At 59.9% G+C, this 50,563-nt stretch carries 50 protein-coding genes; 21 read left to right on the top strand and 29 right to left on the bottom strand.

The window, feature by feature from the left end; translation table 11 throughout:
• Positions 1–139 precede the first annotated feature (139 nt).
• Genes A3714_RS11430 through A3714_RS11460 form a run of 7 tightly spaced genes read right to left on the bottom strand, consistent with a single transcriptional unit; the run spans position 140 to position 6,051 of the window.
• Positions 140–1,147, bottom strand: a complete 1,008-nt coding sequence (locus A3714_RS11430) for a DUF2333 family protein (RefSeq protein ID WP_063508524.1) — start codon at positions 1,145–1,147, stop codon at positions 140–142.
• A gap of 28 nt (positions 1,148–1,175) precedes the next feature.
• Positions 1,176–2,516: an ATP-binding protein gene (locus A3714_RS11435; RefSeq protein ID WP_063508525.1), complete on the bottom strand. Its 1,341-nt coding sequence runs from the start codon at positions 2,514–2,516 to the stop codon at positions 1,176–1,178.
• On the bottom strand, positions 2,513–3,178 hold the full coding sequence (locus tag A3714_RS11440) for a response regulator (protein WP_063508536.1): 666 nt from the start codon (positions 3,176–3,178) through the stop codon (positions 2,513–2,515). Before A3714_RS11440 ends, A3714_RS11435 begins: the two co-directional genes overlap by 4 nt.
• Complete coding sequence (locus tag A3714_RS11445; RefSeq protein ID WP_231866024.1) at positions 3,159–4,079, bottom strand: FAD:protein FMN transferase; 921 nt, start codon at positions 4,077–4,079, stop codon at positions 3,159–3,161. Before A3714_RS11445 ends, A3714_RS11440 begins: the two co-directional genes overlap by 20 nt.
• Before the next feature lie 25 nt (positions 4,080–4,104).
• A complete protein-coding gene (locus A3714_RS11450; protein WP_063508526.1) occupies positions 4,105–5,373 on the bottom strand; it encodes a DUF3570 domain-containing protein in 1,269 nt (422 codons plus the stop codon).
• Positions 5,374–5,383: 10 nt separating this feature from the next.
• Complete coding sequence (locus A3714_RS11455; RefSeq protein ID WP_063508527.1) at positions 5,384–5,611, bottom strand: DUF4266 domain-containing protein; 228 nt, start codon at positions 5,609–5,611, stop codon at positions 5,384–5,386.
• Positions 5,608–6,051, bottom strand: coding sequence for a TlpA disulfide reductase family protein (locus A3714_RS11460; RefSeq protein WP_063508528.1), 444 nt, complete (start codon positions 6,049–6,051; stop codon positions 5,608–5,610). Before A3714_RS11460 ends, A3714_RS11455 begins: the two co-directional genes overlap by 4 nt.
• A 147-nt stretch (positions 6,052–6,198) precedes the next feature.
• Between A3714_RS11460 and dsbD the strand changes: the two genes are divergently transcribed.
• The 12 genes from dsbD (at position 6,199) to A3714_RS11520 (ending at position 21,496) form a co-directional block, all read left to right on the top strand.
• Positions 6,199–8,070, top strand: a complete 1,872-nt coding sequence (gene dsbD / locus A3714_RS11465; protein ID WP_063508529.1) for a protein-disulfide reductase DsbD — start codon at positions 6,199–6,201, stop codon at positions 8,068–8,070.
• 231 nt (positions 8,071–8,301) lie between these two features.
• Complete coding sequence (aroQ, locus tag A3714_RS11470) at positions 8,302–8,742, top strand: type II 3-dehydroquinate dehydratase (RefSeq protein ID WP_062815932.1); 441 nt, start codon at positions 8,302–8,304, stop codon at positions 8,740–8,742.
• Between the two features lie 3 nt (positions 8,743–8,745).
• Entirely contained in the window at positions 8,746–9,204 is a 459-nt protein-coding gene (accB, locus tag A3714_RS11475; RefSeq protein WP_063508530.1) for an acetyl-CoA carboxylase biotin carboxyl carrier protein, read from the top strand.
• A 12-nt stretch (positions 9,205–9,216) separates the two neighbouring features.
• Positions 9,217–10,566 (top strand): acetyl-CoA carboxylase biotin carboxylase subunit, encoded by a 1,350-nt coding sequence (gene accC / locus A3714_RS11480; RefSeq protein ID WP_062815930.1) that lies wholly within the window; start codon positions 9,217–9,219, stop codon positions 10,564–10,566.
• Between the two features lie 166 nt (positions 10,567–10,732).
• On the top strand, positions 10,733–11,617 hold the full coding sequence (prmA, locus tag A3714_RS11485; RefSeq protein WP_063508531.1) for a 50S ribosomal protein L11 methyltransferase: 885 nt from the start codon (positions 10,733–10,735) through the stop codon (positions 11,615–11,617).
• Positions 11,618–11,743: 126 nt separating this feature from the next.
• Entirely contained in the window at positions 11,744–12,946 is a 1,203-nt protein-coding gene (locus A3714_RS11490) for a zinc-ribbon and DUF3426 domain-containing protein (RefSeq protein WP_063508532.1), read from the top strand.
• 220 nt (positions 12,947–13,166) lie between these two features.
• The gene (gene dusB / locus A3714_RS11495) at positions 13,167–14,207 is read left to right on the top strand and encodes a tRNA dihydrouridine synthase DusB (protein WP_063508533.1); all 1,041 of its coding nucleotides are present in this window, start codon (positions 13,167–13,169) and stop codon (positions 14,205–14,207) included.
• A 44-nt stretch (positions 14,208–14,251) separates the two neighbouring features.
• Positions 14,252–14,533, top strand: coding sequence for a DNA-binding transcriptional regulator Fis (fis, locus tag A3714_RS11500; RefSeq protein WP_062815927.1), 282 nt, complete (start codon positions 14,252–14,254; stop codon positions 14,531–14,533).
• 91 nt (positions 14,534–14,624) lie between these two features.
• Positions 14,625–16,193 (top strand): bifunctional phosphoribosylaminoimidazolecarboxamide formyltransferase/IMP cyclohydrolase, encoded by a 1,569-nt coding sequence (gene purH, locus A3714_RS11505; RefSeq protein ID WP_063508534.1) that lies wholly within the window; start codon positions 14,625–14,627, stop codon positions 16,191–16,193.
• Positions 16,194–16,304: 111 nt separating this feature from the next.
• Positions 16,305–17,591, top strand: a complete 1,287-nt coding sequence (purD, locus tag A3714_RS11510) for a phosphoribosylamine--glycine ligase (RefSeq protein ID WP_063509337.1) — start codon at positions 16,305–16,307, stop codon at positions 17,589–17,591.
• 82 nt (positions 17,592–17,673) lie between these two features.
• Positions 17,674–18,729 carry a cyclic nucleotide-binding domain-containing protein gene (locus A3714_RS11515; RefSeq protein WP_062815924.1) on the top strand — a complete coding sequence of 352 codons (1,056 nt, stop codon included), beginning with the start codon at positions 17,674–17,676 and terminating at the stop codon, positions 18,727–18,729.
• Complete coding sequence (locus tag A3714_RS11520) at positions 18,701–21,496, top strand: hybrid sensor histidine kinase/response regulator (RefSeq protein WP_063509338.1); 2,796 nt, start codon at positions 18,701–18,703, stop codon at positions 21,494–21,496. Before A3714_RS11515 ends, A3714_RS11520 begins: the two co-directional genes overlap by 29 nt.
• Here A3714_RS11520 and A3714_RS11525 read toward each other — a convergent pair.
• Entirely contained in the window at positions 21,435–22,466 is a 1,032-nt protein-coding gene (locus A3714_RS11525; protein ID WP_063509339.1) for an AraC family transcriptional regulator, read from the bottom strand. The two genes, A3714_RS11520 and A3714_RS11525, sit on opposite strands and share 62 nt — an antisense overlap.
• Positions 22,453–23,928: an AAA family ATPase gene (locus tag A3714_RS11530; RefSeq protein ID WP_063509340.1), complete on the bottom strand. Its 1,476-nt coding sequence runs from the start codon at positions 23,926–23,928 to the stop codon at positions 22,453–22,455. The genes A3714_RS11525 and A3714_RS11530 overlap by 14 nt, the downstream gene beginning before the upstream one ends.
• Before the next feature lie 123 nt (positions 23,929–24,051).
• Here A3714_RS11530 and coq7 point away from each other — a divergent pair, with 123 nt between their 5' ends.
• Entirely contained in the window at positions 24,052–24,711 is a 660-nt protein-coding gene (gene coq7 / locus A3714_RS11535) for a 2-polyprenyl-3-methyl-6-methoxy-1,4-benzoquinone monooxygenase (protein WP_063509341.1), read from the top strand.
• A gap of 307 nt (positions 24,712–25,018) precedes the next feature.
• Here coq7 and speD read toward each other — a convergent pair whose 3' ends face one another.
• Both speD and A3714_RS11545 read right to left on the bottom strand, forming a co-directional pair.
• Positions 25,019–25,825, bottom strand: coding sequence for an adenosylmethionine decarboxylase (gene speD / locus A3714_RS11540; protein ID WP_062815919.1), 807 nt, complete (start codon positions 25,823–25,825; stop codon positions 25,019–25,021).
• 124 nt (positions 25,826–25,949) lie between these two features.
• A complete protein-coding gene (locus tag A3714_RS11545; protein WP_062815918.1) occupies positions 25,950–26,375 on the bottom strand; it encodes an OsmC family protein in 426 nt (141 codons plus the stop codon).
• A gap of 300 nt (positions 26,376–26,675) precedes the next feature.
• Between A3714_RS11545 and crp the strand changes: the two genes are divergently transcribed.
• Entirely contained in the window at positions 26,676–27,305 is a 630-nt protein-coding gene (gene crp / locus A3714_RS11550) for a cAMP-activated global transcriptional regulator CRP (protein WP_062815917.1), read from the top strand.
• A gap of 291 nt (positions 27,306–27,596) precedes the next feature.
• Here the strand turns inward: crp and trpC are convergent, their stop codons facing one another.
• Genes trpC through trpE form a run of 4 tightly spaced genes read right to left on the bottom strand, consistent with a single transcriptional unit; the run spans position 27,597 to position 31,541 of the window.
• Positions 27,597–28,391: an indole-3-glycerol phosphate synthase TrpC gene (gene trpC, locus A3714_RS11555; RefSeq protein ID WP_062815915.1), complete on the bottom strand. Its 795-nt coding sequence runs from the start codon at positions 28,389–28,391 to the stop codon at positions 27,597–27,599.
• 14 nt (positions 28,392–28,405) lie between these two features.
• Positions 28,406–29,449: an anthranilate phosphoribosyltransferase gene (gene trpD, locus A3714_RS11560; protein ID WP_062815914.1), complete on the bottom strand. Its 1,044-nt coding sequence runs from the start codon at positions 29,447–29,449 to the stop codon at positions 28,406–28,408.
• Positions 29,446–30,048 (bottom strand): aminodeoxychorismate/anthranilate synthase component II, encoded by a 603-nt coding sequence (locus A3714_RS11565; protein ID WP_062815913.1) that lies wholly within the window; start codon positions 30,046–30,048, stop codon positions 29,446–29,448. Before A3714_RS11565 ends, trpD begins: the two co-directional genes overlap by 4 nt.
• A complete protein-coding gene (trpE, locus tag A3714_RS11570) occupies positions 30,048–31,541 on the bottom strand; it encodes an anthranilate synthase component I (RefSeq protein ID WP_062815912.1) in 1,494 nt (497 codons plus the stop codon). Before trpE ends, A3714_RS11565 begins: the two co-directional genes overlap by 1 nt.
• 454 nt (positions 31,542–31,995) lie before the next feature.
• On the opposite strand from trpE, the gene A3714_RS11575 reads away from it, so the two are divergent.
• The 3 genes from A3714_RS11575 to A3714_RS11585 all read left to right on the top strand — a co-directional run bounded on the left by A3714_RS11575 (position 31,996) and on the right by A3714_RS11585 (position 33,560).
• On the top strand, positions 31,996–32,457 hold the full coding sequence (locus A3714_RS11575; protein ID WP_063508737.1) for an MOSC domain-containing protein: 462 nt from the start codon (positions 31,996–31,998) through the stop codon (positions 32,455–32,457).
• 198 nt (positions 32,458–32,655) lie between these two features.
• Positions 32,656–33,222 carry a DUF1415 domain-containing protein gene (locus A3714_RS11580; protein WP_063526975.1) on the top strand — a complete coding sequence of 189 codons (567 nt, stop codon included), beginning with the start codon at positions 32,656–32,658 and terminating at the stop codon, positions 33,220–33,222.
• A complete protein-coding gene (locus A3714_RS11585) occupies positions 33,219–33,560 on the top strand; it encodes a DUF3301 domain-containing protein (RefSeq protein WP_063508735.1) in 342 nt (113 codons plus the stop codon). The genes A3714_RS11580 and A3714_RS11585 overlap by 4 nt, the downstream gene beginning before the upstream one ends.
• 175 nt (positions 33,561–33,735) lie before the next feature.
• Here the strand turns inward: A3714_RS11585 and A3714_RS11590 are convergent, their stop codons facing one another.
• The 8 genes from A3714_RS11590 to cyoA all read right to left on the bottom strand — a co-directional run bounded on the left by A3714_RS11590 (position 33,736) and on the right by cyoA (position 41,114).
• Positions 33,736–34,158, bottom strand: a complete 423-nt coding sequence (locus tag A3714_RS11590; protein WP_063508734.1) for a VOC family protein — start codon at positions 34,156–34,158, stop codon at positions 33,736–33,738.
• A gap of 167 nt (positions 34,159–34,325) precedes the next feature.
• A complete protein-coding gene (locus tag A3714_RS11595) occupies positions 34,326–34,877 on the bottom strand; it encodes a response regulator transcription factor (protein WP_062815907.1) in 552 nt (183 codons plus the stop codon).
• 3 nt (positions 34,878–34,880) lie between these two features.
• The gene (locus A3714_RS11600; protein WP_063508733.1) at positions 34,881–36,209 is read right to left on the bottom strand and encodes an ATP-binding protein; all 1,329 of its coding nucleotides are present in this window, start codon (positions 36,207–36,209) and stop codon (positions 34,881–34,883) included.
• Positions 36,210–36,287: 78 nt separating this feature from the next.
• On the bottom strand, positions 36,288–36,998 hold the full coding sequence (locus tag A3714_RS11605; RefSeq protein ID WP_063508732.1) for an SURF1 family protein: 711 nt from the start codon (positions 36,996–36,998) through the stop codon (positions 36,288–36,290).
• Positions 36,999–37,110: 112 nt separating this feature from the next.
• Positions 37,111–37,467: a cytochrome o ubiquinol oxidase subunit IV gene (gene cyoD, locus A3714_RS11610; protein WP_063508731.1), complete on the bottom strand. Its 357-nt coding sequence runs from the start codon at positions 37,465–37,467 to the stop codon at positions 37,111–37,113.
• The gene (gene cyoC / locus A3714_RS11615; RefSeq protein WP_062815903.1) at positions 37,464–38,099 is read right to left on the bottom strand and encodes a cytochrome o ubiquinol oxidase subunit III; all 636 of its coding nucleotides are present in this window, start codon (positions 38,097–38,099) and stop codon (positions 37,464–37,466) included. Before cyoC ends, cyoD begins: the two co-directional genes overlap by 4 nt.
• Positions 38,092–40,092 (bottom strand): cytochrome o ubiquinol oxidase subunit I, encoded by a 2,001-nt coding sequence (gene cyoB / locus A3714_RS11620; RefSeq protein ID WP_063525875.1) that lies wholly within the window; start codon positions 40,090–40,092, stop codon positions 38,092–38,094. The genes cyoC and cyoB overlap by 8 nt, the downstream gene beginning before the upstream one ends.
• 38 nt (positions 40,093–40,130) lie before the next feature.
• Complete coding sequence (cyoA, locus tag A3714_RS11625; RefSeq protein WP_062815901.1) at positions 40,131–41,114, bottom strand: ubiquinol oxidase subunit II; 984 nt, start codon at positions 41,112–41,114, stop codon at positions 40,131–40,133.
• Positions 41,115–41,359: 245 nt separating this feature from the next.
• Here cyoA and A3714_RS11630 point away from each other — a divergent pair, with 245 nt between their 5' ends.
• Positions 41,360–42,658: an MFS transporter gene (locus A3714_RS11630; RefSeq protein ID WP_062815900.1), complete on the top strand. Its 1,299-nt coding sequence runs from the start codon at positions 41,360–41,362 to the stop codon at positions 42,656–42,658.
• A gap of 380 nt (positions 42,659–43,038) precedes the next feature.
• Here A3714_RS11630 and A3714_RS11635 read toward each other — a convergent pair whose 3' ends face one another.
• Positions 43,039–44,148: an NADH:flavin oxidoreductase gene (locus tag A3714_RS11635; protein ID WP_063509972.1), complete on the bottom strand. Its 1,110-nt coding sequence runs from the start codon at positions 44,146–44,148 to the stop codon at positions 43,039–43,041.
• 158 nt (positions 44,149–44,306) lie between these two features.
• Here A3714_RS11635 and A3714_RS11640 point away from each other — a divergent pair, with 158 nt between their 5' ends.
• The gene (locus A3714_RS11640) at positions 44,307–44,768 is read left to right on the top strand and encodes a helix-turn-helix domain-containing protein (RefSeq protein ID WP_062815898.1); all 462 of its coding nucleotides are present in this window, start codon (positions 44,307–44,309) and stop codon (positions 44,766–44,768) included.
• Positions 44,765–45,394 carry a hypothetical protein gene (locus tag A3714_RS11645; protein ID WP_063509971.1) on the top strand — a complete coding sequence of 210 codons (630 nt, stop codon included), beginning with the start codon at positions 44,765–44,767 and terminating at the stop codon, positions 45,392–45,394. The genes A3714_RS11640 and A3714_RS11645 overlap by 4 nt, the downstream gene beginning before the upstream one ends.
• A gap of 34 nt (positions 45,395–45,428) precedes the next feature.
• On the opposite strand, the gene A3714_RS18090 is transcribed toward A3714_RS11645, so the two are convergent.
• Both A3714_RS18090 and A3714_RS11655 read right to left on the bottom strand, forming a co-directional pair.
• Positions 45,429–45,653, bottom strand: coding sequence for a hypothetical protein (locus A3714_RS18090; protein WP_063509970.1), 225 nt, complete (start codon positions 45,651–45,653; stop codon positions 45,429–45,431).
• A gap of 134 nt (positions 45,654–45,787) precedes the next feature.
• Entirely contained in the window at positions 45,788–47,611 is a 1,824-nt protein-coding gene (locus A3714_RS11655; RefSeq protein ID WP_063509969.1) for a hypothetical protein, read from the bottom strand.
• 231 nt (positions 47,612–47,842) lie between these two features.
• Here A3714_RS11655 and A3714_RS11660 point away from each other — a divergent pair, with 231 nt between their 5' ends.
• Complete coding sequence (locus A3714_RS11660) at positions 47,843–48,745, top strand: hypothetical protein (RefSeq protein WP_063509968.1); 903 nt, start codon at positions 47,843–47,845, stop codon at positions 48,743–48,745.
• 147 nt (positions 48,746–48,892) lie between these two features.
• On the opposite strand, the gene A3714_RS11665 is transcribed toward A3714_RS11660, so the two are convergent.
• The 3 genes from A3714_RS11665 to A3714_RS18095 form a co-directional block, all read right to left on the bottom strand.
• A complete protein-coding gene (locus A3714_RS11665) occupies positions 48,893–49,498 on the bottom strand; it encodes an NlpC/P60 family protein (protein WP_231866197.1) in 606 nt (201 codons plus the stop codon).
• Positions 49,499–49,526: 28 nt separating this feature from the next.
• Positions 49,527–50,201, bottom strand: coding sequence for a ribulose-phosphate 3-epimerase (gene rpe, locus A3714_RS11670; RefSeq protein WP_063509967.1), 675 nt, complete (start codon positions 50,199–50,201; stop codon positions 49,527–49,529).
• Between the two features lie 160 nt (positions 50,202–50,361).
• Positions 50,362–50,563, bottom strand: a 202-nt coding sequence (locus tag A3714_RS18095; protein WP_369817836.1) for an NDP-sugar synthase, incomplete at its 5' end; no start/stop codon positions are given.

A 50,563-nucleotide genomic window follows, 5' to 3' on the forward strand; every position in this document is an offset into this window, starting at 1 on the left:
AACGCCGCGGACAGGATTTGTTTTGTCTGAAACGCAAGAGGCCGCGCCCAACCTGTGGGCGCGGCCTCTTTGCTTGGAGTAAAAGCTGACGCAGAGCGCGCAACTATTAATTATTCACTGTTAACTATTAATTGCCTTTTTACCCTTCCTGCAACAACTTCCGCAGATCCACCAGTGCCGCATTGGCACGGGACACATAGTTGGCCATCACCAGAGAATGGTTGGCCAGCATGCCGAAGCCGTCGCCGTTGAGAATCAACGGGCTCCACAGGGTTTCCTGGGTAGCTTCCAGTTCCCGGACCATTTGCCGGAAGCTGACAGTGGCATTCTTTTTACGGAGCACTTCGGCGAAATCCACCTCGGCGGCACGCATCAGCTGCGTCAGGGCCCAGGTCGCTCCACGCGCTTCATAAAATGCATCGTCAATCTTCAACCAGGGCGTTTTCACAAAGTCTTCTTCATTGCCGGGTTTGGCAACGGACTCGGCACTGCCCACATCCATATTCAGCTCACTGCGCCCCACACTCTGGCTCAGCTTCAGACTGAGAGAACCCAGCCGGCTCTGCACTTCGTTGAGCCAGTAGTTGAGGTTATCGGCCCTGGCATAGAAGGTACCGTCGCCTTCGTTGGCATCAGTGAGACGTTCCAGATAACGCTGCAGCGCCTTGATACCGCGGCGATATTCGCTTTCTGTGGCCGGCATGGCCCAGCTTTGCGCGTCAAAATTGAACTGGGGCTCGGCAATGGCCAGATCCCGGTCTTCCTGGCTCTGGGACTGGGAGCGGCTCATGTCACGACGCAGCACCCGGGTGAAATCACGGACTTGAACCAGAACACCGTATTCCCAGGACGGCATGTTATCCATCCAAAGACGATGCGGGAGTATGTCATTACTGAGATAACCCCCCGGTTTGGACAGCAAGGTGTCCGCAACGAAAATCAGCTCCCGGGCAATGGTTTCACCGGCAACCGCATTGTCACGGCTGGGCAATTCACGCAGCTCCGGTTCCTGACTCCAGTACCAGCTCAGCAGCACGTCCACCAGCAGTAACAACCCCAGTAGCCAGAGAACGCCCTTCCAGATCCGGTTATGACGGGGGTCGAGCATGGCGTCGCCCATTTTTTCGGTGAATTTCTCGTTACTCATGATCACTCCCAAGATCGACGAACCGCTACTATAGCCCAGGCTTCTGAGTTGCGGCAGGGAGTAACACGATAGCAGCTGCGGGAGTCTGCGCACACCGTTTACGGTAAGTCAGACTACCGCCATAAAGAGAGAGCAGACCATTGACGATGGACAAACCCAGCCCGGCTCCATCGCTATCCGAATGCCCCCGACTGAAACGTTCCCGATAGCGCTGCCATTGCTCTTCGCTCAACCCCTCACCACTGTCTGAGATTTCAATAGAGACCTGACGGCCCTGCCGCTCCGCATTCACCTGTATCACGCCAGGCGAGGCATAGCGGCAGGCGTTGTCGATCAGGTTACGCAGCACCAGCTGCAGGGCTTCCTCAGGCATTGCCACCAGAAGGGATTCCTCCAGACACAACACAAGCTGCTGGTTGAAACGGTCCCCCAGGGGCACCAGCGAGGCCAACGTATCCCTTGCCACCCTGAGGATATCTGCACAGGCACCCTGCTCAGGTGGGCCCTGAGCAGGATCAAGCCGTGCCAGCACCAGCAACTGCTCAAGCATTCGCTCAGCGCGCCCTACCGCTTCCTGCAGCCCTTGCAGGGATTCGTCCCGTAGTTGCGGATCCGACAGAGAACGGGCGTTCTCAGCGTGCAATCGCAGCACCATCAGCAGGGTCCTTAACTCATGGGCAGCATCTGCAGTAAACCGCTTTTCACGCTCGATACCAGCGTCCAGGCGTTGCAACAAGGCATTGATCGCCTCTTTCACCGGTTCCAATTCACGTACCTGCTTGCCCCCCGTTAACGGCGTCAGGTTATCCGTGGATCGGCGGCTCACCGAGCGGGCAAGATCCGACAACGGCGACAGACCAAGACGAATCGCCAGCCACACCAGCAACATCACGAAAGGCACACTGATCAAGTACGGGGCGAGCAGAGAACCCGCCACATTTTTCACCATGGAATGGCGGGCATAGTCACTCTCTGCCAGGATCAGCCAGCGATTATTCGAAAGGGGTAACGAATAGGCGTGCCAGCCTTTGATTTCCTCGTAATGGGGCCGCTCATTGAGCGCAACCAGGGGAGATTCGGGAGAGCCTTCACTGGCAGAAACCAGTTTGCCGCTCTGCCATAGCTGGTAGATAAAATAGCGCAGATAGCGGGATTCCTGACTATCCAGCGCAGAAAGGGAGGTCTCCGGTGGGTGACCATCCTGCCAGAAACCCGCCAACAAGTGAGCACTCTGCACCAGTTCGGCATCGTACTGCTCATCCAGTTCATGATAGATCGTGCGATAGGTAAGAATCCCCAGCAGCAGTCCTCCACCGAGGATCACGATCAAGATGGAAGCAACCAGAAAACGACGAATGGAGAAAGTCATTCCTGATCTCCGCTGAGACTGTAGCCAACGCCTCTTACCGTGCGGATAAGACCGCTGCCGAGCTTTTTGCGCAAGTGATGGATATGCACTTCCAGCGCATTGCTCTCCACATCCTCATTCCAGCCATATAGCCCTTGTTCGAGCTGATCACGGGTAAGCACACGGCCACGGTGACGCACCAGTTGCAGCAGCACGCTCATTTCCCGCCGGGATAGATTGACCGGCTCTCCACCACGGGTCACGCTGAAGCGGGCTGCATCAATCGCCAAATCCCCCACCGTCAGTATTTCACTACCTGGTGCTTCCCGACGACGCAGCCGGGCACGAATACGGGCAATCAGCTCCACCGCGGAAAACGGCTTCACCAGATAGTCGTCTGCTCCGCTATCCAGGCCTGTAATACGGTCATCAAGCGCATCCCGGGCACTGATGATGATCACGGGAATCTGTTTGTCCTGCTGACGCAAGGCACGTAATGCAGCCATGCCATCCATCCCTGGCAACCCCAAATCAAGCAGCACCAGCTCAAACCCGCCTGCAGCCAACGCAGGCAAGACCAGGTCTCCACGATCAACCAGATCGACGGTATACCCTTCCGCGCGGAGGGCACGCTGCAGGCCATCCGCCAGCAGCGCATCATCTTCAACCAGTAACAGCCGCATCATCTCCCCATTGAATCCAGTACTGTACACCAGCACCGCGCAGCATGGTTTCCGCATCCCGGCCTTGCAGCAAGGCCAGCGTGGACAATAACCCCGCCTGGGTACATTGCTGCCCAAACACAGTGACTGCACGCGGCGCATCGGCCACAGGCCAACCGCTGCGCGGATCCAGCACATGGCTGTATCGAATACCATTACGCAGCAGATAACGCCGGCTGTCACCACTGGTAGCCAGTGCCCCGGTGGTGAACTGTAACTGGCCAGCCATGGGCCTTGCGGTACCTTCCATACCCACCTGCCAGGGAGATGTGGCAGCACGAGCCACCAGATCACCGCCGAAGTTCACCAGCAGATCGGCATCAGTCAGTTTAGCTGCCCGCTGAAAAGCACTGTCCACGGCATATTCCTTGCCGATACCGCCCAGATCCAGCTCCATGCCTTTTTGCAACCGAATACAGCCGGCCTCCCGCTCCACCTTGTCCCAACCCACCAGTGGCAACAGGGCATGCACCTGTTCCGGCTGGGGCACTTGATCAGAACCATCAAACCGCCAGGCGCGACGCAGAACCCCGGAGGTGATGTCAAAGGCGCCATCACTGAGACGCCAGCACTGGTCAGCAAAATCCAGCAACCTGACCGTCTCCTCGTCGAGCGTCACCCATTGTTGATCACCGGCATTGATTGCCGCGACCAGATTGTCGTCACGATAGCGGGAATACTTGTGTTCAATGCGCCAGGCTTCCGCAGCCACAGACTCCGCCACCTCACGTGCCAGGCTTTCATCAACATCCCTGACCAGACATTCACATGGGCTGGCCATGGCAACAAAACGGCCCCGCCAGAGGGGGCCGTCCTGCTCCAGGGTAAGGGCCTTGTACATTTCATCTCTGCCCTGCTTCATCCGGGCTCCACCATCGTCAAATCGGTTACCAGTAGAAGGTATAACCGACCTGAGTGATGAGTGCATCCAGTTCCGAGGCATCGCTGTCGCCACTCTGGGTGAAGCTCTCCACCCGCAGGCTCAGCTGCTGGTTGTTGGCCCACTCCTTGCCGACCTTGAACCCATAGGTGGTATCCGTGAGGTTACCCAAACGGTAATCCGCCGAAACTTCGCCCTGGCTGTTCTGCAGTGATGTCAGCTCGGAAGCCGTAATGGATTCCTTATAGAAGTCTGCCTCGCTCTGGTCGTACCAGCGCACATGGGGCTGCAGGTACCAGCCGTTATCGAACTGGAAACGGTACTTCACATCCAGGGTATGGGACGTGATACCCCAGTCATCGGACATGAAACGATAGCCCACCGCCAGCACATCCCGGTTGAAGTGGTAACGGTTCTCCCAGTACAAGGCATTCTTGGTCCGCGAATCCGGTCGCAACTCGAAAACCTGTGCGTCGCCGGCACCAATATCGTTGGCGCCGAAACTTTCCGCTTCCAGCGGATCGCCGTTGGCATCCACCACCGTGACAATCTTGTACGGGTCGGTGTGATACCCATCTGATATGGACAGGTTGTAGTTCAACTGCATGATCCAGCGGCGGTTGATCACCTGCGTCATGCCGATCAGAAAGTCATTGATCGACTTGTCTTCACTGCCATCGGTCTTGTCCTCGTCACTCTGGAAAGTCAGCCCGACCGGCGACCCACCCACCGGGTCAATGGTGTCCGCCTCATGGGCCACCCCAAACGTCAGCGTGGTGTTCTTGTTGTTCAGGTCCCACAACAGACCGGCATTCAGCCCCAGGGAGGTAAAGTCATACTCATTGGAAAAGTTGAGACCGCCGGTCCAGCGCAGGTTGCGGGTGAACGGACGGGTATATTGCATGTTGGCGGCTACCCGGGTGTCCTTGAAGGCATCATCAAGGGGAACCTCATTGGTCACTTGATAGGAACTGTTCCCGGAAGGAGAGGTAAAGGTCTGTGGCTTGTCAGAAGTGATGGCGCCGTTATGAGAGGCCCCGGTAAGTGTATCCAGGGTCAATTTCATTTCCAGTTCACTCTCGTCCTGGAACTGCTTTTTGGCACGAACCACGGGCTCCACTGCCGTCACCCTGTCCTGCTCACTGTAATACAGCACGGCAGAATCAAATTGCCACGCATCGGTGGTATCCTGAGCTATGGCTGGTTGCCCCAGCAGGGAACACGTTGCCGCTGCCAGGCCCGCACCAATCTTCTTTCCGTCTAACATTTTTTTCATGGTTCGTCCCTCAGTTGCAGCCGCAGCCGCCGCCGCCAAAACCGCGCCCGCCACTGGACGCTTCCTTGCTGAAATAGATGTGATCATCCAGCGCATCATCGAGACCGTCTGCCGCCCCCGGTGTCATCACCGGCTTGGCCAGCAGATCACGCTCCCACGGTTGCACCCCCAAGTTCTGGCACCCGGCAAGGGCACCCAGGGCCGTCATCACGGCCACAAGACTGATCAGCCTTTTCATTGTTTTGCCTCCAGTAACCGAACGATTTCCTGCTCGTAGTCATCCTTGTGCTTTTCGGAGAAGCCGATATGGCGCGACAGCTCTTCACCATCGGCACCCAACAGGATGGAGCTGGGCATGCCCTGCAGGGCGTAACGGGTGGCCAGCTCGCCGTCCGGGTCGTACACCAGCGGGAAGGTGGCCGGGTATTTGTCCAGGAACAACTGGGCGTCTTCCCGGCTGGGATCCACGTTGACTCCAATCACGGTGAAGCCCTTTTCTCCGTATTTGGCCTGCATATGATTGAGCCAGGGAAAGGAACGCCGACACGGCCCGCACCAGCTGGCCCAGAAGTCCACATAAATGACTTTTGCGTCTGCCTGCAGCTCGGGGGAAAATGGGGGCTGGGCAATGGCCAGCCAGGGAACGGCCAGCAGTACAAGTACCCGTAGAAAGCGCATAAGGTTCTCCTGTTATTGAGACCACAGCTTCCTACGGATGCCTTAAAGCAATCTTAAGGCACCGTTAATAATCCGCCCTGAAACTTATCGGTCATTCCGTCATCGAAACGATGCCGTCTTTTGCTTTTGGGGATTGAGGAGTAACTAATGCAAAAAACCTGGCTACGACTGGGGTTCGCCCTGACACTGCTGCTGGCATGTTCCGCTACCCTGGCGCAGGATTTTTTCGGTGAAGACCGCCTTCCTACCGTAGATGAAGCCATCCAGTTGGTAACCGATGCCGACTGGGACAACCAGCAACTGCTGCTGGATTTCGAGCTGATCGACGACGTTTATCTGTACCAGCACCGTTTCGGCTTCAGCTTGCGAGACCAGAATGGAAATGTGCTGGAGGATTTCGCCGACTACACCCTCCCCCCCGGCAAGGACAAGACCGACGAAATTTTCGGGGATGTGCAGGTTTACTACGACCGGCTTTCCCTGACCCTGCCGGTCGGCAGCGTACCGCTGGTGGCCACCGAGCTTGAGGTCCGTTACCAGGGCTGTATTGAGGACACCCTGTGCTATCCGCCCACCAAGAAGGTTATCCCGCTGGCCAATCCGGCACCGGCAAAAAAGTCCCCGGCCGCGACCGCGGCCACTCCCGCTGAGTCCCCCAGCACCCGCAATGATGACGGCGGTTTTCTCAGCACTCTGCAATCCGAAGACGCCAACGCCTTCAACCGGTGGATGACCGACCGCTCCCTGGGACTGATCATCGGCCTGTTCTTCGTGGGCGGCCTGCTACTGGCGTTCACGCCCTGCGTCTTCCCCATGGTGCCGATCCTTTCCGGGATCATCGCCGGCGAAAAGGAACCCAGCGCCAGTCGCGGCTTTGTGCTCAGCACCAGCTATGTGCTGGGCATGGCGGTGCCCTATACCCTGGCCGGGCTGCTGGTTGCGGTATTTGGCGCCGGCCTGAATCTTCAGGTCCTGCTGCAACAACCGGCGGCCATCATCACCTCCACGGTGGTCTTCGTGTTACTGGCCCTGTCCATGTTCGGTCTCTACGAGCTGCAACTGCCTGCTTTCTTGCGTAACAAGCTGCACCAGCCCGGCGACAGCCAACGGGGCAATCTGCTTGGTGCCGCCATCATGGGCACCATCTCCGCCCTGGTGGTCTCCCCCTGTGTGACCCCGATTCTGGCCGGAGCACTGATCTATGTGGCCGCCAGCGGCGATGCCCTGACCGGTGCGGCTTCCCTGTTCGCCCTGTCCATGGGCATGGGGGTGCCGCTGATCATTTTCGGTACCGGCGGCGGCAGCCTGCTGCCCCGGGCCGGCATGTGGATGGAAGAAATCAAACGCTTCTTTGGTGTGGTCATGCTGGGCGTCGCCATCTGGCTGCTGGACCGCATCATCAACGGCACCCTTACCCTGGGCCTTTACGGTCAGCTGCTGGCGATCTACGGGGTGCAGCTCGGCGCCCTGGAATCCGCCGGCGAGGGAATGGCCCGACTCAAGCGGGGTATCGCTCTGGTGCTGGCCCTCTATGGCTCGGTAATGATCGTCGGGGCACTCAGCGGTGGCGACGACCCACTGCAACCCCTGGCGCCGATGACACAACCGGCACCGGTGACTGACACCGTCAGCTCTCCCAGCGACCACGGCCCCTGGCAGACCATCCTGGGCCGCGACAATCTCACCACGGCCCTGGCCGATTCCCGCCGGGCCGGCAAACCGGTGCTGGTGGATTTCTTTGCTGAATGGTGTGTGGCCTGCAAGGTGCTGGAGGAAACCACTCTCAGCGATCCCCAGGTGCTGGCAGCCATGGAAGACTTCGACCTTTATCGGGTGGACATCACCGAGATTAACGCGGACAGCCAGGCCATCATGGAGCAGTACAACATCCTCGGCCTGCCGGCATTGGTGTTCTTTACCCCGGCAGGCACGGAGCTACCGGAATCCCGGGTACTGGGGGAAATGAAACCAGCGAGGTTCCTGGAGCATCTGGACCAACGGGTGATGCCGGGGCTTTGATGCCCCTCCACGACCCCATGCCCTTGCCGTAGGAGCTCCGCCTAACCAAAAATCGTGAAACAGTACCGATTGCACGGCATCTTCCGGCAACTTGTAACGAATGTTGTAAAACCCTTTTTTCTGTCATGATTTCCCCCTAGTATTGCACAAGTGCCAGAAACACCGGGATAACCGGTGCATTTCCTGCACGTTCACGGTAGATAACGACAAATTCCCCAGGGGGGACCCGTTTTGGCTTCCATTCTGGTCTTACATGGCCCAAACCTGAATCTGCTCGGCACCCGTGAGCCGGACAAGTACGGCCATGTCACCCTGGCCGATATCAACCAGCAACTGCAGACCCAGGCCAGCGATGCCGGCCACCACTTGCAGCACCTGCAAAGCAACGCGGAATACGAGCTGGTTGAACGGATCCACGATGCCCGCACCGAGGGCATCGACTTCATCATTATCAATCCGGCGGCCTTCACCCATACCAGCGTGGCCCTGCGTGACGCCCTGCTGGCGGTGGACATCCCCTTTATCGAGGTGCACCTCTCCAATGTGCATGCTCGGGAAAGCTTCCGCCATCACTCCTATTTTTCTGATATTGCCCGGGGCGTGATCTGCGGGCTCGGCGCCACCGGCTACACGCTGGCGCTGACCGCCGCCCTTGAACAACTGGATGGTTAATACATGGATATTCGCAAGATCAAGAAACTGATTGAGCTGCTGGAAGAATCCGGCATCGAAGAGCTGGAGATCTGTGAAGGGGAAGAATCCGTGCGCATCAGCCGCGGCTCCCGTCACCCTGCGGCGCCCGCGCACTACTATGCGGCTCCGCAGGCACCTGCACCGGCGCCCGCTCCGGCGCAGACTCCTGCCGCCGAAGCGCCGGCCCCGGCCGACAATACCCCCAGTGGCCATTTGGTTCGCTCACCTATGGTCGGAACCTTCTACCGTTCCCCGTCACCGGGCGCCTCCTCCTTTGTCGAGGTGGGCAAGAAGGTCCAGGCCGGCGACGTGCTATGCATCGTCGAAGCCATGAAGATGATGAACCAGATCGAAGCGGACAAGTCCGGCACCATTGATGCCATCCTTGTGGAAGACGGCGAACCGGTTGAATTCGATCAGCCTCTGTTCTCCATCGTTTAACGGAGGCATCTCATGCTGGAAAAGGTTGTCATTGCCAACCGCGGCGAAATCGCCCTGCGCATCCTGCGTGCCTGCAAGGAGCTGGGCATTCGCACCGTGGCGGTTTATTCCAAGGCTGACCGGGATCTCATGCACGTGCGGCTGGCCGACGAAGCGGTCTGCATCGGCCCGGCCTCGTCCACCGAGTCCTACCTGAACATCCCGGCGATCATCAGTGCGGCGGAAGTCACCGACGCCGACGCCATTCACCCGGGTTACGGTTTCCTCGCCGAAAATGCGGATTTTGCCGAAAGCGTGGAACGCTCCGGCTTCACCTTTATCGGCCCCAAGGCGGAGACCATCCGTTTGATGGGCAACAAGGTCGCCGCCATTGAAGCCATGAAGAAAGCCGGCGTTCCCACCGTGCCCGGCTCCGATGGCCCCCTGGGTGACGACGGCGATGCCTCCCTGGCCATGGCCGAGAAGATCGGCTACCCGGTGATCATCAAGGCCGCTGCCGGCGGCGGCGGCCGTGGCATGCGCGTGGTGGAAGACGCCAAGCACCTGCTCAATGCCATCACCTTGACCCGCTCTGAAGCCAAGAATGCCTTCGGTGACGCCACCGTTTACATGGAAAAGTTCCTGCAGAAACCCCGTCACGTGGAAGTGCAGGTCTTGGCGGATGGCGCCGGCCATGCCATCCATCTGGGCGACCGGGACTGTTCCCTGCAACGTCGTCACCAAAAGGTGGTGGAAGAAGCCCCTGCGCCGGGCATTCCCCAACACCTGAAAGATGAAGTGGCCGAGCGTTGCGTCAACGCCTGCAAGGAAATCAATTACCGGGGTGCCGGCACCTTCGAATTCCTGTACGAAAATGAAGGGTTCTACTTCATCGAGATGAATACCCGTGTACAGGTAGAGCACCCTGTGACCGAAATGATCACCGGTGTCGACATCGTCAAGGAGCAACTGCGCATCGCCAGCGACGAAGGCCTGCAGCTGCAACAGTCAGACATCACCTTCCAGGGGCATGCCATCGAGGTCCGTGTTAACGCGGAAGATCCGGTCCGCTTCACCCCCTGCCCCGGCAAGATCACCTATTTCCACGCGCCGGGTGGCAACGGCGTCCGTGTGGACTCCCATATCTACAGTGGCTACACCGTGCCCCCCTACTATGACTCCCTGATCGGCAAGCTGATCACCTGGGGCGAAAACCGCGAGATCGCCTTTGCGCGCATGAAGAATGCGCTGGACGAAATCGTGGTGGAGGGCATCAAGACCAATGTGGAACTGCACCGCAACAAGATCTTCAGGGACAAGGCCTTCATTGCCGGCGGCGTGGATATTCACCACCTCGAGAAAAAACTGGGAAGCAGTGAATAGTTAACAATGAACAGTGAATAGCTCGCGTTCACCATTAGCTGTTATATTATCTCCGAGGCCGCGCCCAGACCCTGTGCGCGGCCTCATCCGTTCTGAACGACGACCTCCTTTCTCGCGCAGCTATTAACTGTTAACTATTCACTATTAACTAGAGCGAAGCGACAACATGGCCTGGCTCCAGCTCCACCTTGCCACCACCGAAGCCCATGCGGATGCCTTTCAATCCGCACTGGAAGACATGGGCGCCTGCGCGGTTACGCTCACCGACGGCGCCGATCAGCCAGTCTTCGAGCCACCGCCCGGTGCTCGCCCCCTGTGGCAGAACACCGTGGTCAGCGCCCTGTTCGATGCGGACCGTGACCCGGCATTGATCCTCGCCGCCCTGCAACAACAGGGGCTGGAGGCCCAGGCCCATCATCACGAAACGCTGGATGATCAGGTCTGGGAACGGGCCTGGATGGATGATTTTGCGCCCATGCGCTTTGGTGAACGGCTGTGGATCGTCCCCAGCTGGAGTGCATCGCCGGATCCCCAGGCGGTAAATCTGAAACTGGATCCGGGGCTGGCCTTCGGCACCGGCACCCATGAAACCACAGCCCTGTGTCTGGAATGGCTGGACCAGGCCGACCTGACCGGCAAGGCCGTACTGGATTTCGGGTGTGGCTCAGGGGTGCTGGCCATCGCCGCCCTGCTGCTGGGGGCCGGCAATGCCACCGGCACCGACATCGATCCCCAGGCGCTGACCGCCAGCGAAGACAATGCCCGCAACAACGGTGTCGCCGACGGACTCAGCCTCTACCTGCCGGAGAATCTGCCCGCAGACTACCGCTGCGACGTACTGGTGGCCAACATCCTGGCCGGCCCGCTGATAGACCTGGCTGGCCAACTGGCCGGTTATTGTCGCCCCGGCGGCAGCCTCGCACTATCCGGCATTCTTGCCGAACAGGCGGAGTCGGTGCGGGCCGCCTACACCCCCTGGTTCGACCTGAATCCCACCACCCAACAGGGTGACTGGGTGCGAATCGACGGAGTACGACGTAAAACTGAGTGACAGGTCCTTGCGGGCTGTCCCGCTTTTTCTGTAAAACATACCTGACTCATCTGCACGCGTTATCTGGATTTAGGGGCTGCGTGCAGCGTGTTGCGTCTCATCACCAATAACAATCAGGCGAAAGCCATGGCCGCCCAATACAAAACCCGCTGCCCACACTGTGCAGCCCAGTTCAAGATCACCGAAGAACACCTGAAGCAGGCCCGCGGCGCGGTACGCTGCGGCTCCTGCCTGCAGATTTTTCAGGCCAGTGACTACCTGATTGATGCCCCCCCGGCCAAACAGGACGCCGCCGACGATCGCTGGGCAGGCGCCCTGGAAAGCAATCCAGGCAACGCCAGCGAAGACTCTCGGCAGACGTTCGATGATGACGATGACGGGGCCACCTCCAGCCTCAGCATTGAAGGTATGGAGCTGAGCGACTCCTTCATCAATCTGGATGAAGATGCCGCCGACTCCGGGCTCGGGGAAGATTTTTCCGACATGCAGGGCGCTGGCCGCGCCAGTCATAACGACAATGCGGATGAGGCCTGGGCCGAGGCCCTGCTCAAGGAACTGGAAAACGAAGACGATCCGCCAGCGAAACAGACCGCCAGCCAACCCGCCAGTTTTGCCCCCCGGGACAGCCAGGCCAGCCCGCCGAAAGCCGCGGCACAACCACCGCAGGCCAAGAAAAAACCGGCCCCCAAACCGCCTCAGGATGACGAGGATGACAGCCTGTTCGGCGGCCTGGACCTGTTTGGCGACGACCTGACCGAAGAACCGGTCCCATTGTCGCAGCCGGTACGTGAGCGTGATACGCCCTTCCGCCAGCAACACGACTGGACGGGGATGCTCAAATGGGGAGGTTTGTCAGCCCTGGCCCTGATGGTACTGGTAGCACAATACGCCTACTTCAATTTCGATGATCTGGCCCGTACCCCACAATGGCGCCCCCTCTACCAACAGGCCTGCGGCGTGCTGGGCTGCCGGCTGCCCAACCGCACGGATATCAGTAAACTGCGCGGTGCCAATCTGGTCGTCCGCAGCCATCCCGACTACACCAACGCCCTGATCGTGGACGCCATCCTGTTCAACGAAGCCCGTTACCCGCAGCCGTTTCCGGAACTGGAACTGAGCTTCAGCGCCCTCAATGGTGATCCCGTCGCCAGCCGTCGCTTCAGCCCGGCGGAATATCTCCGGGGAGATCTGACAAACATGGAGGCCATGCCGGTGAACACTCCGCTGCACATCTCCCTGGAAATTGTCGATCCGGGCGAGCAGGCGGTGAACTATAACCTGCGCCTGCTGCCAGCCGTGGATGCCAAGGAACGGGTGAGCCAGCGATAGCGGCCCTGACCCGATCAGCGAGTAACGAGGTACGAGTCTCGAAAAGCCAAACCGGTTTTGCCTTTCGAGACTCGTACCTCGCTCCTCGCAACTAACCACTCAGATAACACCACCGCACCCGCCTGAGCCCGAAATTGCGCATTTTTTACCCTGCGCCCTTTCATCCCCGCGCGCCGCTCACTATCATTAGCCCCCCTTAAACACATGCCATTCCGCCCCTATGCAAATCGGCCCATACACCTTACCCAATTCGTTGATTCTGGCCCCCATGGCCGGCGTCACGGATCGTCCTTTCCGGCGCCTGTGCCGGGATCTGGGTGCCGGCCTGCTGGTATCGGAAATGGTGACCTCGGACACCCGTCTGTGGAACTCTCGAAAGTCACGCCAACGACTGGACCACAGTGGTGAGCCCGGGCCGGTGTCGGTGCAGATTGCCGGCGGCGAGCCGGCCATGCTGGCCGACGCGGCCCGCGCCAATGTGGATCATGGCGCCCAGATCATTGATATCAATATGGGCTGCCCGGCAAAGAAAGTGTGCAAACGCGCCGCAGGTTCCGCCCTGCTGGCCGACCCGGAGCTGGTGGCCCGCATCCTGGATGCGGTGGTCGCTGCTGTGGACGTACCGGTAACCCTGAAGATTCGTACCGGCCCCGATCGCGATCATCGCAACGCCGTGGAGATCGCTCGCATCGCCGAAGCGGCGGGCATCCAGGCCCTGGCCATCCATGGCCGCACCCGCGCGGACAAGTTCAACGGCGACGCCGAGTATGACTCCATCGCCCGGGTGGTGGCCGCAGTCAATATTCCCGTTATGGCTAACGGTGACGTGGATAGCCCGGAAAAAGCTAAACGGGTACTGGAATCCACCGGCGCGGGTGGTATCATGATCGGCCGCGCTGCACAGGGGAACCCGTGGATCTTCCGGGATACCCTGCATTACCTCGAGCACGGCTCGCTAGCCGCAGCGCCGTTAGTAACGGAAGTCCACGATTGCGTGCAACAGCACCTCGCCGAACTCCACCAGTTCTATGGAGAGTTCATGGGAGTGCGTATCGCGCGTAAACATCTGGGCTGGTACACGCAAAACCTGCCCGGTGGGGAAGACTTCCGGCGCGGATTTAACACACTGGAAAATGCCACCGATCAACGGTTGGCAATCGAGCAGTTTTTCCAACAGATAAACGCCACTACCGACCGGGTACGCTTCGGTCGCTATGGCGAGGTGTCTGCCCGGAAGAAAAACGGAGCCTTGGCCGCATGACCCTTTCTTCAGTTAACACAGCCGCTGCACGGACACTTACTGAAATGAACACCGCTGAAGCACGAAAGCCGCACCTGACCATTGCGCGCAGTGAAACTCACGACACCCTGCGCAATTGTGTGCGACGTTCGTTAAACGATTATTTCAACCAGCTGGACGGCGAGCCGGTGAGTGAGCTTTACCAGATGGTGCTGGCGGAAATGGAAATTCCGCTGCTTGAGAAAGTGCTCGAGTACACCCGCGGCAACCAGACCAAGGCCGCCGAGCTGTTGGGCCTGAACCGTGGCACCCTGCGCAAGAAACTCAAGCAGTACGGTCTGCTGTAAGCACGACCGCGAAGATGAAGGGCAGTCCTTACTGCCCTTTTTTTGTTTTTAAATGAACCACTTATTCCAGAACGTAACTTGGTGAAACCCCATGAGCAACGCGGTTGAACGTGCACTGATCAGTGTTTCCGACAAGACAGGTATCGTCGAATTTGCAAAGGCCCTGGCCGAGCAAGGCGTGGAGATCCTCTCCACGGGCGGCACCTACAAGAAGCTGCAGGACGAGGGCATCGCGGTACGCGAAGTCTCCGACTACACCGGTTTCCCGGAAATGATGGCCGGCCGGGTGAAGACCCTGCACCCGAAAGTGCACGGCGGCATCCTGGGCCGTCGCGGCCAGGACGAGCAGGTAATGGCGGACAACGACATCAGCCGCATTGATCTGGTGGTGGTCAACCTGTACCCGTTCGAGGCCACCGTGGCCAACCCGGATTGCTCCCTGGAAGACGCCATCGAAAACATCGATATTGGCGGCCCCACCATGGTACGTTCCGCCGCCAAGAACAATGCCAGCGTCGGCATTGTGACCGCCGCTGCAGATTACCAGCGCGTTCTGGACGACATGGCAGCCAACAACGGCGCCCTGTCCGACACCCTGCGATTCGATCTGGCCATCAAGGCCTTCGAACACACCGCCGCTTACGACAGCGCCATTGCCAACTACTTCGGCAAGAAAGTCGGTGAAAACAATGACGACTTCCCGCGCACCATCAACCTGAATTTCGAAAAGACCCAGAACATGCGCTACGGCGAGAACCCGCACCAGAAAGCGGCCTTCTACACCGAACGCAATCCGGCACCGGCCTCCATTGCTACGGCCAAGCAACTGCAGGGCAAGGAACTGAGCTACAACAACATCGCCGACACCGACGCGGCGCTGGAGTGTGTGAAGTCCTTCACCAAGCCCGCCTGTGTGATCGTCAAACACGCCAACCCCTGTGGTGTGGCCGTTAGCCTGGACGGCATAGGCAAGGCTTACGACCTGGCCTTCGAAACGGATACCGAATCTGCCTTCGGCGGCATCATCGCCTTCAACCGCGAGCTGGATGCCGCCACCGCCCAGGCCATTGTCGATCGTCAGTTTGTGGAAGTAATCATCGCCCCGTCTGCCACCGATGAGGCACTGGCCATTACCGCTGCCAAGAAAAACGTACGGGTACTGGTGTGTGGCAAGATCGACGGCCCGGCGACAGAAGGCCTGGACTACAAGCGCGTTAACGGTGGCCTGCTGGTACAGGACCGCGACATCGGCATGATCACCGAAGGCGAGTTGAAAGTGGTCACCAAGCGCGCCCCTACGGAAGCCGAGATGCACGACCTGATCTTCGCCTGGAAAGTGGCCAAGTTCGTCAAATCCAACGCCATCGTCTACGCCAAGAACCGCCAGACCGTGGGCGTGGGCGCCGGCCAGATGAGCCGCGTCAACTCCGCCCGCATTGCCGCCATCAAGGCCGAGCATGCCGGGCTGCAGGTGGAAGGGTCGGTGATGGCCTCCGACGCCTTCTTCCCGTTCCGCGACGGTATCGACAATGCCGCCAAGGTAGGCATCAGCTGCGTGATCCAGCCGGGCGGCTCGATCCGCGACGAAGAAGTCATTGCCGCCGCTGACGAAGCCGGCATGGCCATGGTCTTCACCGGCATGCGTCATTTCAGACATTAAGCGGTCGGACGTCTGAAGTCGGACGTCTGACGACAAAACCGGGTTAGCGTCCGACGTCCGACGTCTGACCCGTCTCCAATAGAGACAACGTCAGAAGAGGCAGTAACCTCAATGAAAGTTCTGATCATTGGCGGCGGTGGCCGCGAGCATGCGCTGGCCTGGAAAGTGGCTCAGGCTGAGCAGGTAAACAAAGTGTTCGTGGCACCCGGCAATGCCGGCACCGCCCGGGAAGCCGGGGTGGAAAACGTAGCCATCGACGTGCTGGACCAGCCTGCCCTGCTGGCCTTCGCCAAGGACAACGGCATCGACCTGACCATCGTCGGGCCGGAAGCGCCGCTGGTGGAAGGCCTGGTGGATACCTTCCAGGGCAACAACCTGAAGTGTTTTGGCCCCAGCAAGCTCGCCGCCCAGTTGGAGGGCTCAAAAGCCTTTACCAAGGATTTCCTGGCTCGCCATAACATCCCCACCGCCGCCTACGGCAACTTCACCGACATGGACGAGGCCCTGGCCTATGTCCGTGAACAGGGTGCCCCCATCGTCATCAAGGCCGATGGCCTGGCCGCCGGTAAAGGCGTGATTGTGGCCATGACTCTGGAAGAAGCCGAAGACGCCGTGCGCGACATGCTGGACGGTAACAAGTTCGGCGACGCCGGCCACCGCGTGGTGGTGGAGGAATTTCTGGAAGGCGAGGAAGCCAGCTTTATCGTCATGGTGGACGGCAAGAACGTATTGCCCATGGCCACCAGCCAGGACCACAAGCGCGTCGGCGACGGCGATACCGGCCCCAACACTGGCGGCATGGGCGCTTACTCCCCGGCGCCGGTGGTCACTGATGCGGTCTACCAGCGCATCATGGACGAGGTGATCACCCCCACCGTGGAAGGGATGGCCGCCGAGGGCATGCCCTACACCGGCTTTCTTTACGCCGGGCTGATGATCAACCCGGAAGGCGCCCCCAAGGTCATCGAATACAACTGCCGCTTCGGCGACCCGGAAACCCAGCCGATCATGATGCGCCTGCAATCCGACCTGGCTGCCCTGTGCCTGGCGGCCCTGGACGGCAAGCTGGACCAGGCCGACATCCAGTGGGACCCGCGCCCCACCCTGGGTGTGGTCATGGCCGCCGGCGGCTACCCGGACAGCTACGACAAGGGCGACGTGATCGACGGCCTGGACCAGGCGGATTCCGACACCGTCAAAGTCTTCCATGCTGGCACCGCCGAGAAAGACGGCCAGGTGGTCACCAGCGGCGGCCGGGTACTCTGCGTGACCGGTGTCGGCGACACCGTCGGTAAAGCCCAGGCCAACGCCTATGCCGGTGTGAAACAGATCACATGGCGCAACGCCTACCACCGCAAAGACATCGGTTACCGTGCAGTGGCCCGCGAAAAGTCATAAAGTAGTAGCAACTAAGAAGTAAGGGTGAGCCCGGCAGGGCTCATCCACCAATGCTGCACGTTTATACTGCCGGGGGTTAGCAATGAGCGATGTCGTCGCCGACATGTCTCGTCTCGAGAATTTCATTCCCTTTGACTGCCTGGGCGAATCACACCTGAAGGAAATCCAGGGCCAGATCGACGTCATCAAGATCGGTCCGGGGCGATTGCTGTTCAAACGTGGCCAGACCAGTGACAAGGCCTATTTTCTGGTGGAAGGCGCCCTGGACCTGACCGACGCCAGCTTCCAGGTGCGGCACTTTACCGCCGACGATGACGAGAATTACCTGGCGCTGGACAATTACCCGGAACACACCATCAACGCCATCAGCGCGGAAACCACGACCCTCTACGCCATCGACCGCAACAAGCTGGATCTGCTGATGACCTGGACCCAGGCCGCCGAATCCATGCTCGACGAGGATGATGACGAGAGCGAGCGGGACTGGATGGATGCGCTGCTGTCTTCAGAGCTGTTTTCCGCCATCCCGCCGGCCATGATTCACAGCCTGTTCGTGAAATTCGAGGAACGGGAAGTGCAGCTCGGCGAAACGGTGGTGCGCGAGGGCGAGGATGGCGATACCTTCTTCGTGATCAAGCAGGGCAAGGCCATGGTCACCCGCGCCAAAGGCGCCAAACAGGAAACCCTGGCAGCCCTCTCCGCCGGTCGCTTCTTCGGTGAAGACGCCCTGATCAGCGACAGCCCCCGCAACGCCACCATTACCATGACCAGTGACGGCACCCTGATGTGCCTTGGCAAGAAGGACTTTCAATCCATCCTGCAAGACTCGGTCATTCGCCACCTCAGTGAGGATGAGCTGGACACCATGGTGCTGGAAGCGGAAACCGCCTGCATTCTGGTGGATGTGCGGTTGCCCATGGAGTTTCGCCACGACCGCACCCCCGGTGCCCGCAACCTGCCACTCAACGAATTGCGCCGCGAAGTGCACACGCTGGAAAAGGATTTTTTCTATGTGGTGTGCGGTGATGGTCGACGTAGTGAGCTGGGAGCCTATATCCTCTCGGAAGCAGGCCTCAACGCCTATGTGCTGGACCGGGGAAAAGCGACGGATGCAAAAGAACCAACGGAAGTGGCCTGATTCGTTTTTATTCAGAGGAGCGCTGATTCTTCTGCTGGCCATGGTTGGCAGCCTCTGTCGGGCCAACCCGGAACCGCCGCCCCCCTTTGTGATCCACAGCCTGCCGGATCAGGCCCGCATTACCATCTACTCCGAGTACCTGCGCGACCCCTCCGGTGAGCTGGATATCCAGGCAGTCAGCCAACATCCCGCCACGGCCGGTTTCCAGCCGGCCACCCGCTATATCGAGCGTCTGGGTATCCGCAATGGACACTGGTGGGTGCGCGTTGCCATCAAGAACGAGCTGGGCAACCAGAACACCTTCGCCCTGCATCTGCGTGGCAATCCGGCAGCAACCCTCTACCTGCCGGATGGCAACGAGGGGTACCGCCAACTGGCCCCCCAGCAGCGCATTAGCGGTCGCGGCAGCAGCTTCCGGATAGACCTGCCCACCGGCGACACCCAGCTTGTCTATCTGCAATTGCCTCCCCGGGCCTACCTGACTTACGGACTGACACTGACCACCGTCAACGGCTTGCTTCAGACCCAGCAACAGCAAAACACAATCTACATGTTGCTGGCCGGCGCCCTGCTGATGCTGGCATTTTATAACCTGATTGTGGGCGCCCTGCGTGGCGGCGCCACTTACTACTACCACTGCGGCTTTATCCTCAGCATCCTGATGATCGGGCTGACCCTGGCGGACCTGCTGCCCGGGGACCTGAGTGAAAACAACCTGCTGCACCCGCGGCTGCTTTTTGCCGGCATGATGCTGGCCATGTGGTCGGCGAACGGCCTCTCGCGCAGCTTCTTCAACCTGTCCGAACAGACCGGCTGGCTACAATACTCTACCCGCCTGCTGCAGGTACTGGCCCTGATCAATCTGCCCTTGACCATCATGCTGCCGCTGGCCGCCGCCGGCTACATCAGCTTTGCTCTGGTCACCCTGGCCACCCTGTTTCTGCTCACCATGGGCTACACCGCCTGGCACCGGGAAATCACCGGGGGAGGACTGTTTTTTCTCACCTCCCTGCTGATCAGCATCCCGGCCCTGGTGGTATGCCTGGCGTGCCTGGGGGTAGTGCAGACCGGGGCGGAACTGCCCCAGTGGTTACTGGGAGCCACGGTGCTGGAGGCCGTGACCCTGGGGATCGGATTGCGACTGCAATACAGCCAGCAGGCACGCCTGAAGATCGAAAGAAAACGCTCAGAAGCCATTGCCGAGACCGTGGACAGCACTCGCCGGGAAACCCTGTCCCGGATCGGCCATGACATTCGTACCCCGCTGAGCGGCATCCTTGGCATGGCGGAAATCCTTGGCGACACCCCACTGACACCCAACCAGCGCGAGTGCGTGGGCGCCATACAGAATGCCGGCGACAACCTGCTGCGCATCATCAATGATGTGCTGGAGCACTCCCAGCTCTCTACCCAGGGCACAGACATCAACCACAGCGCCCTGGACATCCATGATCTGGTCATGGAAGCCATAGACCTGTTCAAGGAAAAGGCCGAGGAAAAGCAGATTGAGCTGATCACCCATGTGCACACCAATGTCCCCACCCGGGTGATTGGCGACGCCGGCAGGCTACGGCAGATCCTCACCAACCTGATGGGCGCCCTGGTACGCCATGGCAGCCACGGAGAACTGGTGGTGGATGTGTCCATGGAGCCCACCGGCCAGGCAGACCGGGTTCGCTTCGGCTTCTCCGGCAGCGCCCTCAACGACGACATCCTCAAACGCCTGCGCAATACCCAAAACCAGCCGGAAAGCAGTCATCTGAGCCTGGCCATTGCAGAACAGCTGGTGGAAGCCCTGCAAGGTCGCATGGGCACCCTGCAGGACCAGCGCGGCGCCCATTACTGGTTTGTGGTTCCCCTCCCGGCAGAAACCAGCGAGGCTCCCCCACCAGCCATGGTGGATACCCGTACCCTGGAAGGGAAAAGCCTGCTGGTGGTGGACGATTCCAGCACCGTGACCCGGGTGCTTCGTCACCATGCCCTGTCCTGGGGAATGCGGGTCACTGCCTGCCACGATCCCCGCGAAGCACTGGCCTCCCTGCGAACCCAGGCCAACATCAACGAGCCTTTCGACGTGGTGGTGCTCGACCACAACATGCCCGGCATGGACGGCATGCAACTGGCCGCCCGCATCCATGAAGACCCGGTGATCATGCACCCCACCGTGCTGGTGATGCTGACCGGTGTCAGTCTGGCACCCAGTGCGACCCAGGCCCGCAACGTGGGCATCCACCGTGTGCTGTCCAAACCGGTTTCCTCCCCTCGCCTGCGTCAGGTACTGGCCGAGGAGCTGGGTCAGGGCCATCGACCGGTTCCCGGCAAGACCGAGCACAAACCGGACCCGCAACTGCGCATCCTGGTGGCAGAAGACCATTACCTGAGCCAGAAGGTGATTCGCGGCATGCTTGGCAAGCTGGGCCTGAAAGCCGACATTGCCTCGGATGGCCAGGAAGCCCTGTCACTGGCAGAAAAACACCGCTATGACCTGATCCTGATGGATTGCGAAATGCCGGAGATGGACGGCTTCGAAGCCACCCGGCGCATCCGCCAGTTCGAGCAGAAGCAGGGCCTGCCGGCGGTCCCTATCGTCGCGCTCACCGCCCATATCCTGCGCGAACACAAGGAGCGCAGCCTGGCGGCGGGCATGAACGCCCACCTGCCCAAGCCGGTGGAGCTGAACTTGCTCCGGGAAACCCTAGTGCGCTTTACCCGCCCCGACGCCACTGATTCGGACTTGTCCCTCGCCAGCGACGAAATGCCCGACTGAACGAGCTGGACTCGGCAAAGCCCAGCAACAGTGCGATCTCGGTGAGCGACAGGGCCGAATCCTGAAGATACAACTCCGCCAGACTCTGACGTAAACCGTCCAGAATGTCCGCAAAGCGCAGTGAGCGCCGTGCCAGCCGGGCGCTGAGCGTGCGGGCCGCCATGTCCAGACTGTCCGCCACGGATTCCAGCGACGGCTCCCCATCCGCCAGCTGCTGGTAAATCCGTGCACGCACGGCACTGACCAGATTGCTATTGATGTCGAAATCGGCGAGCAGGTCACGGGCTTCCCGCTCCATCATCAGCGATAACCCCGGATCCGCCGATTCCAGCGGCAACGCCAGATACTCCGCGGGCAATTCCACCCCGTCGAAGTCTGCCGAGAACCCCACCGGCGCATCGAAAAATGCCCGATAACGCTGTTCATCATCCGGGGCCCCGTGCCGAAAGCAGACCTGACTGGGGGCCAGCTCCCGGGCTATCAACGGGCGCATGAACGCCACCCAACCGGTCACGGCCGCCTCGGTGAGATAACGGGCGGGCTCACCGGCCAGAGGGCATTGCCAGCTCAGGCGGACCCTGTCTCCATGGTGAGAAAGCCGTGTCTCCCCCAACTTGCCGGACAGGCTTTCAAAGCGAATCAACCGGTCAATGGCCTGACCCAGATCACGGCTGGCCAGAATCACGTAACCGAGCACCTGATAGGAGCGGGGCTTCACCCGCTTGCCGATTTCGAAACCCAGGCCCGCATCGCCACTGGCCTGCAGGATCACCAGAAACAGTCGCAGCACATCCACCAGTGGCAACAATTGTCCCGGCTCAGAGAATGGCGCTTCGCTGAGCCCGGCCTGCTGCAACACCGCGTCCCGGGACAAACCGTAATGCGCCAGTAGCGGTGGCAACACCGCATCCACATAGGCAGCGCTCAGGCTCTGGTCGGACCCGGCCAGGCCGGGGTCAAGCACCGGCATGGACCGCCCTGCCCTGGCACCACTGACGCAGGCGCGCCAGGGATTCTGCCATGGTCACTGACAGCGGCACGGTGGCCGCCAGTTCCGCTTCCAGCAGCGCCTGATCCAGGACCCCGTCAGCAGCCCCTGCGCTGTAGAGACCGGCCACCACGGCCTGCTCGATTTCCGCTCCGGTAAACCCGTCGCTGTGCTCAGACAGGGCAGGCAAATCGAACCGATCCGCTGACAGGCCGCGTTTTTCCAGATGGATCCGGAAAATCACCTCGCGAACCGCCGGCGACGGCAGGTCCACAAAGAAGATCTCGTCGAGACGGCCCTTACGAATCAGTTCCGGTGGCAGCCGTTCGATATCATTGGCCGTGGCCACCAGAAACACCTGGCTCTTATTTTCCGCCATCCAGGTGAGCAGGGTGCCGAGCACACGCCGGGAGGTACCGCCATCATTGTCACCCACGGCGATGCCCTTCTCGATTTCGTCGATCCACAACACACAGGGTGACATGGTCTCCGCCAGCTCCAGCGCCTCGCGCACGTTACGCTCGGACTCACCGAAAAACTTGTTGTAGATGGCGCCCATGTCCATGCGCAGCAGCGGCAGACCCCACAACCCGGCCACCGCCTTGGCCGCCAGGCTCTTGCCCCCGCCCTGCACGCCCACCAGCATGATGCCGCGGGGGCTGTCGATCCCATTCTGGCCATGAAACGCTTTCTCCCGTTTCCCCAGCCAGTCCTTCAGCCCTTGCAGTCCCCCCACGCTGGCGAAGCTTTCCGTGTCGTACTCGTAGCTGAGGACGCCGTCCATTTCCATCAGGGCAAACTTGGCCTTGTTGATGTCCGGCAAGTCCGCCTCGGTGATGGCTCCATCATGGATAATGGCACCCCGGGCCAGTTTGCGGGCGTCCTCCACGCTCAAACCGCGCAGATTGCGCACCAGACGATCCAGCGAGGCTCGGTCTGCCCGCACTCGCTCGCCTTTCTCCTGTTTGAAACGACGGGCCTCATCCTGAACGATGTGTTCCAGCTGCTTCTCGTCGGGCATGGACAGGGAAAACCGGGTGCAATAACGGCGGATCTCCGGGGGAATGGAAAACTGGTGGCTGATCAACACCAGGGTGTGGTGCAACCGTTCATGGTGCAGGGCGATCTCTTTCAGCAACCGGGTATGACGCGGCTCGTCCTTCAGAAACGGATGCAGATCGCACAGGGCGTAGATGCCCGGTTCATTGGTACCGCGAATCTGTCCCAGCAGCGCATCCGGTTCCACGGTGTGTTTCTGACTGGGGGCATCTTCAAACTCCAGCCGCCGCAGACCATCCACCACATTCCAGGCAAACACCGGTCGCCCCTCACGCATCCCCAGACGGCGTATCAGGTCCAGCGCCCGCAACTCCTCCCAGGTCTCGATGACCACGATGGGGTAGCGGGATTCCAGCAGCATTTTCAGGTCGTTCAGGTCACTCATTTGTTATCATTCTTCACAGGTCACTGTCAGCGCTATGCTAGCATGAAGACTGACACTGTTTTGTAGCGCCACGATACCTGCACCCCGAGGTGTATGCCGTGGCAAACCGTATTGGAAGCCCCCATGAGCGAACGTCGACTGTCACCGCTGGATAAACTGCTGGCCCGGGCCGATAACGCCCTGCGCACGTTGACGCCAGGCACCATCCAGGCGGAACGGAAACCCGCCCATGCCTCCCCGGCGCCGGATGCCCCGGAGGCCGGCACCCTGCCCACGGACAAACGCCGCCATGTGCTGGGGCTCATGCGCATCAACCATACCGGCGAAGTCTGTGCCCAGGCCCTGTATCAGGGACAGGCCAGCACCGCCAGCCTGCCCCATGTGCGCCATGCCATGGAGGAAGCGGCCCGCGAGGAAGAAGACCACCTGGCCTGGTGCGAAGAACGCATTCGCGAACTGGGCGGCGTCCCCAGCAAACTGAACCCGCTGTTCTACGCCATGAGCTATGCGGTGGGCGCCACCGCCGGCCTGGTCGGTGATCGCTGGAGCCTGGGCTTTGTGTCGGAAACGGAAAATCAGGTGGTCAAACACCTGGAGTCCCACCTGTTCCAGGTCCCGGAAAGCGACCTGCGCACCCGCGCCATTCTGGAACAGATGAAAAGCGACGAACTCAAACACGCAGTCACCGCCAAGGACGCCGGCGGCGCCGAGCTCCCCCCACCAGTGCGCCACGCCATGACGTTGATGAGCAAGGTGATGACGTTCACGACTTACAGAATCTGATCGGCGCGCTGAAAAAGCACCTGTAGGAGCGCCTCTTGAGGCGCGAACCGAGCCTTGGCGAGGCAACCCTTCAAAACCCTACTGATCTCTCTATCGAAACTCTGTCACGGTCTGGAGTGTTTGATCTCCCGTGCTTCGCACGGTTCGCGCCTCGAGAGGCGCTCCTACAGCGGCTTCGTAAGAGGAGCATGTCCATAAAACGCAAGAGGCCGCGCCCAACCTGTGGGCGCGGCCTCTTTGCTTTCTACTACAACTGACGATGGGCGCGAACTGTTAACTATTCACTATTAACTGTTAACTGCCCTTCTTACCCCATATTACGGCTGTAGAAGATCTCCAGCATCTCGGTGCGCAGGCGCTCCTCGATCTGCTCCAGTTCTTCCTTGTCGAACTCGTCGCTGCCGGCACCGAACAGATAGTTGTCGATGTCGAAGTCCTTGAGCAGCATCTTGGTATGGAAGATGTTCTCCTGGTACACGTTCACGTCGATCATCTGATAGGCGTTCTGGGTGTCTTCGGTCAGGAAGTTCTGGATCGAATTGATGTCGTGATCAATGTAGTGCTTGGTGCCGTCCAGATCCCGGGTCATGCCCCGCACCCGGTAGTCGATGGTGACGATATCGGAGTCGAAGCTGTGAATCAGGTAGTTCAAGGCACGCAGCGGGGAAATCACCCCGCAGGTGGATACATCCACATCCACCCGGAAGGTGGAAATGCCGTTATCCGGATGGGATTCCGGATAGGTGTGCACCGTCACATGGCTCTTGTCCAGATGCGCCACCACGGAATCCGGCAGCGGACCCGGGGCTTCCTCATCCCAGTCGGTACCGTCCGGCGGCGTCTCATGCTCAGCGATCAGCATGGTCACACTGGCGCCCTGGGGATCGTAATCCTGACGAGCCACGTTGAGCACGTTGGCACCGATGATCTTGGTCACATTGGTGAGAATCTCGGTGAGCCGCTCGGCATTATACAGCTCGTCAATATACTCAATGTACTCCTTGCGATGCTGTTCCGTCTTCGCATAGGCGATATCGAAAATATTGAAACTCAAGGATTTGGTCAGGTTGTTGAAACCATGAACCGTAATCTTGGGATTGGGATCTTTCACCACAGCTGTACCCCGTAGGCGTCACCGCCACAATAGAACCAACACACCACCGCAGCGTCTGCGGTTACCTGTTTGCGAGACCTCCTGGTCTCTCCGGCTTGCGCCGGACACCTTGACCGGCCAGGGGTCAAGCTTCCTGGCCCTCAATGGTATAACTATGGGTGATCTCAACACCACCTCGGGTCAGCATAATGCTGGCCGAGCAATACTTCTCCGCCGACAGCTCCACGGCCCGCTTCACCTGAGCCTCTTTCAGGTTATTACCGCTGACGATGAAGTGCAGATGAATCTTGCTGAATACCGCCGGCACCTCATCCACACGCTCCGCGGTCAGCTCGCAACGGCAGTCTGTCACGTCCTGGCGGGACTTCTTGAGGATATGTACCACATCAAAGGAAGAGCAGCCGCCGACACCCAGTAACAGGGTCTCCATGGGACGCGGCCCGCGATTCTGGCCACCATGGTCCGGCGGTCCATCCATGAGCACCGTATGGCCGCTTTCTGTCTGCGCTTCATAGCAGGCTTCGCCCTGCCATTTAACCACTGCTTTCATGGGGAATCTCCCAGCTTCCAGTCACCGCTCCAGGCCGGTATTTTCCAGCCCCGAAAGGGGGCGCAGAGTACCATAGCGCGGGGGCGCCGCCACCCCCTCAGGGGGCCGGATCGCAGATAATTTTTCCCGCCCGGGCCCCCGATCCATCCCCTGCCCATCCGGTGCCGGTCAGCCATAAGCCACCGTTGAGCCTGTGAAAATTGAGAGTGAGAGCCAGTTCCCTTGGCATCAATGATAAAAACAGGCAATATCCTTACGCTTATCAGCTAAGACATTTTTCTGGCTTAATATTGAGCGCCCATGACTGACGGCAACAAAATTATTCCAAATCTGGACCAGTTTCTGGCCCACTGCCATCGCCGCAAGTATCCGGCGAAGAGCACTATCATTTATGCGGGTGATGAATCGGATGCGCTTTACTACATTCTGAAGGGCTCCGTGACGGTCATGATCGAAGACGACGATGGTCGCGAAATGATCATGGCCTACCTGAATGAAGGGGATTTCTTCGGTGAGATGGGGTTGTTCGAGAATGATCCCTCCCGTTCGGCCTGGGTGAAAGCCAAGAGTGAGTGCGAAGTCGCGGAAGTCAGCTACGGCAAGTTCAAACAGCTGGCCCGAGAAGACGCCGACATCCTGTTCGCCGTCTCCGCCCAGATTGCCGGCCGCCTGCGCGCCACCACCCGCAAGGTGGGCGACCTGGCGTTTCTGGATGTCACCGGCCGCGTGGCCGGCACCCTGCTGGACCTGTGCAAACAGCCCGACGCCATGACCCACCCGGACGGCATGCAGATCAAGGTTACCCGCCAGGAAATCGGCCGCATCGTCGGCTGCTCCCGGGAAATGGTCGGCCGGGTTCTGAAGAACCTGGAAGAACAGGGCCTGGTGTCCGTGAAAGGCAAGACCATGGTGGTTTACGGAACGCGGTGAAGAGCAATTAACAGTTAATAATGAATAGTTAATAGCTGCGCGTCGAACACCTTCAGGTACGGAAAACCAAGAGGCCGCGCCCAGATGATGGGCGCGGCCTTGTTGTATCTGGCACCCTGCCTCGCTGTCGCTCGGTTCGTCCCCTGGAAGGGAACTCCTACAGCGGCTTCGCAGGTAAGGGTTGTTCAAACAGAAAGGCCGCACCCACTTCATGGGCGCGGCCTCAAACATTCTCTGCCCGGCACCAACCAGGCCCCGTGCAGCTGTTAACTATTCACTGTTAACTGTTAACTAAAAAAACAGCGACTTCAGGGCCGCCCCCGGATCCTCCGCCCGCATAAAGGCTTCGCCCACCAGGAACGCATTGATGCCATTCTTGCGCATCAGCTTCACGTCCTCCGGGGTGTGGATGCCGCTTTCGGTGACGATCATGCGATCGCCGGGCACTTTTTCCGCCAACGCCAGGGTAGTGTTCAGGCTGGTCTCGAAGGTGTGCAGGTTACGGTTGTTGATGCCGATCAGCTCGGCATTGAGATTCACTGCCCGCTCCAGCTCTTCCTCGGTATGCACCTCCACCAGCACATCGCAGCCGGCCTGCTGGGCGGCGTGATAGAGCTCGCTCATCTGCGCATCCGACAGGGCTGCCGCGATCAGCAAAATGGCGTCGGCCCCCATGGCCCGGGACTCGAAGATCTGCCAGGGGTCGATCATGAAGTCCTTGCGCAGCACCGGCAGGTTCACCGCGTTGCGGGCGGCGCGCAGGTAGTGTTCATCCCCCTGGAAGAAGTCCTTGTCGGTGAGTACCGACAGGCAGGCGGCACCATTTTTCTCGTAGCTGCGGGCAATCTCCACCGGATCGAAATCATCCCGGATCACACCCTTGCTGGGAGAGGCCTTCTTGATCTCCGCGATCACCGCCGGTTGGTGGTCGCGCACCCGGTCAAACAGGCTGGCGATGAAGCCCCTGGCCTTGCGCTCGTTGTCGGCCATGGCCTCCAGCTCGCCCAGGGTGTAGTTGTTTTTGCCGACGGCGATTTCTTCCTGCTTGCGGGCAATGATCTTGTCGAGAATGGTGCCTGTGCTCATAACCGCTCTCCTTATCAGTCTGCAGCAGTCAGTGCCGTGGAAAACTGGGCCAGCTCACGCATGCGCTCCGCTGCCTCTCCATTGTGGATCAAGTCTTCCGCCATGCGTACCCCCTCTTTATGGGTCCGGGTAATCCCGCTCACATAGATGGCCGCCCCGGCGTTCAGGGCAATCATGTCCGCCGCCTTGCGGGCGGCATCGCTGCTGCGCTTGCCAAAGGCATCGCGAATCAGGGCCAGGGAGGCATCGGAGTCGGTCACATCCAGGCCCACCAGTGAATCAGAGTCCAGCCCCAGGTCTTCCGGGGTCACCGCGTATTCGCTGATTTCCCCGTTACGGAATTCCGCCACATGGGTCCGGGTGGCCAGGCTGATCTCGTCCAGGCCATCCTTGCTGTGCACCACCATCACGTGCTCGGCACCGAGACGGCCCATGACTTCCGCCATGGGTCGGCACAGCTTCTCGGAGAAGACCCCCAACACCAGGCGCTGGACGCCGGCCGGGTTGGTCATGGGGCCGAGGATGTTGAACAGGGTGCGCATGCCCAACTCCTTGCGCGGCCCCACGGCGTACTTCATGGCCTTGTGGTGATTGGGGGCAAACATGAAGCCGACGCCCACATTGTCCACGCAGCTGCCGATCTGTTCCGGGGTCAGATCAAGGGCAATACCGGCGGTTTCCAGCAGGTCCGCCGAGCCGCTTTTGGAGCTCACCGAACGCCCGCCGTGCTTGGCCACCCGGGCCCCCGCCGCCGCCGCCACAAAGGCACTGGCGGAGGACACGTTGAACAGGTTGGCCCCGTCACCGCCGGTACCGACGATATCCACCAGATACTGGCGATTCTGTACCGGCACGGCGGTCACCAGCTCACGCATGACCTGCACGCCTCCGGTAATCTCATCCAGGGACTCGCTTTTCATGCGCAGGGCCACCAGGAAGCCGCCAATCTGGGCGTCGGTGGCGCCACCGGTCATGATCTGACGCATCACCTCCTGCATCTCGTCCACGCTCAGATCAATCTGCTCGACCACCTTGGCCAGGGCCTGCTGGATATTCATGCGGCGTCCCCTTGTTGTTCGTTGTTCAGGAAGTTCTCGAGCAGGGCATGGCCATGCTCACTCAAAATGGATTCGGGATGATACTGCACCCCTTCGATAGGCAGGGTCTTGTGGCGCATGCCCATGACCTCGTCCACGCTACCGTCTTCATGGCAGGTCCAGGCGGTCATTTCCAGGCAATCCGGCAGACTGTCCTTTTCCACCACCAGGGAGTGATAACGGGTGGCCGTATAGGGCGACGGCAGGTTGCGGAAAATGCCCACGCCACTGTGGTAAATGGGTGAGGTCTTGCCGTGCATCACCTGACGGGCCCGCACCACCTTGCCACCGAAGGCCTGGCCAATACTCTGGTGGCCCAGACAGACCCCCAGAATCGGCAGCTTGCCGGCAAAGTGCTGAATCGCCGCAATGGAGATGCCCGCCTCATTGGGGGTACAGGGCCCGGGGGAAATCATCAGCCGGTCCGGGTTCAGCGCCTCGATCTCCGGCAGGGAGATCTGATCATTGCGGTGGACCAGCACCTCGGCACCCAGTTCCTGCAGGTACTGCACCAGGTTGTAGGTAAAGCTGTCGTAGTTGTCGATCATCAGCACACGCATTACCGCTGCCCTCCGTCTTCCAGGTTGAGGCCACCCAGTGCCAGATTCACTGCCCGGAACACGGCCCGGGCCTTGTTCATGGTCTCGTCCCATTCGGACTGGGGCACCGAGTCAGCCACAATGCCTGCGCCGGCCTGTACGTAGAGGCGCTGGTCCTTGACCACGGCGGTGCGGATGGCGATGGCGGTATCCATGTCGCCGTTGAAACCGATATAGCCCACGGCGCCGCCGTAGATGCCACGCTTGGTGGGTTCCAGTTCGTCGATGATTTCCATGGCGCGGATCTTCGGTGCTCCGCTCAGGGTGCCCGCCGGGAAGGTGGCGCGCAGTACGTCCAGCGGCCCCAGGCCATCACGCAACTCGCCTTCCACATTGGACACGATATGCATCACGTGGGAGTAGCGTTCCACCACCATCTTGTCGGTGAGCGTGACCTTGCCCGGTTTCGCCACCCGGCCCACATCGTTGCGGCCCAGATCAATCAGCATCAGGTGCTCGGCAATTTCCTTGGGGTCCGCCAGCAGGTCCGCTTCCAGAGCCTGGTCTTCCTCGCTGTTGGCACCGCGCTTGCGCGTACCGGCGATGGGCCGAACCGTGACCGATCCCTGCTCCGCCCGGGTGAGAATCTCCGGGGAAGAGCCGGCAATATGGAAGTCGCCCAGATCCAGATAGAACATGTACGGCGACGGGTTCAGATAACGCAGTGCCCGATACAGGTCCAGCGCCGGCGCCTGGAACGGGCAGCTCATGCGCTGGGCCGGCACCACCTGCATCACATCGCCGGCGAGAATATACTCACGCACCTTCTCCACGCCGGCCTTGAACTGGTCTTCCGGGAATTCGCTGCGGAAATCGCTTTCGTCCACCGGCTCGCCGTACACGGTATGCTCCGGCTCCGGCAGGGGCGCACGCAGCTGCGCCTGCAGCGCATCCAGACGCTGTGCCGCCTGCTTGCCCGCATCCCCGTCACGGGGGTCCACATGCACCACCAGGAACAGGGCACCGCGCAGATTATCGAACACCACCACTTCTTCGGAGCGCATCAGCAGGATATCCGGCACGCCGAGCACATCCTCACCGGGGGCCGGACCCAGCCGCGGCTCGAAATAGCGCACGCTGTCATAACCGAAGTAGCCCACCAGGCCACCGTTGAAACGGGGCAGCCCGGGGATTTCCGGTGAGCGATACTGCTGACGGTAGTCTTCAATCCACTGGATCGGGTCGGCGACCTCGGTGGTGGTCTCGCCCTGTTCATTGCTGACACTGACGGTCTGGCCGGTGATGCGGATCACTTCCGTGGCCGGCAGCCCGAGAATGGAATAGCGCCCCCAGCGCTCGCCGCCCTGAACGGATTCAAACAGGTAGCTGTAAGGCCCCTGGGCCAGTTTGCGGTAGGCGGTCAGCGGCGTATCCAGATCCGCCAGCACCTCGCGTACCAGCGGCACCCGGGTATAGCCCTCTTGGGCATAACGATCCAGTTGCTGTTGTGACATGGTTGTCCCTATTGGTCTTCGCTCGGCCATTCAAACGCACAGGCCGACAAGTGCAACGATTGTAGAGGAAAAACAAGGCAAAAAGGGCGTGTCCGTGCACCGGGCACAGTCACAAGGGGAGCGTCACCATCGCCAGCTGGCGGGTGAGGAAAGGAAGGCAAAGCTGTTGATCAGGGCACGGTCCAAGGGGGACGTCCTTTCTCAAACGTGAAGATGGAGAGAATTCTAGCGAATGACAGCGCCCGACGCCAGACACTCCCCCCCCAGGCATGCCCCGTTGGAGCCTGGCTGGCAAGGCGAAGGTTTCGGTGGGCACCAGGACGGATTCATCCCTTCGCCTTGCCAGCAAGGCTCCAACGGCTATCGCCCCCTTAACAACGGTGGATTCAGGCGCGTTTTGATAGACTATCGCTCGAATGCCCGTGTCAGCGTCCGGCCAGAACCCAGGAGCCCCATGAAAGTCCTCGCCTTGTTCACCGCCAGCGAATCCCGCGGCCCGGTAGAAAGCCAGTCCGCCGTGCAATTGCGCGCCGGTTGCGGCATCGTTGGCGACCGGCATTACCGGCGCAATGCAAAGCCCGCCGAACAGATTACCCTGATCGAATCCGAAGCCATCGCCGACTTCAACCGGGATCATCAGCAGCGGGTTGAACCCCACATTCTGCGCCGCAATGTGCTCACCGAAGGGGTGGACCTGAATGCCCTGGAAGGCCGGGAGTTTTTGCTCGGCAACATCCGCCTGCGGGGCATCGAACTGTGCGAGCCCTGCTCCGTGGTGGGCAAGCTGCTGGCCGGCGACCTGACCCCACCCCAGGTGGTAAAGGCCCTGCTGGGCCGGGGCGGCCTGCGCTGTGAAATCTTGTCCAGCGGCGTAGTGCGGGTGGGCGACCCTATTGTGACGCCTGAAGACGCCTGAAGACTCTGGGGCAGCTAACTGCCCGTCGCGAGAAGCGAGTTTCGAGGAGCGAAAACCAACAGCAGCTTGCCTTTCGAAACTCGTACCTCACACCTCGCTGCTGAGTCATCAAACCCGTGCCTCCTCTCGCATTACGCATTCCGCCCGACGGCCACACGAATCCATGCTACCCTCGCCCTTTTACTGCCCCGTACCCCAATGAACATGCCTTCTTCCGATACCATCATCGCCGACACTCGCCAGTGGCTGGAACAGATCGTCGTTGGCCTGAACCTGTGCCCTTTTGCCCGTAAACCCCTGAACGCCGGGCAGGTGCACTTTGCCGTCAGCGACAGCCGCAATGTGGAAACCCTGCTGGTGGATCTTTATGACGAGCTGGAACGGCTGGATCGCACCCCCGCCGAGCAGATCGACACCACCCTGCTGATCATTCCGGATCAGCTGGATGGTTTTCTCGACTACAACGACATGCTCGATCTGGCCGACGGCCTGCTGGAACAGCAGGGCTGGGAAGGCACCTTCCAGATTGCCAGTTTCCATCCGGCCTATCAGTTTGCCGATACGCAGGTCGACGACCGGGAGAATTTCACCAACCGGGCCCCCTACCCGATCCTGCATATCCTCCGTGAAGCCAGCCTGGACCGGGGCCTGGCCAGCTACCCGGACCCGGAACAGATTCCCGAACGCAACATCGCCACCCTCAACGGCCTCAGCGATGACCAGTGGCGCAGCCTGTTCGGCAACCTGACAGGACGGGCTCCATGAATCTGGATCTGACCGACATCGGCCTGGTCACTGCCGTGATAGTGATCGCCGCCCTGTTCTGGCGTTCCCATGGCATCCGTGAGCGGGCGCTGATCTACACCCGGCGATTTTGCGAGCGGGAAGAAGTGGAGTTTCTGGATGACACCGTGGGGCTGGAAAAACTGGCGCTGATCAAAGACCGCCACGGCAAACGGCGTATCACCCGCATCTACCGCTTCGAATTCACCGTCACTGGCGGCGAGCGCTACCCGGGCCACACCTATGTGCAGGGAGGCCAGGTACAGCGGGTGGAGCTACCGCCCCACCGCTTTACCCCGGACCCGGAACAGCTGCACTGACGCGACAAGCTTCAAGCTACAAGCCTCAACGCGCGTAAAGGCAGTCGCTCCCGAGAAGATATGGGTTCCGCGCTGATCCGGTAATCGCGGGCACGGCCTTTGATTCTGGCAATGCGTTGACCGCGCCTTGCAGCTTGTAGCTTGCGACTGCTTTATCGCGCCGCCAGCGACGCGGCTACGGCATGGGTTTGTCGCAGTTGACCATCCAGGGCACCCTGAAGCGGTCGATGCACATGCCAAAGCGCTTCGCCCAGAAGGTTTCCTCCATGGGCATGCGAATCTCGCCGCCGTCGCTCAACGCCGCAAAGATGGCTTCCGCCCGCTCGGTGGTTTCAGCCTGCACATTGATGATGGTGCCTTGCGGTTTTTCATACGTCTCCGGCGGGCAATCCGACCCCATCAATACGATGCCCTCCCCCTCCAGGCAGACATGGCAGATGTGATGGTGGATTTCTGCCGGCACCTCACTGGCCATGGGCGATTCGCCCATGGTGATCAGAAAACTGATCTCGGCCTGCAGGACACCGGCATAAAAATCAAAGGCTTCCCGGCAATTGCCCGGGAAATTCAGATAGGGATTAAGACGGACTTCCGACATGGCTTCTCTCCTTGAAGGAATTGGCTTTCCATAGTTAATCGATTGGGGTGACCGTTTTTCGACAGCCCCCCCAATTTTTGTAGGAGCGTCGCTGGCGGCACGATTCCATAGGGTGGTTATCGCGCCGCCAGCGACGCTCCTACGCGGCGTTATTGAGAACTGCGAGATTATTTAACCCGCTGCTTGCCCAGCTTCCTGGCCAGGGTCCGTCGATGCATGCCAAGCCGCCGGGCGGTTTCGGAGATATTAAAGCCGGTTTCCGCCAGGGTTTCGTGGATGCGTTCCCATTCCAGGGTTTTCAGGTCGGTTTCCCGGGCGGTCAGAGCCACGTCCACGTCGCCCTCGGCGCGCAGGAAGGCCGCTTCGATATCATCGGTGTTGGAGGGTTTGGCCAGGTAATGGCAGGCGCCCAGCTTCACCGCTTCCACCGCCGTGGCAATGCTGGCGTAGCCGGTGAGCACCACAATCAGCATGTCCTCGTTATGCTGGTTAAGCATCTGCACACAGGCCAGACCGGACGCCTCGCCCTTCAGTTTCAGATCCACCACCGCGTAGCCCGGATCATGGTCCTCCAGCAACACCTCCATCTCGTCCATTCCCGACGCATGGATCACGGTATAGCCGCGCCGTTCAAAGGAACGACTCAGGGTACGGGCAAAGGCCTCGTCGTCTTCCACTATCAGCAGCAACCGCTCGGTCTGTTGCTCCAACTCACTCACAACCTATTCCTCTTCCAGCGTGACGGCGGACAGGGGTAACGACAGCATCACCACGGCCCCACCCTGCACCAGATTCCGGCCGCGCAGATTCCCCCCCAGGGTACGCAGCACGTTCATGACCAGGAACAACCCCAGGCCGCTACCCGGTCGGCCCTTGCTGGACTGGTAGGGGCGCCCCAGGCTTTCCAGCATGGCCGCCGGGAAGCCGGGGCCCCGGTCGGTCACCGAAATCACCAGGTTATCGTCATGGCGATGTACATCCAGGCGCACCCATTTCGGCGATGCCTCCAAGGCGTTATCGAGCACGTTATGGATGCTCTGCTTCAGGGCCGAGTCGGAAACGATGCTCAGGTCCTGGCCAAAATCATTCAGGTAAATGAAATCCTTCACCGGGCGGGTTTCCCGCCATTCCGCCACCAGGTCATCCAGGAATTCCCGGGCGGTGGTTTCCTCCGACGACTCGCCCCGTGCCTCACCGGCAGACAGCAGGATGCCGCTGACGATGGACTTGCAACGCAGCACCTGGGTCTGCATCTCGCCGATTTCCTGGGCCATGTCCGGATCAGACTTGAACGGCTCCATGTGCCGCCAGTCGCCAAGAATCACCGACAGGGTGGCCAGCGGGGTGCCCAGTTCATGGGCGGCGCCGGAGGCCAGCAGCCCCATGCGCACGATGTGCTCCTCCTCCGCGGCCCGTTGACGAAGCTCCGCCAGGTGCTCGTCGCGCTGGCGACGGTTACGGGTGATGCGGTTGATAAAGATCACCAGCAGCACCCCGTTGAGCACAAAGCAGATGATCATCCCCTCGATATACAGGCTGAACAGACCCTTGGAATGATCCAGCGGTAACGGTAGCGGCTTGCCCGACCAGGCCAGCCAGGCAAAGCAAAAAGTAGTGGTGATCAGGATCACCCAGGTGGACCACACCTTGAGCAGCACGGCCCCGAGAATCACCTGTAACAGGTAGAGAAACACGAAGGGGTTGGTGGCCCCGCCACTGAGATAGAGCAGGATGGTCAGCGTCGCCACATCAATCAGCAGCGACAGGAACAACTCGGTATTGCCGATGCTTTTCGGCAATTTCAGGCGCAGCAGGCTCACCGCGTTCAGCAGCAACAAGCCAAACAGCACCACCAGCATCTGCCCCAGCGGCAGCGTGATACCGAAACCGTAGTGCACCAGCAGGATGGTGGCCAGCTGTCCGCCCATGGCGATCCAGCGCAACTGGATCAGCAGCTGCAAATTCTTGCGACCGGCCACATCCTCACTGGAACGGCGAATGGCCGCCAGGGGAGCCGTGCCGGCGGGGGCTGTCATAGTCAGTTTATCCATGGCCAGTCAGTTTACCGACTTCGGCGTGAAGGTGTGAGGCAGTTCGCCATGCAAGCATGGCTTCAACAAACAACGCTTTCAGCCCTTGCGCTGTTCGCGCACCACCAGCCAGGCCGCCAGCATCACGCCCAGCGCCAGGGCAAACCAGGTGATAGCATAGACCCGATGGTTATTGGGGAAGCGGATCACGGTAAGCCCACCGATGGGTCCGGGCTGCGCACTGGCCTCCGCATCAACAAAGTACGGCGCCACCGGCGCCAGCCCGTGCTGTTCGGCCATGGCCTGCACATCCCGGGAATACCAGCGGTTTTCGGTGGGCACATTGTCGCGCAGCACTCCGCCACCCGGTTGGTTGAGCCGCAGCAGGCCGGTCACCGAGACCTGGCCGCGTGGAGTGAAGTCCCCCCGGGCTGCCTGCTCGCGCAGGCGCTGGGGCACGAAGCCACGGTTGATGTAAACCCGGCTGCCATCCGCCCGCTGCAAGGGCACCATCACCCAGTAACCCTGCCCCTCTTCCGTGGCCGCCGCCACCAGGGAGAGACCGTCGACCCGGTATTCACCCGTTAACTGAACGCGCCGATATTCGTGGACATCCTTGCTCACGCTGGCCCAGTCGCCCGGAGCCGGGGCCGTCACCGGGGCGGCATGGACGCGGGCATCCACCCGGGCGATCAGATCCTCTTTCCAGGCCAGACGCTGCACCTGCCAGACGCCCAGGGCGACAAAGCCGGCAAAGGCCGCCACGCACAACAGCAGAAACAGGAAAGAAAGAAGACGCCGACGAGCCATGGCAATGCCTCTTCAAACGTGGGGGAAGGAAACTGCAGGAGCTTTACCTGCAAGCGAACCCGATCAGGAGGGCGTCACTTGCAGGCAAGATCCTGCAGGGAGATGGAGCCTGCTAGCTCATCATGCCCGGCATCATGTTGTTGTTCAGGCTGATCATCACCCACAGGGAACCGGCCAGGGTGATGAACACCAGCACCAGGGTGAAGATCAACGCCAGCATGTTCCAGCCCCCTTCCGAATGGAAGTTCATGTGCAGGAAGAACACCATGTGAACAAAGATCTGCACCACCATGAAGGACAGGATCACCAGTGCTGTGGTGGTGGAGCTTTCAAACACATTGCCCATTACCACCCAGAACGGAATCACGGTGAGGATCACCGCCAGCACAAAGCCGGTCACGTATTCCTTCAGGGTAACGTGGGGGCCTTCCGCCTCGTGATGATCGTGATCGTGTGTATGCTCACTCATGGCAGCACTCCCATCAGGTAAACGAAGGTAAAGACACCAACCCAGACCACATCCAGGAAGTGCCAGAACATGGACAGGCAGAACACCCGGCGTTTGTTGGCGGGGATCAGGCCGTGCTTCTTGAGCTGGAACAACAGGGTCACCAGCCACACGATACCGAACAGCACGTGCAGGCCGTGGGTGCCAACCAGCGCAAAGAAGGCGGTCAGGAAACCACTGGTCTGCGGCGTCGCACCGATGTGGATCAGGTGATAGAACTCATACAGTTCAACCGCCAGGAAGCCCGCACCCAGCAGGCCGGTAATACCCAGCCAGATCAGCGTGCCCTTCAGGCGGTTGGCCTGCATCTCCAGCATGGCAAAGCCATAGGTGATGGAGGACAGCAGCAGCATGGAGGTGTTGATTGCCACCAGCGTCAGGTCGAACACTTCCATCCCGGTGGGGCCACCGGCATAGCTGCGTGCCAGTACCCCGTAGGTGGCGAACAGCGCTGCGAAGATCAGGCAGTCGCTCATCAGGTAGAGCCAGAAACCCAGCAGGGTACCGTTCTGGGGGTGGTGATCCCCCTTCACCAGGAACTCCAGCTGGCCGTCCTGGGTTTTCCCGTCAGCGGTCATGGTTGCTTCAGACATTGGCAAGCACCTTGGTTCGTTCAGCTTCAATCCGCTCTACTTCCTCGGCAGGAATGTAGTAATCGCGGTCGTAATTGAAGGTGTGGTAGATGGCCGTGCCGATCAGTGCCACAAAGGTCACCGCCGCCGCCAGCCACATGTGCCAGATCAGGGCGAAGCCACAGGCAACGCTGATCGCCGACAGCACGACGCCCGCCCAGGTGCCCTTGGGCATGTGAATCGGGATGAAACCGGATTCCGGGCGCTTGAAGCCGTGCTGTTTCATCTGCCACCAGGCGTCAAGATCATGTACGCGCGGGGTAAACGCAAAGTTGTACGGCGGTGGCGGCGAGGAGGTGGACCACTCCAGGGTGCGGCCATCCCACGGATCGCCGGATTCGTCCTTGAGCGCTTCGCGACGCTTGAAGCTCACCACCAGCTGGATCACAAAGGCGGCGATACCTACGGCGATCAGGACCGCTCCGAAGGCGGCAATCTGGAACCAGATCTGCAGGGACTGATCCTCGAAGTGGCTGACACGACGGGTCACGCCCATCAGGCCGAGCACGTACAGCGGCATGAAGGCGAAGTAGAAACCGATCAACCAGAACCAGAAGGACATCTTGCCCCAGAACTCGTCCAGCTTGTAACCGGTGGCCTTGGGGAACCAGTAGGTGATACCCGCAAACAGACCGAACAGCACGCCACCGATGATCACGTTATGGAAGTGGGCGATCAGGAACAGGCTGTTGTGCAGCACGAAGTCCACCGGCGGTACCGCCAGCAGCACCCCGGTCATACCACCGATCACGAAGGTGACCATAAAGCCCACGGTCCACAGCATGGGCACATCAAACTTGATACGGCCACGGAACATGGTGAACAGCCAGTTGAAGATCTTCGCACCTGTCGGGATCGAGATAATCATGGTGGTGATCCCGAAGAACGAGTTCACACTGGCCCCGGAGCCCATGGTGAAAAAGTGGTGCAGCCATACCAGGTAGGACAGCACGGTGATCACCACGGTGGCGTAGACCATGGAGGTGTAGCCGAACAGCGGCTTGCGGCTGTAGGTGGCCACGATCTCGGAGAAGATACCGAACACCGGCAGGATCAGGATGTACACCTCCGGGTGACCCCAGATCCAGATCAGGTTCACGTACATCATGGCGTTGCCGCCCATGTCGTTGGTGAAGAAGGCGGTGCCCAGATAACGGTCCATGGTGAGCATGCCCAGTACCGCGGTCAGTACCGGGAAGGCAGCCACGATCAGCACGTTGGTGCACAGGGACGTCCAGGTGAATACCGGCATTTTCATCAGGCTCATGCCCGGGGCACGCATCTTGACGATGGTCACCAGCAGGTTGATCCCCGATAACAAGGTCCCCACCCCGGCGATCTGCAACGACCAGATGTAGTAATCCACCCCCACCCCGGGACTCTGCAATATCCCCGATAGTGGCGGATAGGCAAGCCAGCCGGTCTTGGCAAACTCGCCCACGAACAGAGACATCATCATCAGCGCGGCGCCACCGGCGGTCATCCAGAAGCTGAAGTTGTTCAGGAACGGGAAGGCCACATCACGGGTACCGATCTGCAACGGGATCAGGTAGTTCATGATCCCGGTCACCAGCGGCATGGCCACGAAGAAGATCATGATCACGCCATGGGCGGTGAAGATCTGGTCGTAGTGGTCCGGAGGCAGGTAGCCCATGTTGTCGCCAAAGGCCATGGCCTGCTGCAGGCGCATCATGATGGCATCGGCGAAGCCGCGCAGCAGCATCACCAGACCCAGGATGATGTACATGATGCCGATCTTCTTGTGGTCGATGGAGGTAAACCACTCGGTCCACAGGTAGCCCCACAGCTTGTAGCGGGTCAGTGCCGCCAGCATGGCCACACCCCCTAGCGCCACCACGGCAAAGGTAGCCAGAATGATCGGATCATGGAACGGAATCGCGTCCCAGGTCAGACGTCCGAATATGAGTTTGGTCAGGTCCAGGTTTTCAAACATGGGCGACACCTACTGCGACAGTATTCAGGGAAACAGGCTTATTCATGGTGGCCTCCATGCTGGGCATGGCCGGCGTGGGCATCGTGCCCCGTTTCGCTCGCCTCCTGCTTGCCATGGCCGCTGTGGTACATCATGTCTTCCATGCACACGGTGCCCGGGTCCACGCAGCGATTGAGAATGGCGTGGTAGAGGGTCGGATCGACGCTGCCATAGCGGGTCACCGGGTCCTTGATGCTGGGCACTTCCAGCTCCTTGTAGACCTCGCGGCTGAGGGTATTGCCGCTGGCCTTGTTCTTGTCCACCCAGGCCTGGAAATCTGCCTCGCTGAGCCCGTGGAACTGGAACTTCATATGCGAGTAGCCGGCACCACTGTAGTTGGCGGAGAAGCCCTGGTAGACGCCCGGCTCATTGATCACGCCGTGCAACTTGGTCTCCATGCCGGCCATGGCATAGATCTGCCCGGCCATGGCGGGAATGAAGAAGGAGTTCATCATGGTGGACGCGGTGATCTTGAAGCGGATCGGATGATCCACCGGCGCCGCCAGCTCATTCACCGTGGCGATACCCTGCTCCGGGTAGATGAACAGCCATTTCCAGTCCAACGCCACCACTTCCACGGTGAGCGGCTCCAGATCCGCCGGCACCGGGGTGCTGGCATCAATGCGATCCAGCGGCCGGTAGGGGTCCAGCTTGTGGGTATACACCCAGGTCATCGCCCCTAGGGCGATGATGATCAGCAACGGCACCGCCCAGATCACCAGTTCCAGCACGGTGGAATGGGTCCAGTCAGGCTTGTAGGTGGCCTCGGTATTGGATGCGCGATAACGCCAGGCGAACCACAGCGTCAGCACGATGACGGGAACGATGACCAGCAGCATCAGGATGGTGGACCAGACAAGCAGGTCCCGCTGTTGCACTGCCACATCACCAGAGGGGGACATCACGACTGCATCGCAACCCGACAGCAGGGCAGCGACAAGCAACGTCAGCGACACTCCACGCAAGTATTTGAATATTTGCATTGGCGGCTATTCTGGTTGGCTTATGGGATAGGGGAACTCTAGCCAAGGCAATGGGAAGCGGGTATTGGACATTTTGTCCCATAGCCTTAAAGTGCTAGGGGATGGCGTCACTCCCACCGTTGGAGCCATGCTTGCATGGCGAATTCAGCCGCTCCTTCGCCATGGCAAGCATGGCTCCAACGGGGAAATCGCCGCATCCATCACTGAACGGGCTCTTTGGCCCAGGCAGAACAAGAGCGCACAACATGTCCCAGCCCCAGCAGTCCCACGGTTCCAGCCATGCCCCGGTGGCGCCCAATGAAATCGCCGTCGGTGTGGTCATCGGCCGGACTTCCGAATACTTTGACTTCTTTGTCTACGGCATCGCCTCGGTACTGATCTTCCCGCAGGTGTTTTTCCCCTTCGCCGACCCGCTACAGGGCATGCTCTATTCCTTCTCCCTGTTTGCCCTGGCGTTTGTGGCCCGGCCCTTCGGTACCGCCCTGTTCATGACGATCCAGCGCCATTGGGGTCGCGGCATCAAACTCACCGCCGCCCTGTTCCTGCTGGGGACCGCCACCGCCGGCATCGCCTTCCTGCCCGGGTACGAGAAGCTGGGTGGCTACGCCATTACCCTGCTGGCCCTGTTCCGTATCATGCAGGGGGTGGCTTTCGGCGGCTCCTGGGATGGTCTGCCCTCGCTGCTGGCCCTGAACGCACCAAAGGAAAAGCGCAGCTGGTACGCCATGATCGGGCAGCTGGGCGCCCCGCTGGGCTTCGTCATTGCCAGCGCCCTGTTCCTGTTTCTCTATAACAGCCTGAGCGCCCCGGATTTCCTGGGCTGGGGCTGGCGTTACCCGTTCTTCGTGGCCTTCGCCATCAACGTGGTCGCCCTGTTCGCCCGCCTGCGTCTGGTGCTCACCGAGGAATACACCGAAGCCCTGGAAGAAAGCGAGCTGGAGCCCATCGGCACCACCGAGATGGTGCGCAAGCAGGGCTACAACATCTTTATCGGCTCCTTCGCCGCCCTGGCCAGCTATGCCCTGTTCCACCTGGTGACCATCTTCCCGCTGTCCTGGATCGCCCTGCAGGGCAGCCAGACCACCGGCCAGGTGCTGACCGTGCAGATCGTCGGCGGCATCGTCGGCATTATCGCCACCATCGGCTCCGGCTGGATCGCCGCGCGCATCGGCAAGCGCACCACCGTGGGCGCCTTGGCGGCGGTGATCGGCGTCTTCAGCCTGCTCACCCCGCTATTGATGGGGGGCAGCCCGGCCATGCAGGACACCTTCATCCTGCTCGGCTTTGCCCTGCTGGGGATTTCCTACGGCCAGGCCTCCGGCACCGTCACCGCCAACTTCGAGCGCCGCTTCCGCTACACCGGTGCCGCCCTGACCTCCGACTTCGCCTGGCTGTTCGGCGCCGCCTTCGCGCCGCTGGTAGCCCTGGGCCTGTCCGCCAAGTTCGGCCTGCTGTCGGTCACCGTCTACCTGCTCTCCGGCGTCATCTGCACCCTGCTGGCGTTGGCGGTGAACCAGACCTTGTCGGATCAAAGCGAGGACTAAGCTGCAAGCTACAAGCCTCAAGCTGCAACGCGGGTTAAGGCCCAAGCAGCCAGAAACCCACAGGCCGCGCCCAGACATTGGGTGCGGCCTCTTTATTTATGACAACCCCATCCGTAGGAGCGTCGCTGGCGGCGCGGTCAAAACAGTGGCGAGTTACGAGAAGCGAGGCTCGAAAGGCAAAACCTTGAACCATCCAGAAGCCAGGTCTTCGTAACTCGAAACTCGTCACTCGCTTTCTGGGTTAGTTATCGCGCCGCCAGCGACGCTCCTACGAAAAGGCCCTCAAAACAAAAAAGGCCGCACCCAGACTCTGGACGCGGCCTCTTTCCTATCAGACCCGGCAAACCCGGATCCGCGTTATAGCTTGCAGCTTGTAGCTCTTAACTCAAACTTCCCAACGCCTTCTTGGTAAACGGCGCAATCTCTTCCTCACGCCCTTCCTTCACCTTCAGCAGCCAGTTCGGGTCCTGCAGCAGCGCCCGGCCCACGGCAATCATGTCGAACTCGTCGTTATCCATGCGTCGGGTCAGCTCATCCAGCGCCGCCGGATTGGCGGTACCGCCCATGCCTTCCGGGCTGTTCAGGAAATCCCCATCCAGGCCCACGCTGCCCACGGAAATGGTGGGCTTGCCGGTGATTTTCTTGGTCCAGCCGGCCAGGTTCAGGTCGGAACCCTCGAACTCCGGCAGCCAAAAACGACGGGTAGACGCATGGAAGATATCCACCCCGGCGTCCACGAACGGCATCAGGAAGCGCTCCAGCTCTTCCGGGTTCTGGGCCAGCTTGGCGTCGTAATCCTGCTGCTTCCACTGCGAGAAGCGCAGCACAATGGCGAACTCCTCACCCACGGCTTCGCGCACCGCCTTGACGATCTCCACGCCGAACCGGGCGCGGTTCTCAATGGAGCCACCGTACTCGTCATCGCGCTGGTTGGTGCCTTCCCAGAAGAACTGGTCCAGCAGATAGCCGTGGGCACCATGAATCTCTACCCCGTCAAAGCCCACCGCTTTGGCGGCCTTGGCGGAATCCGCAAAGGCGCGCACCACGTCCTGGATATCCTCATGGGTCATGGCGTGGCCATTTTCCTTGCCCGGCTTGAACAGGCCGGACGGTGAATGCCCGGGCACATCCTTGTCAGGACCAATGCCGGGCTTGCGCACCGAGCCCACGTGCCAAAGCTGCGGGATGATCTGGCCACCGGCCTCGTGAACCGCATCCACCACCTTCTTCCAGCCCGCCATGGCGGCATCGCCATAAATGGCCGGCACCCGCTCATAGCCGTTGGCCGCCTTGTGGCCCACAAAGGTGCCTTCGGTGATGATCAGGCCCACCTCACCCTCGGCACGGCGGCGGTAGTACCCCACCACCTCGTCATTGGGCACATAGCCCGGCGAGAAGGTGCGGGTCATGGGGGCCATGGCCACCCGGTTACGCAGGTTCAGGGATTTGTGCGCAAAAGGGCGCAGCAGACTGTCCAGGGAACCACTCATTGTTACTCTCCCGAATTTTGTTTCACTCTGGCGCTCAAGCGAGCGCGATAAAAAACAACAGAATCAGCGAGGACACCAATCGGCGGCCCTCAATTTGGTTGCGTAATAAAACCTTATTTGGTTTCGTTATGCAACCTTTCTGGCGTACAATGCCACCCATGACACGCAAACGCTTCGATGAAATGGGCTGCTCGGTGGCCTGCGCCCTCAATGAGGTCGGTGACTGGTGGTCCCTGCTGGTGGTCAAGCAGGCCATGCTGGGCACCCGCCGCTTTGTGGATTTCCAGCACAACCTGGGCATCGCCAAGAACATCCTTTGCAACCGCCTGACCCGGCTGGTGGACAACGGGGTCATGGTGCGCGTGGACGTGGGCGAGCACGGCAAGCGCTACGAATACCGCCTCACCGACAAGGGCCGCGACCTGTTTACGGTAGTCACCGCCCTGCGCCAGTGGAGCGAACGCTGGAATGGCGAGAAAGACAGCATGCAGCTGGTGGACCGCCAGACCGGAGAGCCGCTGGCGCCGGTTACCGTCCAGAACCAGCAGGGTCAGACCCTCACCGTGCGGGATGTGCGGTTTGTGGATGAAGATGGGAAGCCGCTGGAGGAAGCGGGATGACCACCGGGTCCGCCCTGCACCAACGATGGCGCACCGCCGTCGCCCCGCTACTGCCTGACCCGGAGCCCACCTGGCAACAACTGGTCAACCACTACAGCGAGCCCCACCGCCACTACCACACCCTGGACCACGTCGCCGCCTGCCTGGGATGGCTGGACCATTACCGACACCTCGCCGCAGATCCGCTTAGCCTGGAACTGGCCTTGTGGGCCCATGATGTAATTTACGATCCCCGCGCCAGCGATAACGAAGTCCGCAGCGCAGACTGGTTTGCCCAACACTTTGCCGACAGCCACCTCACAGATCAGCAGCTCGCTCGCGTGCATGAACTGATCATGGCCACCGTCCATCCGCACCCTCCTACAGACCCGGACATGGCCCTGCTGCAGGATATCGACCTGAGTATTCTTGGGTCAGATGCGGAATTGTACGACCGGTATGAGGGGTGGATTCGGCAGGAGTACGACTTTGTGCCGGAAGCGGCGTTTCGGAAAGGGCGTAGTGCGGTGTTGCAGAGTTTTCTGGATCAGGCTGTGATTTATCACACGGTAGAGTTGAGGGAGCGGCTGGAAGTGCCAGCGCGGGACAATCTTAAGCGCGCGCTGACGGAACTGCCAGAGGGCTGATTGCAGCATGCGCAGGAAAACAGGATACCCAAACCTATCTCTTACCTATTCTTTCTTTTTTTTCTTCAAAGGCATCCGATATCGGCTTACCAATGAAGGCTATCGAAAAAACAACCCCAACCAAAAGGAGAACCACAATAGCCCAATCCAAATTCAAGCCAGAGGATTGCTTATAATTTCCAACAGCCTCAATCCCAAAACAAATCAACGAAATACACACAACCCCTCTTAAGAGAATGAGCACTATCTTCAAGTTCATTAATCACCTTTCGGAAGACATCTTTATTTAAGCAGCGCAGAGTCTAACCCCGCCTTTCTATTCGATGCATGAAGCAAGAGACATTCCAATTTATGCATTTCCTTTATTTTATCCGTCGCACGCGCCGGGTTTTATTATTTCAGCTGCTTCTCCAGCGCTGACCGGTCCAGAGAGACGTCCAGTTTCAGGTTAAAGGCGTCTGCAGCGTGGTACGCCTCCAGACGATCCTCTGGTGAGCTGGACGAGGCCTTGTGCGCCAGTTCTCGCTGGAAGGCTGCAAAGGTGTTAGCAAGAAACTGGTCTACTTGCGGCTTGGTTTCCGAGAGGATCCGTTCCTCGCGCCGGCCTCGCTCATTTACATTGACCAGCGCCTTGCACGCATCGCCGAAATACATGTCACGGCTCTCGCCGTTGTAGAGGTTTTCCTTGCAGGTAGCGCTTTCCTGATTGGAGATGACTGGCAACAGCAATCTCTGCGTCTCGCCATCAAATTCCAACAGCAGGTCCCCGTCCAGACGTGAGTAGCGCTTGTAGGTGTATTCCACCTGGGTCTCATAGCCAGTGAGTACAAATTCCTTGCCTCCCTCTACATAGCTCTGTTTTTCCAGCCGCTGGCGCTGCTCCACGGCATCCTTCAGGGCGCTACTGCCCTGGTAGCGGAACTGCCGATTGTTAATGGTCAGATAAGTACCGGAGGCACGCTGATCAATGGTATTGCGGTTCTCATAGTTGAACTTGGCCTGATCAACGAGGCGGTCGGAAGCCGCCTCCAAACCCGCCATAGCTTCATTCCACTGTGCCTCGCGCACCGCCTTGCGCCGGGCGGCTTCGCGCTGCTCTGCTTCCTTGCGGGCCTGCTTGCTACGGGAAGACTCGGCATACATGGGGTTGGTTTCGATAATGCGCGGATTAGCCTTATCAGTGAGCACATAGTCTTCTCTGGGCTGATAACGCAGTACACAGCGCCCGTCCTCGCGACTGGCTTTGAGGTTGTCCTTGTTGTTCCGCCAGAGCAAGCCGCGCAGCAAAATGTTGGTATCGGTGGTCCGATTTAACACGGGGGGAGCATCGCTGCGGTAGAACTGGTCGAAGCCGCATGTCCAATGGCGGGCAAAATCAGCTTTGTTCGCTTTCTTTAGGGCAGCCAGTTCCTTGTTAGCGCGGTTGAACATGGCCGCGGAGGCCTTGTCCGCATAGATGCTGGAGACATAATAATTGCCCTGTTCACGCTGCTCTTTGGCAAGCGCGGTGTAGTAGGCCACTTTCTCCATATCGGCTTCTTTCTTGCCATAAACGAAATACTGGGCACCATCCGGGCCACCGGGGATCATGTTGCGGTGCGCCTCTGCCAGTCGATTGGTGGGGTCAAAAGTGCCCTTTTTCGCCCTTGGCTCCGATGCGGGGTAGGTCTCAGGCTTACCCCCTTTCATGAGCACGGAGTAAAAGATGGGCACGGGCTCCTGCACCTGGTCAAATTCTGACAGGTAAAAACGTACGTCTGCGGGCAGGTCGGCGTTGTTATCCGTATCAATCTGTCGCTTGAACGTTCCCTTGACCTTGACGTTGATAAACCTCACCCCGGTATTGACCTGGTCAACTGTGATTATCGGATCTACCAGGGTCGCGTTGACGATGGTCAGGTCACCAAGGCCGGATACGTAAATCTCACCTTTGATCACTGTTTTGTCCGGCCCTGCACCGACGATGTAGCCCATGCGGCCATTGTTGTTCACCTTGATAGGCGGCAGTTCGATTTCGGTTTCTTCGATATAACTCACACCATTGCCACCAATGGTGCCGTAGATGGAGGTGCTGAGTGCGTGCCGCTCGCCTTTGTAGAAGTAATACATGGGCACCGGCCTGATGTTGGCCTTTGAGCCTTCTGAGGCGGGCTTCTTCGAGGTAGTCGCGCAGGCAACAAGGGTAAAGATCAGGGGCAGAATCAGCAGCAGTCTCATCTCTGGCACGTCCTTGCTTTGAGGTATGCACTGAGTCTAGCGAAAGATGGCGAGAGATGAGAACTATACCGTTATCACGTGAAGGCCGGTCTCCCGGCGAGAGCGAGCGCTACTTGACCTTTCAGACCGTCGATGGCTTATTCATTCTGGAGCAGTCGGCAACCTCGGCGTGAAGACGGTGATGGTGTGTCAGGGAACGGCAAATATTCACAACGATGGGGAGAATCACCTATGACGAGCAGGTTTTTTCAGGCCGCCAAATGGCTGGCTGGCGCAGTATGTCTGGCGGTTTCACTGCAGGCTGTGGCAGGCGACGCGCTTTATCTCGAGAAAGAAAAGTACATGAAGAAAATGGACGAGCTGAAGCTGGCCTCGTTCAACGTCAGCTTCATGACGGCTGAGGGCAAATCGGCATCTACGCAGTCCATTGATAATTTCATGGGCGCCAATTCCAAGCTGGTGGTGCGCACGGTGGGTCTAGAGAACGCTGAGCTGCAGAAAGTGGTGGACGCCGCCTATGAAGATTTTGTCAGCAAGGCGAAGGCTGCCGGTTTCACCGTTTCCTATTTTGATGCCTTGGCGCTGGCGCCGGAGTGGGTGTCGAAAGAGTTCAAATACCGGGATAACTATTCCAAGGACCTCTCTCATTACCAAGTCTACAGCTGGATGGACGACATCACCGTCGCCGCTACCGGGTTCCCGCTGCTGGCGCACAAGGACGGCGGCCTGGTGGGCTGGGCGGCCAAGGAGCAGGATGAGCGGCCAATCACCATCAACTATACCATCGCCCCCGGCTACCTGATGGCCAAGGCATCCAAACGGGAAGATGACTTCTTCAACAAGATCTACAACAAGACCAATGTCACCTTCTACCCGGGTGTGCAGGTGTTCTGGCGCTCCGGGGCCGAGATCTGGCTGAAGAAGAACAAGAAAGGTGAGATCAAGATCGAGGAGCACATCTACAAGGAGGTACCAGCCGGCAAGCTGACCCAGAATGTGAAGACGGACCTGCCGGGCCGCAAGGCAGCGGAGCTGACCCTGACGGTTGATCCCGACCTCTACTACCCGCACGCACTGGATATTCTTAAGCAGGCTAATACCAAGATCGTTGATGCCATGGCGGATGCCCGCTGATCCTATGCTCCTGGCTGAATTAAAGTGACAAACGGAGCCGCTTTTTGCGGCTCTTTTTTTTCGCTCTGCACCTATGCTGCAAATTTAACTTTCGAGCGCGTGAAAACGGCGAGAGAGGGATAATGCTGGAGGATGCTGTTACAAAGATTAATGCGACACCAACCGCCGAGCCTGCCAGTAACGCTGGCGCCAGTAAGGATTACTCAGCGAGGAAGTCATAACGCCCTGACTGTAGGAAGCATGCAGGAAATCACCATTGCCCATGTAGATGCCCACATGGCGGTTGCCGGGGCCGGTGCGGAAGAACACCAGGTCGCCCACCTGAATCTCGTCACGTTTGACCTTTTCGCCGCTTTGCAGCAGCTCGGTGGTGGTGCGCGGCACTTCCATGCCCAGGCGGGACAGGAAGGTGAGATAGACGAAGCCGGAGCAGTCCACGCCGCGAGGACTCAAGCCGCCGTAGCGGTAGGGGACGCCTTTCCAGTCTTCGTGCTGGGCTTCCAGGGACACGCGCAGGGGTGGCACTTCGGCCATGACGTCTGCCACCAGTGCATCCATTTCCTGCTGGGCCTGCAAATCCGGGGCGCTATTGCCTGAGCTGGCTTTCTGCTTGGCACGGATTGCCGCCGGAGCCTCGGTCATGGATTCCGGGGCAACGGGCGCCCTGCTGGCACAGCCGGCCAGCAGGATCATCAGACAGGTGAATAGCAGAGTCGCGTAGCGCATGGAGGGATAAGGCAGTGGCAGGGCCATTCGGTTCCCTCCTGAGCGGTGTAGGCCCTCAGGCCTGCGCCAGCTCCTCGCGCATTTGCTGGATGACGGCGGCGTAGTCGTCCTTGCCGAAGATGGCAGAGCCCGCCACGAAGGTGTCGGCGCCGGCGGCGGCCACGTCACGGATGTTCTTTTCAGAGACGCCGCCGTCCACTTCCAGGCGGATGTCGTAGCCGCTGGCATCGATCATCTGACGCACGGCACGGGTCTTGTCCAGGGTGGAAGGGATGAACTTCTGGCCACCGAAGCCCGGGTTCACGCTCATCAGCAGGATCATGTCCAGCTTGTCCATGACGTATTCAAGGCAGTCAGGACGGGTGGCCGGGTTGAGCACCAGGCCGGCTTTGCAGCCGTGGCTTTTGATCAGTTGCAGGGAACGGTCTACGTGCTGGCTGGCTTCCGGGTGGAAGGTGATGTAGCTGGCGCCGGCCTCGGCGAACATGCCGATCAGGTCGTCCACCGGGCTGACCATCAGGTGCACGTCGATGGGGGCGGTGATGCCGTGGTCGCGCAGGGCCTTGCAGACCATGGGGCCGATGGTCAGGTTGGGCACGTAGTGGTTGTCCATCACGTCGAAGTGGATCACGTCCGCCCCGGCGGCCAGCACGTTATCGCATTCTTCCCCGAGACGGGCAAAGTTGGCCGCGAGAATGGAGGGGGCGATCAGATAATCCTGCTTGGGCATGAAGATTCCTCAGTAAAGACAGTTGCGAGTAACGAGTTTCGGGTGGCGAAAAGCAAATTCAAAAGCGCCGGTTTGGCCTTTCGAAACGCGTTGCTCTCAACTCGAAACCCAGTGATCGCGCCGCCAGCGACGCTCCTACAAAACCATTTTCGGCGCTGGATCAGGGGCTCTTGAGTAACCGATCCAGTTCCTCCAGGCGTTCCGGGGTGCCGATGTCCCACCATTGACCCGGGTGGTGCTCACCGCTGACGGCATTGTCGGCCATGGCGGCGCGTAGCAGCGGCGCCAGTTTCGCTTCGCCATCGGGCAGGTCCCGGAACAGGGCCGGATCGAACCGCCCCATGCCCGCATAGGTCAGCCTG

Source organism: Alcanivorax sp. HI0007 (assembly GCF_001635525.1).
Taxonomy (GTDB): Bacteria; Pseudomonadota; Gammaproteobacteria; order Pseudomonadales; family Alcanivoracaceae; genus Alcanivorax.

Excerpts from the sequence above, each read along its gene's own strand:
- fis (WP_062815927.1), top strand. The coding sequence starts at position 14,252 with ATGAACACCGCTGAAGCACGAAAGCCGCACCTGACCATTGCGCGCAGT.
- A3714_RS11490 (WP_063508532.1), top strand. The coding sequence starts at position 11,744 with ATGGCCGCCCAATACAAAACCCGCTGCCCACACTGTGCAGCCCAGTTC.
- A3714_RS11600 (WP_063508733.1), bottom strand. The coding sequence starts at position 36,209 with ATGGATAAACTGACTATGACAGCCCCCGCCGGCACGGCTCCCCTGGCG.
- A3714_RS11515 (WP_062815924.1), top strand. The coding sequence starts at position 17,674 with ATGAGCGATGTCGTCGCCGACATGTCTCGTCTCGAGAATTTCATTCCC.
- A3714_RS11445 (WP_231866024.1), bottom strand. The coding sequence starts at position 4,079 with ATGAAGCAGGGCAGAGATGAAATGTACAAGGCCCTTACCCTGGAGCAG.
- coq7 (WP_063509341.1), top strand. The coding sequence starts at position 24,052 with ATGAGCGAACGTCGACTGTCACCGCTGGATAAACTGCTGGCCCGGGCC.
- A3714_RS11575 (WP_063508737.1), top strand. The coding sequence starts at position 31,996 with ATGAAAGTCCTCGCCTTGTTCACCGCCAGCGAATCCCGCGGCCCGGTA.
- A3714_RS11450 (WP_063508526.1), bottom strand. The coding sequence starts at position 5,373 with ATGAAAAAAATGTTAGACGGAAAGAAGATTGGTGCGGGCCTGGCAGCG.
- trpE (WP_062815912.1), bottom strand. The coding sequence starts at position 31,541 with ATGTCACAACAGCAACTGGATCGTTATGCCCAAGAGGGCTATACCCGG.
- cyoB (WP_063525875.1), bottom strand. The coding sequence starts at position 40,092 with ATGTTTGAAAACCTGGACCTGACCAAACTCATATTCGGACGTCTGACC.
- A3714_RS11640 (WP_062815898.1), top strand. The coding sequence starts at position 44,307 with ATGACACGCAAACGCTTCGATGAAATGGGCTGCTCGGTGGCCTGCGCC.
- A3714_RS11435 (WP_063508525.1), bottom strand. The coding sequence starts at position 2,516 with ATGACTTTCTCCATTCGTCGTTTTCTGGTTGCTTCCATCTTGATCGTG.
- A3714_RS11525 (WP_063509339.1), bottom strand. The coding sequence starts at position 22,466 with ATGCCGGTGCTTGACCCCGGCCTGGCCGGGTCCGACCAGAGCCTGAGC.
- A3714_RS11585 (WP_063508735.1), top strand. The coding sequence starts at position 33,219 with ATGAATCTGGATCTGACCGACATCGGCCTGGTCACTGCCGTGATAGTG.
- dusB (WP_063508533.1), top strand. The coding sequence starts at position 13,167 with ATGCAAATCGGCCCATACACCTTACCCAATTCGTTGATTCTGGCCCCC.
- trpC (WP_062815915.1), bottom strand. The coding sequence starts at position 28,391 with ATGAGCACAGGCACCATTCTCGACAAGATCATTGCCCGCAAGCAGGAA.
- cyoD (WP_063508731.1), bottom strand. The coding sequence starts at position 37,467 with ATGAGTGAGCATACACACGATCACGATCATCACGAGGCGGAAGGCCCC.
- A3714_RS11460 (WP_063508528.1), bottom strand. The coding sequence starts at position 6,051 with ATGCGCTTTCTACGGGTACTTGTACTGCTGGCCGTTCCCTGGCTGGCC.
- A3714_RS11565 (WP_062815913.1), bottom strand. The coding sequence starts at position 30,048 with ATGCGTGTGCTGATGATCGACAACTACGACAGCTTTACCTACAACCTG.
- A3714_RS11665 (WP_231866197.1), bottom strand. The coding sequence starts at position 49,498 with ATGGCCCTGCCACTGCCTTATCCCTCCATGCGCTACGCGACTCTGCTA.
- prmA (WP_063508531.1), top strand. The coding sequence starts at position 10,733 with ATGGCCTGGCTCCAGCTCCACCTTGCCACCACCGAAGCCCATGCGGAT.
- A3714_RS11580 (WP_063526975.1), top strand. The coding sequence starts at position 32,656 with ATGAACATGCCTTCTTCCGATACCATCATCGCCGACACTCGCCAGTGG.
- purH (WP_063508534.1), top strand. The coding sequence starts at position 14,625 with ATGAGCAACGCGGTTGAACGTGCACTGATCAGTGTTTCCGACAAGACA.
- rpe (WP_063509967.1), bottom strand. The coding sequence starts at position 50,201 with ATGCCCAAGCAGGATTATCTGATCGCCCCCTCCATTCTCGCGGCCAAC.
- A3714_RS11530 (WP_063509340.1), bottom strand. The coding sequence starts at position 23,928 with ATGAGTGACCTGAACGACCTGAAAATGCTGCTGGAATCCCGCTACCCC.
- A3714_RS11645 (WP_063509971.1), top strand. The coding sequence starts at position 44,765 with ATGACCACCGGGTCCGCCCTGCACCAACGATGGCGCACCGCCGTCGCC.
- cyoC (WP_062815903.1), bottom strand. The coding sequence starts at position 38,099 with ATGTCTGAAGCAACCATGACCGCTGACGGGAAAACCCAGGACGGCCAG.
- A3714_RS11545 (WP_062815918.1), bottom strand. The coding sequence starts at position 26,375 with ATGAAAGCAGTGGTTAAATGGCAGGGCGAAGCCTGCTATGAAGCGCAG.
- A3714_RS11660 (WP_063509968.1), top strand. The coding sequence starts at position 47,843 with ATGACGAGCAGGTTTTTTCAGGCCGCCAAATGGCTGGCTGGCGCAGTA.
- A3714_RS11635 (WP_063509972.1), bottom strand. The coding sequence starts at position 44,148 with ATGAGTGGTTCCCTGGACAGTCTGCTGCGCCCTTTTGCGCACAAATCC.
- crp (WP_062815917.1), top strand. The coding sequence starts at position 26,676 with ATGACTGACGGCAACAAAATTATTCCAAATCTGGACCAGTTTCTGGCC.
- purD (WP_063509337.1), top strand. The coding sequence starts at position 16,305 with ATGAAAGTTCTGATCATTGGCGGCGGTGGCCGCGAGCATGCGCTGGCC.
- accB (WP_063508530.1), top strand. The coding sequence starts at position 8,746 with ATGGATATTCGCAAGATCAAGAAACTGATTGAGCTGCTGGAAGAATCC.
- dsbD (WP_063508529.1), top strand. The coding sequence starts at position 6,199 with ATGCAAAAAACCTGGCTACGACTGGGGTTCGCCCTGACACTGCTGCTG.
- A3714_RS11430 (WP_063508524.1), bottom strand. The coding sequence starts at position 1,147 with ATGAGTAACGAGAAATTCACCGAAAAAATGGGCGACGCCATGCTCGAC.
- A3714_RS11520 (WP_063509338.1), top strand. The coding sequence starts at position 18,701 with ATGCAAAAGAACCAACGGAAGTGGCCTGATTCGTTTTTATTCAGAGGA.
- accC (WP_062815930.1), top strand. The coding sequence starts at position 9,217 with ATGCTGGAAAAGGTTGTCATTGCCAACCGCGGCGAAATCGCCCTGCGC.
- trpD (WP_062815914.1), bottom strand. The coding sequence starts at position 29,449 with ATGAATATCCAGCAGGCCCTGGCCAAGGTGGTCGAGCAGATTGATCTG.
- cyoA (WP_062815901.1), bottom strand. The coding sequence starts at position 41,114 with ATGCAAATATTCAAATACTTGCGTGGAGTGTCGCTGACGTTGCTTGTC.
- A3714_RS11655 (WP_063509969.1), bottom strand. The coding sequence starts at position 47,611 with ATGAGACTGCTGCTGATTCTGCCCCTGATCTTTACCCTTGTTGCCTGC.
- A3714_RS11630 (WP_062815900.1), top strand. The coding sequence starts at position 41,360 with ATGTCCCAGCCCCAGCAGTCCCACGGTTCCAGCCATGCCCCGGTGGCG.
- A3714_RS11590 (WP_063508734.1), bottom strand. The coding sequence starts at position 34,158 with ATGTCGGAAGTCCGTCTTAATCCCTATCTGAATTTCCCGGGCAATTGC.
- A3714_RS11440 (WP_063508536.1), bottom strand. The coding sequence starts at position 3,178 with ATGCGGCTGTTACTGGTTGAAGATGATGCGCTGCTGGCGGATGGCCTG.
- A3714_RS11605 (WP_063508732.1), bottom strand. The coding sequence starts at position 36,998 with ATGGCTCGTCGGCGTCTTCTTTCTTTCCTGTTTCTGCTGTTGTGCGTG.
- A3714_RS11455 (WP_063508527.1), bottom strand. The coding sequence starts at position 5,611 with ATGAAAAGGCTGATCAGTCTTGTGGCCGTGATGACGGCCCTGGGTGCC.
- A3714_RS18090 (WP_063509970.1), bottom strand. The coding sequence starts at position 45,653 with ATGAACTTGAAGATAGTGCTCATTCTCTTAAGAGGGGTTGTGTGTATT.